Source organism: Flavobacterium sp. Arc3, from assembly GCF_041431375.1.
In the GTDB taxonomy this organism is placed as follows: Bacteria; Bacteroidota; Bacteroidia; order Flavobacteriales; family Flavobacteriaceae; genus Flavobacterium.
Map to the genome: position 1 here is coordinate 1 of NZ_JASMRI010000025.1, position 57,671 is coordinate 57,671.

At 34.8% G+C, this 57,671-nt stretch carries 37 protein-coding genes and 1 tRNA gene (1 of these 38 running past the window's edge); 18 read left to right on the top strand and 20 right to left on the bottom strand.

Annotated elements, in window-relative coordinates:
- The first annotated feature begins 319 nt into the window (after nucleotides 1-319).
- Genes QO200_RS15830 through QO200_RS15840 form a run of 3 tightly spaced genes read left to right on the top strand, consistent with a single transcriptional unit; the run spans nucleotide 320 to nucleotide 2,601 of the window.
- Nucleotides 320-736 carry a hypothetical protein gene (locus tag QO200_RS15830; protein ID WP_371541949.1) on the top strand — a complete coding sequence of 139 codons (417 nt, stop codon included), beginning with the start codon at nucleotides 320-322 and terminating at the stop codon, nucleotides 734-736.
- Nucleotides 737-754: 18 nt separating this feature from the next.
- On the top strand, nucleotides 755-1,129 hold the full coding sequence (locus QO200_RS15835; RefSeq protein WP_371541952.1) for a BlaI/MecI/CopY family transcriptional regulator: 375 nt from the start codon (nucleotides 755-757) through the stop codon (nucleotides 1,127-1,129).
- On the top strand, nucleotides 1,126-2,601 hold the full coding sequence (locus QO200_RS15840) for a M56 family metallopeptidase (protein WP_371541955.1): 1,476 nt from the start codon (nucleotides 1,126-1,128) through the stop codon (nucleotides 2,599-2,601). The genes QO200_RS15835 and QO200_RS15840 overlap by 4 nt, the downstream gene beginning before the upstream one ends.
- Nucleotides 2,602-2,679: 78 nt before the next feature.
- On the opposite strand, the gene QO200_RS15845 is transcribed toward QO200_RS15840, so the two are convergent.
- Nucleotides 2,680-4,038 carry a saccharopine dehydrogenase family protein gene (locus tag QO200_RS15845; protein ID WP_371541957.1) on the bottom strand — a complete coding sequence of 453 codons (1,359 nt, stop codon included), beginning with the start codon at nucleotides 4,036-4,038 and terminating at the stop codon, nucleotides 2,680-2,682.
- A 208-nt stretch (nucleotides 4,039-4,246) separates the two neighbouring features.
- Between QO200_RS15845 and QO200_RS15850 the strand changes: the two genes are divergently transcribed.
- The 3 genes from QO200_RS15850 (at nucleotide 4,247) to QO200_RS15860 (ending at nucleotide 7,569) form a co-directional block, all read left to right on the top strand.
- Nucleotides 4,247-4,630 (top strand): DUF423 domain-containing protein, encoded by a 384-nt coding sequence (locus tag QO200_RS15850; RefSeq protein WP_371541959.1) that lies wholly within the window; start codon nucleotides 4,247-4,249, stop codon nucleotides 4,628-4,630.
- Between the two features lie 83 nt (nucleotides 4,631-4,713).
- On the top strand, nucleotides 4,714-6,315 hold the full coding sequence (pckA, locus tag QO200_RS15855) for a phosphoenolpyruvate carboxykinase (ATP) (protein ID WP_371541962.1): 1,602 nt from the start codon (nucleotides 4,714-4,716) through the stop codon (nucleotides 6,313-6,315).
- A gap of 153 nt (nucleotides 6,316-6,468) precedes the next feature.
- Nucleotides 6,469-7,569, top strand: coding sequence for a DUF4407 domain-containing protein (locus tag QO200_RS15860; protein WP_371541964.1), 1,101 nt, complete (start codon nucleotides 6,469-6,471; stop codon nucleotides 7,567-7,569).
- A gap of 63 nt (nucleotides 7,570-7,632) precedes the next feature.
- Here QO200_RS15860 and QO200_RS15865 read toward each other — a convergent pair whose 3' ends face one another.
- From QO200_RS15865 to ruvC, 15 genes are all read right to left on the bottom strand, one after another.
- Nucleotides 7,633-8,343 carry a PH domain-containing protein gene (locus QO200_RS15865; RefSeq protein WP_371541967.1) on the bottom strand — a complete coding sequence of 237 codons (711 nt, stop codon included), beginning with the start codon at nucleotides 8,341-8,343 and terminating at the stop codon, nucleotides 7,633-7,635.
- A 414-nt stretch (nucleotides 8,344-8,757) separates the two neighbouring features.
- Complete coding sequence (locus QO200_RS15870; RefSeq protein ID WP_371541969.1) at nucleotides 8,758-9,090, bottom strand: hypothetical protein; 333 nt, start codon at nucleotides 9,088-9,090, stop codon at nucleotides 8,758-8,760.
- Nucleotides 9,091-9,422: 332 nt separating this feature from the next.
- Complete coding sequence (locus tag QO200_RS15875) at nucleotides 9,423-10,130, bottom strand: LytR/AlgR family response regulator transcription factor (protein ID WP_371541972.1); 708 nt, start codon at nucleotides 10,128-10,130, stop codon at nucleotides 9,423-9,425.
- Nucleotides 10,131-10,143: 13 nt separating this feature from the next.
- Nucleotides 10,144-10,461 (bottom strand): Hpt domain-containing protein, encoded by a 318-nt coding sequence (locus tag QO200_RS15880; RefSeq protein WP_371541975.1) that lies wholly within the window; start codon nucleotides 10,459-10,461, stop codon nucleotides 10,144-10,146.
- Nucleotides 10,448-11,485 (bottom strand): ATP-binding protein, encoded by a 1,038-nt coding sequence (locus QO200_RS15885; RefSeq protein WP_371541977.1) that lies wholly within the window; start codon nucleotides 11,483-11,485, stop codon nucleotides 10,448-10,450. The genes QO200_RS15880 and QO200_RS15885 overlap by 14 nt, the downstream gene beginning before the upstream one ends.
- Before the next feature lie 2 nt (nucleotides 11,486-11,487).
- The gene (locus tag QO200_RS15890; protein WP_371541979.1) at nucleotides 11,488-12,618 is read right to left on the bottom strand and encodes an FIST signal transduction protein; all 1,131 of its coding nucleotides are present in this window, start codon (nucleotides 12,616-12,618) and stop codon (nucleotides 11,488-11,490) included.
- Between the two features lie 3 nt (nucleotides 12,619-12,621).
- A complete protein-coding gene (locus tag QO200_RS15895; RefSeq protein WP_371541981.1) occupies nucleotides 12,622-14,919 on the bottom strand; it encodes a PAS domain S-box protein in 2,298 nt (765 codons plus the stop codon).
- A 9-nt stretch (nucleotides 14,920-14,928) separates the two neighbouring features.
- Nucleotides 14,929-15,471, bottom strand: coding sequence for a heme NO-binding domain-containing protein (locus tag QO200_RS15900; protein WP_371541984.1), 543 nt, complete (start codon nucleotides 15,469-15,471; stop codon nucleotides 14,929-14,931).
- 3 nt (nucleotides 15,472-15,474) lie between these two features.
- A complete protein-coding gene (locus tag QO200_RS15905; protein ID WP_371541987.1) occupies nucleotides 15,475-15,888 on the bottom strand; it encodes a response regulator in 414 nt (137 codons plus the stop codon).
- Nucleotides 15,889-16,007: 119 nt separating this feature from the next.
- A complete protein-coding gene (locus QO200_RS15910) occupies nucleotides 16,008-16,373 on the bottom strand; it encodes an MmcQ/YjbR family DNA-binding protein (protein ID WP_371541990.1) in 366 nt (121 codons plus the stop codon).
- Between the two features lie 44 nt (nucleotides 16,374-16,417).
- The gene (locus QO200_RS15915; RefSeq protein ID WP_371541993.1) at nucleotides 16,418-17,194 is read right to left on the bottom strand and encodes a cyclase family protein; all 777 of its coding nucleotides are present in this window, start codon (nucleotides 17,192-17,194) and stop codon (nucleotides 16,418-16,420) included.
- 40 nt (nucleotides 17,195-17,234) lie between these two features.
- A complete protein-coding gene (locus QO200_RS15920) occupies nucleotides 17,235-17,519 on the bottom strand; it encodes a GIY-YIG nuclease family protein (protein WP_371541996.1) in 285 nt (94 codons plus the stop codon).
- 13 nt (nucleotides 17,520-17,532) lie between these two features.
- Complete coding sequence (locus QO200_RS15925) at nucleotides 17,533-17,664, bottom strand: hypothetical protein (protein ID WP_371542057.1); 132 nt, start codon at nucleotides 17,662-17,664, stop codon at nucleotides 17,533-17,535.
- Nucleotides 17,619-18,767, bottom strand: coding sequence for a radical SAM family heme chaperone HemW (hemW, locus tag QO200_RS15930; RefSeq protein ID WP_371541998.1), 1,149 nt, complete (start codon nucleotides 18,765-18,767; stop codon nucleotides 17,619-17,621). The genes QO200_RS15925 and hemW overlap by 46 nt, the downstream gene beginning before the upstream one ends.
- A gap of 99 nt (nucleotides 18,768-18,866) precedes the next feature.
- Nucleotides 18,867-19,421 (bottom strand): crossover junction endodeoxyribonuclease RuvC, encoded by a 555-nt coding sequence (ruvC, locus tag QO200_RS15935; RefSeq protein ID WP_371542000.1) that lies wholly within the window; start codon nucleotides 19,419-19,421, stop codon nucleotides 18,867-18,869.
- 56 nt (nucleotides 19,422-19,477) lie between these two features.
- Between ruvC and QO200_RS15940 the strand changes: the two genes are divergently transcribed.
- Entirely contained in the window at nucleotides 19,478-20,431 is a 954-nt protein-coding gene (locus QO200_RS15940) for a hypothetical protein (protein WP_371542002.1), read from the top strand.
- Nucleotides 20,432-20,446: 15 nt separating this feature from the next.
- A complete protein-coding gene (locus QO200_RS15945; RefSeq protein ID WP_371542005.1) occupies nucleotides 20,447-21,544 on the top strand; it encodes a glycosyltransferase in 1,098 nt (365 codons plus the stop codon).
- A gap of 98 nt (nucleotides 21,545-21,642) precedes the next feature.
- Here QO200_RS15945 and QO200_RS15950 read toward each other — a convergent pair whose 3' ends face one another.
- Nucleotides 21,643-22,119 (bottom strand): hypothetical protein, encoded by a 477-nt coding sequence (locus QO200_RS15950; RefSeq protein WP_371542008.1) that lies wholly within the window; start codon nucleotides 22,117-22,119, stop codon nucleotides 21,643-21,645.
- A 459-nt stretch (nucleotides 22,120-22,578) separates the two neighbouring features.
- On the opposite strand from QO200_RS15950, the gene QO200_RS15955 reads away from it, so the two are divergent.
- From QO200_RS15955 to QO200_RS16000, 10 genes are all read left to right on the top strand, one after another.
- Nucleotides 22,579-23,079 (top strand): DUF456 domain-containing protein, encoded by a 501-nt coding sequence (locus tag QO200_RS15955; RefSeq protein WP_371542011.1) that lies wholly within the window; start codon nucleotides 22,579-22,581, stop codon nucleotides 23,077-23,079.
- A gap of 166 nt (nucleotides 23,080-23,245) precedes the next feature.
- A complete protein-coding gene (locus QO200_RS15960; protein WP_371542014.1) occupies nucleotides 23,246-23,824 on the top strand; it encodes an RNA polymerase sigma-70 factor in 579 nt (192 codons plus the stop codon).
- A 68-nt stretch (nucleotides 23,825-23,892) separates the two neighbouring features.
- A complete protein-coding gene (locus tag QO200_RS15965; RefSeq protein WP_371542017.1) occupies nucleotides 23,893-24,870 on the top strand; it encodes a FecR family protein in 978 nt (325 codons plus the stop codon).
- Between the two features lie 97 nt (nucleotides 24,871-24,967).
- Nucleotides 24,968-28,342: a TonB-dependent receptor gene (locus tag QO200_RS15970; RefSeq protein ID WP_371542019.1), complete on the top strand. Its 3,375-nt coding sequence runs from the start codon at nucleotides 24,968-24,970 to the stop codon at nucleotides 28,340-28,342.
- 13 nt (nucleotides 28,343-28,355) lie between these two features.
- Nucleotides 28,356-29,768, top strand: a complete 1,413-nt coding sequence (locus tag QO200_RS15975; RefSeq protein ID WP_371542022.1) for a RagB/SusD family nutrient uptake outer membrane protein — start codon at nucleotides 28,356-28,358, stop codon at nucleotides 29,766-29,768.
- Nucleotides 29,769-30,809, top strand: coding sequence for a dipeptide epimerase (locus QO200_RS15980; RefSeq protein WP_371542024.1), 1,041 nt, complete (start codon nucleotides 29,769-29,771; stop codon nucleotides 30,807-30,809).
- Nucleotides 30,802-32,163, top strand: coding sequence for a serine hydrolase domain-containing protein (locus QO200_RS15985; RefSeq protein ID WP_371542026.1), 1,362 nt, complete (start codon nucleotides 30,802-30,804; stop codon nucleotides 32,161-32,163). The genes QO200_RS15980 and QO200_RS15985 overlap by 8 nt, the downstream gene beginning before the upstream one ends.
- A gap of 216 nt (nucleotides 32,164-32,379) precedes the next feature.
- Nucleotides 32,380-33,936 carry an amidohydrolase family protein gene (locus QO200_RS15990; RefSeq protein ID WP_371542028.1) on the top strand — a complete coding sequence of 519 codons (1,557 nt, stop codon included), beginning with the start codon at nucleotides 32,380-32,382 and terminating at the stop codon, nucleotides 33,934-33,936.
- A 6-nt stretch (nucleotides 33,937-33,942) separates the two neighbouring features.
- Nucleotides 33,943-35,478 carry a glutamate racemase gene (locus QO200_RS15995; RefSeq protein ID WP_371542031.1) on the top strand — a complete coding sequence of 512 codons (1,536 nt, stop codon included), beginning with the start codon at nucleotides 33,943-33,945 and terminating at the stop codon, nucleotides 35,476-35,478.
- A 91-nt stretch (nucleotides 35,479-35,569) separates the two neighbouring features.
- A complete protein-coding gene (locus QO200_RS16000) occupies nucleotides 35,570-36,829 on the top strand; it encodes a DUF819 domain-containing protein (protein WP_371542033.1) in 1,260 nt (419 codons plus the stop codon).
- Nucleotides 36,830-37,140: 311 nt separating this feature from the next.
- Here the strand turns inward: QO200_RS16000 and QO200_RS16005 are convergent.
- The 3 genes from QO200_RS16005 to QO200_RS16015 all read right to left on the bottom strand — a co-directional run.
- Nucleotides 37,141-37,226, bottom strand: a tRNA-Leu gene (locus QO200_RS16005).
- 184 nt (nucleotides 37,227-37,410) lie between these two features.
- Nucleotides 37,411-57,180, bottom strand: a complete 19,770-nt coding sequence (locus QO200_RS16010; RefSeq protein ID WP_371542036.1) for a hypothetical protein — start codon at nucleotides 57,178-57,180, stop codon at nucleotides 37,411-37,413.
- Between the two features lie 67 nt (nucleotides 57,181-57,247).
- Nucleotides 57,248-57,671: the 3' portion of an SPOR domain-containing protein gene (locus QO200_RS16015; protein WP_371542038.1), read on the bottom strand. 1,184 nt of this gene lie beyond the right edge of the window; the window shows 424 of its 1,608 coding nt (coding positions 1,185-1,608); its start codon lies beyond the right edge, outside the window; the stop codon is at nucleotides 57,248-57,250.

Consider the following 57,671-nt stretch of genomic DNA (forward strand, 5'->3'; position numbering starts at 1 on the left):
TAAATGTATAATCATATTTGACTTTTCTTTCCATAAAAATACCCCCAAATAGTGTCTAACTTTTTGGGGGCAGTCTACTCATCGAGCGGATTTTTTTTGGCGTTCCCTCGTTGCACAAACTTTTTTCAAACTCATACGCCCGTTCTGCAATGAGGTCAGGCTATCCGCTGCAATCTTATTTGTAAAAACAAATAAGGATTTCCACTACTATCCTTAACGCAACTTCCTAATAACTAAATATTTCTACACAAAAACTTGTTTTATTAATTAATTGTTCTACATTTGTAGAGCAACATCTTTTTCTGTAGAGCAAAAACACATGAAAAAACTAATTATCATTCTAAGTTGTCTAATTTTGAGTTTGTTTTCCTGTAAAACCAACCAAAAAATAAATAAAAAAAGAGAAGGTCTTTGGATAGAACAATATTCACTAGACAGTCTGCATTATAAATCAGTCGGAAAATATAAAAACGACGATCCCATAAAAAAATGGCGTTATTATCTAGACGGTAAAATAATCAAAAAAGAAAAGTACAAAGGAAATGCCTGTTACACCAAATTTTATCACGAAAATGGAAAAACACAGTCCCGAGGAAAAACAGTTTTAGACACTAGCACTAAATACGCCCATTGGTTTTACAGTGGCAACTGGGAATTCTACAACGATAAAGGAAAACTAATAATCAAACGAAATTATAACAATGGCAAGCTTACCTCTGAAACAATCTTGCAATAAAACTTAAAAAAAATAAAAATGCAACAGCTTACAAACGCCGAAGAACAACTAATGGAGCACCTCTGGAAATTAGAGAGAGCTTTTATGAAAGACCTACTCGAAGCATATCCACAACCAAAACCAAAGACAACTACCGTGGCTACTTTGCTAAAAAGAATGATTGACAAAGAGTTTGTGGCTTACAAAGAGTTTGGCAACTCTAGAGAATACTATCCATTAGTAAAAAAAACAGCCTATTTCTCTAAACATGTAAACGGACTGATAAAAGATTTCTTCAACGATTCTGCTTCACAGTTTGCTTCTTTCTTTACCAATGAGACGAATCTTACCGAAAAGGAATTAGAAGAGCTCAAAAAAATAGTAGATAATGCCATTCAAAAAAAGAAAAAATGAACGACTTTTTAATCAAATCAACAGTTTCATTGTTCGTGCTTTTAGTTGCGTACCATTTAGTATTGGAGAAAGAAAAAATACATCAATTCAACAGGTTTTACCTATTGTTCTGCTTATTGTTTTCATTCACGATTCCGTTTATAACTTTTGAAGTAATTCAGGAAATCACAAATCCATTAATTGCGCAAAACACTGTAAAACTCGAGGGAGAAACTATAGCTGCTGTGCAAGACTCAACAAATTATTGGTTAATTTCAATCTGGTCGATTTATACTGCAGTGACCTCAATATTACTATATCGGTTTATCAGAAACATTATAAAATTGAACGTGAAAGCAAAATCCAGCGAAGCAATTACTTATAAAAATTCTCAATTAATTTTGCTAAAAGAAGCAACATTGCCGTACACATTCTTGAATAAAATCTTCATCAATCAAGATGATTATCACAATCGAAAAATTGAAGCTGAACTGTACACACACGAGTTAATACACGTAACCCAAAGACATACACTAGACATATTACTCATTGAAACTCTGAAAGTATTCTTTTGGTTTAACCCTATATTTATTTTCTATAAAAAAGCGATCCAACTCAATCACGAATTTCTTGCTGATGAGAAAGTCGTAAAATCACATAACGATGTTCCGTTTTACCAGAACCTATTAATTTCTAAGGCAAACGCGAACCCAACCTATTACTTGGCCAGTAATTTAAACTATTCAGTAACTAAAAAACGATTAATTATGATGACAAAAACCACATCGACAACAACAGCATTATTTAAAAAGGGACTTATTATTCCTTTAATGACTGGACTTCTATTTTCATTATGCACAAAAGTAGTAGCACAAGAAAGTAACAAAAAAGAGGAAAGTACCGCTACAAACAAATCTACTTTATTTAAAAACTACTACGACAAAACTACATTTAAGGTTAAAGATGAAAACGGAAAAGTTGTTGCCGATAAAAAATACGCAGATTTAACAACTAAAGAAAAAAACCTAGTTCCTCCATTTATTTACAACAAAAACAAACCTTTGACTAACAGCGAAGTTGATCGAGTAATGAAAGAAGGGGGGCCAGAAACATTTGTTATAGATCCGTACGACCCAAAGAATATTAAAGTAAAAGACGAAGATGAAAATGCAGTCTACAGTACAACTGGGTTAACGGAAAAACCAGCATATCCTGGAGGAATGGAGAGTTTCTATAAATTTGTTGGCGAAAATTTTACAATTTCAAACGAAGCTTATGAAAACAAATTAAAAGGAAAAGTATACGTAACTTTTACTGTTGAAAAAGACGGCTCTTTAACCGATTTTAGAATCCTAAGAGACATAGGGCATGGAACTGGCGAAGAGGCAGTTCGAGTTTTAAAACTATCCCCTAAATGGATCCCCGGTAAAATAAATGAAGAACCCGTTAGAACTATGTACAGCTTACCTATTACTGTTCAAACTGCAAAATAGTTTTTAAAACAATAAATCCGCTTCTACTAGAGGCGGATTTATCTTACTACAAAATCTAAAAAAGGGCTAACTAAATTCTCAATCAGGTTTATACCCTAAATACGGCATCATTTGTTCTTTAAAAACAACTCCATATTCCTCTAATTCTTTCAAAATAGGTAAATACACTTCTTTTCGTATAGGTAATTGTACTCCGGGAGTGGTTATCTTTCCGTTCAGTATTAGTAAAGTCGCCATGGCAACTGGCAATCCAACGGTCTTAGCCATCGCTGTATAAGTTTGGTCTTCGCCAATGCAAACCATTTTAGAATCGATTTGTTTCTTTACACCATCTAACTCGTATCCGAATTTATGATACATCACGATCATATCCTTATCGTCTGATTCTAATGTCCACTTATCACTTAAAATTTTTTCCAGTATTTGTGCCGGCGTGCCTTTTTTAAGACCCACTATTTTTTTGCTATTGAATAAATCCAATTCCAAAAGCTTATCCCACATAATATCATCCTGATCAATTTTTAGAATCAATCGTGTCTTAATTTCTACTGAATCTGTAGGATGGTAAGGCAAGAATGAGTTTACAAATTGTCGGTAACTCATGTTTTCACAATCTTCCATCACATAGCTTTCATCCGTCATTCCCAGTTGAACAAACATATTCCAAGCTTTTGAAAATCCAACACGACGAATAGTACCTCGATATAAGGTTAGTACATCATCTAAACCATAAACACTTCTATATTTTAAAGAATCTCTGTTAGAATAGGCTTCAAATCGACCATATCCCTCCACTTGTAAGAATTCTGTTCTTCTAAATAAATTACAATAGGGGATATATTTATAAGTTCCCTCTTGAATAAATTTAGCTGCGCCACCCTGTCCGGCAAGTACAACATTGCGGGGCGCCCATGTGAACTTATAATTCCACAAATTTGTATCAGACTCAGGAGCGACTAGTCCACCGCAAAAAGATTCAAACAAAAGCATCTTCCCTTCTTTATCCCTGATTTCATCAATAATCTTCATGGCACTCATATGATCAACCCCTGGATCAAGCCCAATTTCATTCATGAAGATCAAATTATTTTCCTTTACAGCTTCGTCCAGTTCCTGCATAGCATCACTAACATAAGAAGCGGTAACCAAGTTTTTTTTATAAACAACACAATCTCTTGCTACCTCAATATGCAAATGAGCTGGTAACATCGAGATAACGATATCTGCCTTTTCTATAGCTTCTTTTCTCTGACTAGTATCAAAAATATCTAAGGCTATTGCAGTAGCATTGGGATGATTGTTTGTTTTCTTTTGGGCTAAGGCCAATGACAGATCACCAATAACAAGATGTAGGTTCTCCTTTTCTGATTTATTTAAAAGATATTGTATCAACGAGGATGCTGATCTACCTGCACCTATAATTAAAATGGTTCTCATATGTTATATAAATATAACACAAATATATATAATTGTTGTATTTATAACAAATAGTCCTTGTTAAAAACGACGAGCTGTTCACAACTTAATAAACAAATTGATCTGTTTTTAATTTTTAGACCTTGATAAAGTCTAAACATAATCAACAAAAACTCTTTTATATTCACTCGATAAGGAATACTTTTACAGAGAATAAAACCACAGAAAAATGAATAAGAAATTAATTGCAACAGGAGCTCTTTTTGGTATGATAGCAATAATATTAGGTGCGTTTGGAGCACATGCCCTAAAAAATGTGTTACTACCTGAACAGCTTATAACTTTTGAAACAGGAGTCCGATATCAAATGTACCATGCGTTGTTTTTAATCTTTATTGGAATATTAACTGACCTAAGCGAAAAAGCGAAGAAAACTATCTATTATTTAGTCATTTTTGGTATCGTTTTGTTTTCTGGATCTATCTATTTATTAGCCACAAACACCCTAACTTCTTTTGATTTTAAAGTTATTGGTTTTGTAACTCCTATCGGTGGACTCCTATTAATAGTGGCTTGGGGCGTGTTATTTACAAAATTTCTGAAGAAAAACTAACAAAAATTAGATAATTAAATCGTATCTAAAATATTAGCTCTACTTTTGTATTCAAATAATTTAACTACCCAATACATAATTTTATGAATAATAACACACCGTTTACGAAATCGATTGCGCTAAATGACTTAGGAATCGAAAACGCAAAGATTCATTATCAATTATCAGCCAACGAATTACATGACATGACCATCGCGTCAGGCCAAGGAATCGAAACTTCGACTGGTGCTTTAGCCGTGAATACAGGAGAATACACAGGACGCTCGCCTTTGGATCGATTTATCGTTAAAGACAGCATTACAGAGAACCAAGTTTGGTGGGGAAAAGTGAACATTCCCTTTGACCCTACAGCTTTTGAAAAACTGTACAAAAAAGTAACTTCTTACTTATCAAACAAAGAAGTATTCGTTAGGGATTCTTATGTATGTGCCGACCCTAATTACAGATTAAATGTTCGCGTAGTTACTGAAACTCCTTGGGCAAATTTATTTTGTTACAATATGTTTTTGAGACCAAACGAAGATGAACTTGAAAACTTCACACCAGAATGGACTTTAGTATGTGTTCCAAGTTTCATGGCAGACCCTGCAATTGACGGTACACGTCAAAGCAATTTTGCCATCTTGGATTTCACAAGAAAAGTAGTTCTTATTGGAGGAACCGGTTATACTGGTGAAATGAAAAAAGGAATTTTTTCTGCCTTAAATTTCATCTTGCCTGTAAACAAGAATTCATTGCCTATGCATTGTAGCGCTAATGTAGGTGACAAAGAAGACACAGCCATTTTCTTTGGTTTATCAGGAACTGGTAAAACTACCTTATCAGCAGATCCAAAAAGAAAACTGATTGGAGACGATGAACATGGATGGACTAGTGAAAATACTGTATTCAACTTTGAAGGCGGATGCTATGCTAAAGTGGTGAATCTTTCTGAAGAAAATGAACCAGATATTTTTAGAGCCATTAAAAAAGGAGCGATTTTAGAAAATGTAGGGTTCAAAAAAGGAACAAATGAAGTTGACTTCGAAGATGTTTCTATCACACCAAATACAAGAGTAAGCTACCCGATATTTCATATTGATAACATCCAACCAGGTTCTATTGGAAAAAATCCTAAAAACATATTTTTCTTAACCGCAGATTCTTTTGGAATTCTACCTCCTATTTCCAGATTAACGCCGGGACAAGCAGCTTACCACTTTATCTCTGGTTATACTGCAAAAGTTGCTGGAACAGAAGCTGGAGTAACAGAACCTCAACCTAATTTCTCTGCTTGTTTTGGAGCGCCATTTATGCCTCTTCACCCAACAACATATGCTGAAATGTTGAGTAAAAAAATCCAAGAAGTGGATGTAAAAGTATGGTTAATCAACACCGGATGGACTGGTGGAGCTTATGGAACAGGTACCCGAATGAAATTAAAATACACTCGTGCTATGATTACCGCTGCTTTAAACGGGGAACTAGATACAGTAGAATATAAAAATCATATTGTCTTTGGAATTGCTATTCCGCAAAGCTGCCCTGAAGTACCTAGCGAAATATTAAATCCTAGAAACACTTGGGAAGACAAAGATTTATACGATCATAAAGCAATAGAATTAGGAAAGAAATTCAATGCTAATTTTGCCAAATTTGAAGAGTTTGCCAATGCCGAAATTATGGCAGGAGCACCAAATGCATAAGTTAATTATAATTCAAAAAAGAAAAGAGCTGTTCCCTTCGAACAGCTCTTTTTGATTTCAAGAAACCCCTAACCAAAACAAATGAGGGTTTTACAACATTATTGATTTTTTGGTCTTAAATTTGCAATCATCAATCAATCAAAAAAATCAATCATGTTAAAACAATTCTTCATCCTCTGTTCAGGTGCTGACAACGAGATTCTGGAAGGCTGTTCCCAAGGAGAACAAACCAAATACGCAGGTATTGGCGCCACCGTTTTCTTTACCGCAGTTATGGCTTTTATTGCCAGTTCTTATGCTTTATTTACTGTTTTCGACAGCGTTTACCCCGCCCTACTTTTTGGATTAGTCTGGAGTTTACTCATCTTTAATCTGGACCGATTCATTGTTTCTACCATTCGAAAAAGAGATAAATTCGGAAGTGAATTTCTACAAGCAACTCCCAGAATTATTCTTGCCATTATCATTGCAATCGTAATATCGAAACCCTTAGAAATTAAAATTTTTGAGAAAGAAATCAATACCGTTTTATTGAAAGAGAAAAACGCAATGGCACTTGAGAATAAAAAAGAAGTGGCTGACTACTTCAAATCCGATTTAGACAAAAACAAGGCCGAAATTGCAGATTTAAAAGCGGATATTTCAAAAAAAGAAAAAGAAGTCAACACCTTGTACGAAACCTATATAGCAGAAGCAGAAGGAACAAAAGGCACATTGAAGCTTGGTAAAGGCCCTGTTTTTGAAGAGAAAATAGCCAAGCATAATCTTGCGTCCGCACAGCTGGATACTATTCGAAAAAACAACTTGGCAAAAATTGCTGAAAAAGAACAGCAATCAAGTTTACTCCAAGCCGACCTTGATAAAAAAGTAACAGAAACACGACCTATAATCGATGGATTTGATGGTTTAATGGCTCGTGTAAACGCTTTAAACAAATTACCTTCACTTCCCTCATTATTTATCATGCTCTTATTTTTAGCTATTGAAACGTCTCCTATTATTGCAAAATTACTTTCTCCAAAAGGGGAATACGATTTTAAACTGGAAGATTTAGAAACGGCCTTAAAAGCAACATTAGAGCAAGACAAATACCAGCGCAATTTATTAGTCAAAACAAGCGCCATGATGCATGATAAAGTATATGAAGACATTGCAAAAGACAAAAATCTATATGACTTGCAAAGAAAAAAAGCAACGGAGTTACTGGAATTACAAGCTACTAATTTTGTAGAAAAACAGAAGAGAACTTTATAATACTAAAAAAGGTCAAATGATAATACCTATCATTCGACCTTTTTACTTTGTTTATAAGCTGTATTACATAAAGCTTAAAATCTCTTTTTTATAGGCGTCATATTCTCCTTGAAGAATTAAACCATTGTCTAGTAATTTTTTATAATTCTGTAATTTCTCAAACAACTCATCTTGAGACAAAGCTGCTAATCCATTTTCTTTGGCGTTTTCAGAAGGACTCTCAAAAACGTCGTTTTGATAAGGTAAAGGTGGTGGAGTAACAGGCATTAATTCGCTGAAACTAGTCACTTCCTCCGTTTCCATCTCTTCAATTTCTTCAGCTGATTCTACGTTTTCAAATTGGATTTCCTCAGCCACTACATTATTAAAAACGGTTCCTATTTTCAATATATCCATCTGCTCTTTTGCAAAAGTATACATTTTTCTAGCCTGCGTTTTCGGAATATAATCAATCGAAACGGTCATATCTGTCTTGGTCGAAAACGAAAATTCAGACCCTAATATATTTTCCTTTACAAAAGTCCCTTCGATTTGATCCCAAGTATAGTCTGTAAAATCCATGGAAAGACCTAGATTTTTCGGCTGACAAATGACTATTCTTTTATTGGTCATGACAATGCTATCCGGAAAAACGGTAAGGGCCGGTTTTTTCTGCACTCCGATATAACCTATTTCTTCATTTTTCATCAATAAATCATTCAGCTTTGAAGTGATTTTTTCGATGGCTTTAGGGTCTTGTTCCTCGTTTAAGAATTTCTTTATTTGGTCTTTCATTGTAAGCTGAATTTATTTCAGATTTTTCTAATATGCTAAGTCATTTCAGCACATTAAATAATCCTTAGCAAAAGTAATACCTAATTTTATTATTCTGCAATTTCATTTTGTGTTTTCTTAGTTAAACTTTTGTGAACCAACAATATTAACCAAAAAAAAAGAGGCCACACTTATAAAGCACGACCTCATTAAAATATTTGCTATTTATTTTTTATACCTCGAAGTAATATAGTTTCTACTACAGCGGCTGCGTTTACTTTCAACGAAATTAGATTTCCCCTGAAATAAAATTTGCTTGGTACATATATTGAACTTACAACAGAAGACTGTAATGTATACTATATAACAGAAGACTGGAACGCACGAATCAGCACTCCTAATAAAATAAAGAAATAAGAAACAACATTGTTTTATCTAAATAACGATTTGTAAAACAGCATCTTCAAAACCAATAATTTTCCTTACCTCGTTACTATTAGGCAACATAAAACGTTGTTTATTATCTGTGTATACTTTTACTAAAAAGGATTTTATTTTTGATCGTGGGACAATTGCAGTTTTATCATTTAGGACTTTCTTTTCTAAATCAAATTTAGTCATAGGTCCAGCCCAATCCAAATCATAACAATAAGCTAAAGCTTCTTTTCGGACAAAAGTAATGTACTGTTCATTTATTAAAGACCACTTCAAAGAAACCAGATAGTATTCATCGTGATCATCTAAAGCGTCTGATACTTCAAATGACATTGTGTTTTGTAATTTCCTTTCCACTTTTTGACAATTTAGTTTCAGATCCAAAAATATCAAAACATAGCTTAAAAGCCTATTATGACCGACGAACTACACTATTTACCTGCAAAAATAGTTTTTTTACTACTAAAAAGACCGTCGTGCTTCTTTATTAACCTTGATTACTCCTATAATAAAAAATTGATTAAAAGTCATTACCTATTATTACTGTCCTGTAGATAATTCAATATTTTAGCAACAATACTAACAGCATTTAAATCCCTTTTATTTTTTAATTTTCTTGCAGAAACTCAAAAGGTAGAAATGCAGTTTATGCACTGTCAAACAGATTATAGAAGATTTAATCTTTTCATTAACTCAGGCCTATTGGCTCGACTTACTGGTATAACGTCTTTGCCAATTAAGACACTATTATCTTCAATGTCAATAATTTTCTTGGTGTTGATTATAAAAGAACGATGCACTCTTAAGAATAAATCTTTGGGTAATTTATCTTCTATTTTTTTAAGCGTAGAATGAACAATATAATTATTACCCTCCGTTTTTATATGAATATAATCTCCTTTGGCTTCAACAATATTTACGGAAGCAATATCAATTTTGATCAACCTGCGGTCAATATTAACATAAAACTCCTTTACATTGTCCTCGGCAACAGCAGCGTTTTCTTTCAAACTGTCAGTTCTTTGATATGCATTTGCTTTTTGAACTGCTTTTTGAAAACGATCTGCAGTAATCGGTTTTACAAGATAATCTACAATACATTCATATTCGAATGCCTCAATAGCAAAGTTTCTATCGGAAGTAACCAAAATTGTCTTGGGAGGGTTTTTAATCGTTTGAATAAAATCAAAACCTGTGAAATCAGGCATATGGATATCCAAAAATATTAAATCAACATCATTTTGATTTAAATATTTAATGGCCTGTAGTGCATTTGAAAATTGACTTGCAATATTTATATCAGAGTAATTTGTAATGAATTGAGCAATAATTGCTCTTGCCATTTCTTCATCATCAATTATAATGCAATTCATAAGCCAAAAAGTATCATAAATGACTCACGAAATCCTGCATGCTCTTTAAAATATTTTCAAAATCAGCATTCAAATCTGTTGAGTTATCTTTTAAGTTATTTTCATATTCTTCAGCAATATAATAACTTTTTTCTAAACCAAGTACAGATATTTTATGTTTTAATTTATGAACAGATTGGGCCGCTAATAAATAATTGGCATTTGCATATTCTTGAGTATATAATGCAATTTCATCTGGAAGTTCTTTTTTAAGAATAGCTATTATTTTATTCTTAAAATCGAGGTTATCCCCTGAGAGCTCCTTGATATAATTTAAATTAGGCTGTTCCATTCTCTTTGGCTATTGTGAAATAAAAAATTGTTCCTTTATTCTCTTGGCTTTCTAGCCAAATTTTCCCTTTATAAAACTTAATGATTTTTTTAACTATCGCAAGTCCAATACCAGAGGAAGAATCATTGTTTTCTAGTTTTGAAAACATATCAAATATTTTATTTTGATACACTCCTGGAATACCAATCCCGTTGTCTTTTATATAAAAACTAAACTCACTATCATTCTCAGTGCTCCCTATTTCTATCTCTATATTTTCTTTATCATTGTATTTTATAGCATTTTGAATTAGATTTTGAAATAATTGTTTGAATCTAAAATCATTACCGAAAATTTTAGGTAGTTCATTTTTAATTTGGATATCAACATGACTTTGAATCGAATTCGTCCTTAAAATTTCATCTACTAAAATATTCAAATCAATAATTCTATCATCATCCTTTTGTTTTTCGATTGCTGAATAATCCAAAATGCCTTTAATTAACAAATCCATTTTTTCAACATTAGAAAGAATTAAGTTTAATGACTTAGTATTATCTTCATTCATCATTACTTGATTATCTTCAATAAACCAGTTAATCAAGGTGTCAATGCTTCTCAACGGCGCTTTCAAATCATGAGAAACCATGTGCGCATACTCATTTAACTCTTTATTTTGTTTTTCAAGACTCAATAGTAATTCTTCCCTTTGTTTATTAATTTTCACAATCTCGAATGATTGATCTTTAATATAATCTGACGAATTAAATGAATCTGATTTTGGTGCAATTGATTCATCAACACTCATAGAATTAAGAATGAATTCAAGGTTTCTATTTACTTCTTTTAAACTTTCAGCTTCATCTCTTAATTTTTGATTGGCTTCAAAAAGCTCATCAGAACTAATTTTCATTGCTCTTTGCAATAATGCTATCTGATCTTCAAAATTAACATAGGAATCATTAATCGCTTCAAGAAACAGATCTAAATCATTCAGTCCCCCTTTAAGTTTTTTATCTATTTGCCTTTTTAGTAATGGGTTCATTATTAACTTATTAAGGTTAATGTCATGGTTTGATTGTGTAATTCACAAGAAGTACTTCCGTTAAAAGGAGCCATTTCTCCATAGGAGTAAAATCCCGTCATAGGTACCTTTTCTCCAATACGTTCTCTAACTTCCTCAACTTCTTCTTCTACCCTTTGATTCATCACTAATTTCCGACCAATACAACTTACTATAATTGCGATTTCTGGCGCGTTTTTTCTGTTTTTCATGGCATATTCTGCCGCCATGTGAGCTCCTTCAGCAATACCATCAACGGATGCCATCATTAACTGAACTTTTGAATTCACTGGAACATCACCCGCTAAAGTCATCGAATGATCCTCATTATTAATTTTTAATATAGTACGTACAACTGGCTCTTTTTTGCCCTCTGGCGTCACATTCAAAGGATATAATAAAGAGGCTTGTGGTAATTCTTCCGCTTTATCACCCAGGTATTTTTTATACAAGTCAAGTGCAGGTTGCCCATCAACTTCATACAGAATATTAGCTTCCGATTTTGTTATTATTCGTTCTGGTCCAAAAGGAATCCAACCGCCAAAGCTAGCAAAAGAAACTTCCAGAGTTTCACCATAAAATCCAATTAAAATAACTTCTCCTTCTTTTGGATTCGCTTTATAAGAAGCTACTGTTTTTTCAAATCGAGCGTCATCTCCACACATCCCACCAGTAATTGAAACTGCCGAATCTATTTCATCCTCTAATCCGTTTATTAAGGAACTTCCGTTTACAAAACTCCCCTCAGATAAAACAAATAAATGTTTCAAATTTTCTTTTGGGATTTTATTATAAAGAGCTGCTCCTAATTTTTCGGCATTTTTATCGTAGTCTAGAATATTTTCTCTTTCTACAATAAAAGAACTTCTTTCTAATTCGATTGCAGTAACAGAAATAGAATTGTCGTTTACATTACAACATATTATTTCCCCGGCAGTTGACCCAAAAACAATATGCTCATAAGGGAATTCTTGACGAATGTTTTTTATGACTTCTTCATTCTCTAGTAACAATCGATTCCCAAAAACCAATACCAAAGGATTTTTCAATTCTATTTTTTCTTGAAAATACTTCCAGTTTTGATTTCCAATTTTGGAGGCCTGAATAATTTTCATAATTTATTTATTAAGTTTTATAAAAAAGGTAGTCCCCACTCCTTCTTCACTTTCAATCCATATTTTACCTTTATAGGTTTCAATAACTTTCTTCACTATTGATAAACCCAAACCTGTTGAATGCTCGCTTGTGGTATAGGATTGAAAAGTATTAAATATTTTATCGTGGTTTTTCTCTGCAATTCCAACTCCATTATCTTTTACAGCAAAAACATAATAAGTATCAAACTCTTCTGAAGAAATTTCAACTAAACCAACTTCTCTTTCTATATAATTTACAGCATTCCCAATTATGTTTTGAAACAGCTGTTGAATTCTATAGCGATCTGCATTAATTATTGGCAACGTATTTTTTATAGTAACTGTAATGTGTTTTGGAATATGAATAATCTCAATTATACTCTGAATGATTAACTGAGTATTAACTTTTTCTACAGCTATATTCTCTTTATCAATTTTAGAATACGTTAAGATCCCTTCTATTAAACGATCCATTTTCTCTACTTTATTTTCCATCATTGAAAAATATTTCAAAGTTTGCGCGCTAAAGGCTTTGTCATTGTCCTCTTTAATCCAAGAAATTAAAGAATGTATACTACGTAGTGGTGATTTTAAATCATGAGAAACTATTTGGGCATAATCTTCAAGTTCTTTATTTGTTTTCGCTAAGCTCGCTACTAATTCTTCTCGTTGATTTTCTAATGTTTTCTTGCTGGAAATATTTTCTTGAATCGCAAAAAACCGAACAATTTCTCCTTTTTTACTATACAAAGCTTGTCCTTGAATCTTTACCCAATATTTGTCTCCTGCTTTCGAGTAATTTATAATTTCACAAGCAAAAGGTAGGCCTTTACTAATTTGAGTTTTTAAATATTCAACAGTTTCAGGATTTGTTTCTTGGCCTTGCAATAAATGCCCCGGTTTTTTTCCAACTAATTCCTCTTTAGAATAGCCAGACATTTTTTCAAAACTAGAGTTAACCCATTCTATCCTGCCCTCGACATCACTAATCACAACTGAATTAATATTCTTTTCAGCAATTAAGGATAGTAAATATAAACTTTCTTCTTGTGCTTTCTGTTCTGTTATATCTAAATGAATACCTATAGAACCAGTCACTATACCATTTATATCATAATTTGGTGCGCCACTAACTAACCAATGACGTAGTTCTCCTTTTTTATTCTTTATTTGAATTTCATACGAATCTGTAATTCCTTTAACTCTGAGTTCGTTTTTTTCTTTTATGACTTTCTTACCGTCTTCTGTGAGAAGTAAACTAGATGCATTTTTACCAATTAACTCCTCTAAGCTATATCCGCTTAAATTACAAAAACTATTATTTGCTAAAACAATCCTCTCGTCTTCATCAACTTCAATCAACCCTAAATTCATATTGGCAATAATATTGCTATATTTTTCTTTCTCGATTCGTAATATTTCCTCGTGCTTCTTGTCTTCAGTTACATCTTCAATCATGGCAAAGTATTGTATTACCTCTCCATCTGAGTCTAAAATAGGCTGCCCTTTTGTTCTAACCCAAAAGTTTTTATTGTCTTTTCGACGATGAAGATGCTCTACATTAAATGGTTCTCCATTTACGAATGGCACTGTCATTTTTAGCAACTCCTCCTCAGTAGTTTCATCACATTTCCCTAAGTTAATAGGCGTATTTCCAATCACTTCTTCTTTTGAAAAACCAGTCAATTTTAAATAAGCATCATTACACCAAATGATTTCACCGTTTGGCTTAGTGAAAAGAACTCCATTTCCATTAGCACTTGCAACTAATGAAAGCCTATTCAATTCCTCTTGATCCCTATCTAATGCTTTCTTTTGATTGTTAATTTTAACTAATAGCTCTTTTAATTCTTGCGTGGTGATTTCTTGTGTCTTTAGCACATGGAGTAAATCTAATAAAGGGTCGTGGAAAGCAAAATCGTGTAGTGTTAATTTTTTTTCTCGCACTTGGTCCATCGAGACAAACCAGGGGGAACCTACAAATAAAATAGATCCATTATATTCCTGAAATTGGCCTCTTAAATCAATATCTTCAGAGGTTGTTCCTATAAGAACCAATTGATTAAAAACAGAAACTATATTTTCAAAAGTGTCACTTTCAATATGGGGTCTTTTAACCCTAAAAGATGCCGCAAAATCATCATTGAGCTTAATTAGCGGTAAAGCCTTAGCTAAACTTTTACCAAACCCCTTTATTTTTAAATCAGAATCTATTAGAATATAAAAAGGGAATAGCTTGTTAAAGCTATCTTCATCAAAATTAAACTCTAAATTTTTCATCCTATTTATTTACCAGATTATATTAAAAACTTCATGCGAGCTACCCTCATCTCGAGTTTGGATTAAATTAATAGCCACAGGGGTATTATACATTATTCCTAATCCTTGAATCAAACCTCTAACAAAATCCTGAAGTCCTTCCCTTTTTGACAAATAATGTAAATTGATACTGTTTTCAGTGATATCACTGACTTTAAATTCGGGAGGAGTTAATTTAGGGTAAATTAGCATTACACGATTATGAAACAGTGGTAAGTTTATTAAAAATTCTCTCAAATCGTTTCCGCCAGCTTCCATTAAACCACCATATTTTTCTTTGGTTGTTTTCAAGACCCACCATTCACCAAATGCTATCAATACGGCACTTAATGTCATTCCCATTTCTTCAGAAACAGCTATTGCCAACTTAAAAGTGATATCGTCATCATACGCTTCACTGCTTATAAAAAAATCAATATCTATTCCGCTTCTAAGTCTAATAGCCTCCCATTTTTCCTCACCAAAATTAGCCGTAACTAACTCTTCTATTGCTTTATTTACAATTCCGTACATTTCTTATTGGGATATTAATTCGTTACAGCTCCAATATTCTATTAATTTTTTTATACGATCTACATAGTCATCGTACTTAAGAGGTTTCAACAAATAACCCGCAATACCTATTCTGTAGCATTCCATAACATCAACACGATTATTAGATGTTGTTAAAATTACTGATGGAATATATTTTAAATAATCATCTTCTTTTAATATCCCTAAAAACTCAATTCCATTGATTTTCGGCATATTTAAATCCAATATTATGATATCAGGTATGATTTCTTTAACCTTTAATATAGTTAATGCTTCTTCACCATTATTTGCTTCAATAATTTTGTGTTTTAAATCCATCGAACTTAAAACCCTATTGAATTTCATAACTTCAATTGCATCATCTTCAATTAATAATATATTCAGTGATCTAGCCATTTGTTTTTATATAAAATTTTTCCATTTTAAAAATAATATGATTCTAACGTTAAAAATTTAAATTTCGGTAATCATAATAATACTATCCACGAATAGCATTAAAGTGTCGACGAATGGTATTAATTTTTCAGGATTTCTTCTTGTATTTTCTTAGTTAAACTTTTGTAGACCAATTCATAAGAATGGTCAATCAATTCTTTCACTAAAGTATCCGGAACCTCTTTATTTATGGCTACCGTATTCCAATGCGTTTTACTCATATGCCAACCTGGCTTTATGTCATCATATTGCGCACGCAATTCCTGTGCGCGTTCTGGATCGCATTTCAAATTAACTGCAGGACCACCCTTCTCCCATTGACTTAACGAAGATAAGGCAAACATTTTCCCCCCCACTTTAAATACCAAAGTATCTTCATCAAATGGAAAATGCTCCGTCACCCCTTTTTTGGAAAGGCAATATTCATAAAAGCTTTCTAAATTCATCTTTAAAAATAATTATAAATTATAAATGTTGAATTATAAATTAATTATTTAACCTCTAAAACAGAGTACAAAACTGGCTTACTTGGACTGGCATCATTCTCAAAAGACGCTATTTGTAAATTCAACAGATAGCTTCCGTCTTTTACATTATCAGCAACAAAAATCATTTCGGTAATCGTACAATCTAATCTGGCATCTTCATTCAAGTTTTTAACGTCCGTCACATTCCAAAAGGCTTTGTGAGCCAACAGCTTTCCTTCATCTTTTTCCTTATCTACACTTGGTAAGTCAATCAGCAAATGCTTTATTCCGCTTTCGCGAAGAAATAGCGCAGCTTCTTCCGCTAGGAACGGTGGATCAGTATGAGAATATTTCCTAGAAACTTTGTCGGCATCATTGGGCAAGGTTCTAATGACAATTGCTTCCGGTTTTTTGCCATTTAAAGCATTCTCTATCGCCGCCTTCGTAATTACAAAGTCATGTTCTTGGTCTTCTAATTCCACCGAAACTAATTCGGCAATAAAGAAAAACTGTTTTAGGGCTTGGTTCACACTATAAAAATCATGGGTAATATGACCCAAGCATTCCGTATGCGTTCCGTGACCGTGCGGGTTGAATTGAATGTTATTGAAATTAGTAGAAGACATTCCTGATGAAACTTTCCCTACCCATTCATCAAACTTAACGGGTTCAATTACTGGTTTATCAATATACCAAGCTATTGGGTTTGCATTTGTATTAGATAATGGAATCGAAATATCAATAGGTTTTGATAAATCGACTTGAAATGTAATATTATTATGTTGAATTGTAGTTTTCATTTATGCTGAATTTATTTCAGTATCTCATCTCGAGATACCTTTATAACATCAAATATAAATCTTTTAATTCAGGATTTGACAATTTTGCTAAGTTCCATTTCCAATCTTTGTGCCAATTCTTCAATTGTTTTTCTCTTTCAAAGGCATTTGAGAACTCTAAAAATTCTTCAAAATAAATCAGAATAGTTGCATTGTACTTTTTCGTAAACAACGCGCCCGTGCCGTTTACTAGATGATCAATTCTCTTTTTTAAATTTTTAGTTGCGCCAACATATAAAACAGTATGGTTCTTATTAGTCAAGATATATGTAAACCCTTTTTCCATCTATATATATAATTTAAAAAAAACTCTTTCCTGAAACTAGTTCATTAGATCCTGAAACTAGTTCACTAGATCCTGAAACTAGTTCATTAGATCCTGAAACTAGTTCAGGATAAATAAATCCGACGCTATACCATCTGTCAAAAATTTTCCTTTTTTAGTAGGTTTTAAAATAGCATTTTCTATCGAAAGTAAATCGTCATTCAAGTATTTCTGTGCTTGTTTCATTAAATAATCCAAATAGGTTTTACCAAATTCCGATTCAATTCTCTCCAAAGAAACTCCCCAAATCGTGCGCAATCCTGTCATAATATATTCATTATAGCGATCAGAAACCGAAAGAATTTCAATCTCATTAGGCAGTTTATCTGCATCGATGGATTTTATATATAACGGATTGTTAGCAATATTCCAAGAACGAGAAACCCCATCGTAACTGTGTGCCGAAGGTCCTATTCCGATGTATTTTTTTCCTAGCCAGTACCCCGAATTGTTCTTGGAAAAATAGTTGTCCTTACCAAAATTGGATAGCTCGTAATGGATAAAACCATTCGCTTCAAGCGTATCTACCAAGATAATAAAATGTTCTTGTGCTACTTCGTCATTTGGCTCTGCTATTTTTCCGGTATCAATTAATTTCTTCAAAGCTGTTTTAGGCTCCACCGTCAAAGCATAACTGGAAATATGCGGAATCCCGAAAGACAATGCCTTTTCGATATTCTGTTTCCATTTTTCATTACTCATTCCAGGAACTCCATAAATCAAATCAATCGAAATATTATCAAAATAACGAGTCGCTTCTTGCAAACATTTTTGCGCTTCCTCTGAATTGTGCGCCCTATTCATCATTCGTAAATCATCTTCAAAAAAAGACTGTATCCCTATGCTTAATCTGTTGATTTTACTTTTCGACAATTCCAAAATCCGTTCACTCGATAAATCATCCGGATTTGCTTCGAGTGTGATTTCTGGGTTTTCTGCAACGCTATAATTCTCATAAACTGCCGCAATCAAAAAATCAATCTCTTCAGAAGTCAATACACTGGGCGTTCCTCCTCCAAAATAAATCGTCTCAATTTCTATGTCACTTCGAGCGGAGTCGAGAAGTCCAGATTCACTTTTGCGCATTTTAATTTCTTTGGCCAAAGCCAAAACCATCTCCTCTTTCTTTTTCATTGAAGTTGAAAAATGAAAGTCGCAATAATGACAAGCTTGCTTGCAGAATGGTATGTGTATGTAGATGCCGCTCATTTAGTAGTATTCGGTGGTCAGTAATTTTATTAATCAGTTTGGAGTAAGCAATTAGTAGTCAGTTTTCTTAATTGTTCGAAATTTATTGAACACTGAACACTATTTCTTCACACGCGATTCATTTTGTTTTACAAAAGCATCCCAGCCGGTATAGCTTTTCGCCCCAACTACTTTTCCAGAATTGAAAAAGTGACAAACCGCAGCTGCTAGTCCATCTGTGCTATCCAGATTTTTAGGTAGTTCTTTTAGTCCCAATAATTGCTGTAGCATTTTAGCAACCTGTTCTTTGCTGGCATTTCCGTTTCCAGTAATCGCCATTTTTATTTTCTTGGGTTCATATTCAGTAATGGGAATATCTCTCGAAAGTCCTGCAGCCATAGCAACTCCTTGAGCACGACCCAATTTCAACATTGATTGTACGTTTTTTCCAAAGAAAGGTGCTTCGATCGCAATTTCGTCTGGGTGATGGGTATCAATCAATTCAATGGTACGTTCATAAATTCGTTTCAGTTTCATATAATGGTCATCCATTTTATTCAACTGCAATTCGTTCAATTGAATAAATTCCATTTTTTTATTGATAACACGTATCAAACCAAAACCCATTATCGTGGTTCCTGGGTCAATTCCTAATATGATGCGTTCGTTTGCCAAAAGTTTTGTTTCAAGTTTAAGGTTTCAAGTTTAAAGTTTTCCTTTTCTTTGCACTCATGATTTCAATTCCTCACAAAACTAAACAATTCCTTGTTCTTATAATCAAAGTTTTGATTGTGGCTGGCGCATTTTATTTTATCTACAATCAGCTGGCAAATAATGACAAACTCGATTGGGTTCAGTTTACGGCAAAATTCAAAAAGAACCAGTCGGTCGTGGGAATAAGTTTCATCTTATTATTGAGTGTTTTGAATCGCTATTTTGAAATTTTAAAATGGCAAAACCTAGCTTCCTACATCAAACCTATTTCTGTCTCTGAGGCCACAAAACAAGTTTTGGCCGCACTAACCGCAGGAATTTTTACTCCAAACGGAGTAGGCGAATATGCCGGAAAAGCATTGTATTATGAAAAGAGCGAAACCAAACAGGTCATTTTCTTAAACCTGATTTGCAACGGAATCCAAATGGTGCTAACCGTAATCATTGGGATATTTGGTTTATTGTATTTTAATGCTAAATACAATGTCATCACTACCAAAATGGTCATTATCCTTTTTGCTATATTAGTCTTCACTGCTATCCTATTATTTTCGTTAAAGAAAATCGCAATCAAAGGATATACAATCGAAAAATTGATTCACAAAATCAATGAAGTCCCTAAACGTATTCATCAAAAAAACATCCTTTTAGGAATTTGTCGTTATATCGTTTTTTCGCATCAATACTATTTTTTGTTTCTCGCTTTTGATGTCGATTTGCCATACTTAATACTGATGTCAGCCGTGACTAGTGTTTACTTTCTAGCATCCTCCTTGCCCACTTTTCAGTTTTTGGACTTTGCCGTAAAAGGAAGTGTCGCTATATTTTTATTCAGTATTTTAGGCGTAAACGAATGGATCGTTATTTTTGTATCAACACTAATGTGGTTTTTAAATGTTGTGCTACCAGTAGTTATAGGAAGTTATTATGTACTGATTTTTAAATCCTCTCCAAAGGAGAAGGAGGTATAAACTAATAAAATAATTATGATTACAATTATTTTATTTTTAGCACTATTAATTTACGTCATCGCTATTGCGGGTTTAATCTATGGGTTTACAAAAATCAAAACTTTTGACGCGATAGATTTGGAACCCAAAACCAAATTTACAATTATCGTCCCTTTTCGAAATGAAGCTGAGAATCTACCAATTCTTTTAGCAAGTTTGTCCCAATTGAATTACCCAACAGACTTATTTGAAGTGATTCTGGTTGATGACGATTCGACAGATTGTTTTGAAGTTTCAGGTTTAAAGTTTAAAGTTACTGTACTACCAAATCTTCGTGTTTCAAATTCGCCAAAGAAAGATGCGATTGTATCTGCGATGAATGTTGTAAATACGGATTGGGTTATTACTACAGATGCTGATTGTGTAGTCAATCCTAATTGGTTATTAACATTGGATAATTATATTCAGAATCATAAAGTTAGTATGATTGCCGGAGCGGTAACCTACGGCTGCAGTAATTCGTTTATACATCAATTCCAGCAACTGGACTTGGCAAGCTTGCAAGGAGCAACCATCGGTAGTTTTGGAATAGGAAAAGGATTTATGTGTAATGGCGCCAACTTGGCCTATACCAAAACCCTATTTCAGCAGTTAAATGGCTTTGATGGCAACGATAAAATCGCCAGTGGTGATGATGTCTTTTTATTACAGAAAGCAATTGCAAGATTCCCTGAGCAAGTCCGCTATTTAAAATCGAAAAACAACATAGTTACTACAAAACCATTGAATGACTGGAGATCCTTGTTTTATCAAAGGGTGCGTTGGGCTTCCAAAACGACTTCTTATCAAAGTAGTTTCGGGAAATTATTGGGCGTTGTTGTTTTAATGGGAAATTTATGTTGGATTTTGGCTGTCGGGTTCTGCCTATTTGGGCTGATACCAATTGAATTTATTATCATTTTATCCCTATTCAAGTTTGCAGTAGATGCTATTTTGATAATTAAAACCAATACTTTTCTTAGACAAAAAAACCACCACCTCATTTTAAGCAGCCTATTCTATCCTCTTTTTAGTGTTTGCGTGGCATTTTATTCGCTGATTGGCAAATACGAATGGAAAGGACGAAAGTTCTAGTTTACGATTATGCCTAGCCCTGATAGAAATGGAAATCCTATTATGCTGTTGTTCAGCATAAAAGATTGTAATGTATAGCAGGAAATGGCTTCAGAAAATCACTCAACTTTAAGGATTACCGGAAGTATAAATTGTGTTTTTACAGGAATTCCACGTTTTATGGCTGGATTTACTTTAGGGAAATTTACCAATCTGGCATTTAGAATACTATCGATTTTAATGGCGTTATACGCAACAGAATCCTTAGGAAATTGCGGTTCAAATTTCATTTTTGCATTAGGAAAAATAGTCACCTTAACTTCAATAGTGTCTAATTCAGGATACAAAATCGATAGTGTATCGCTGCTCAATTTTTGCTGTATTAGTTCCGTTAAATACTCAAAAAAACATCGTTGACGTTCAGTTTTATTATCTAATTTATCACAATCGACAAACGAAGGATATTCATCTACTTCTTTCCAATTGATTGTTTTCAGTTCTTTTTGCAATAATTCCTTTTCCGAAGGCACTTGCTTTTCGAAGTATTGACAGGAATTAAAAAGTAAGAATACTAAAAAAAAGTAATAGTGCTTCAATGTGTTATATTTGGATTGGAGTAATATTTTATAAAAATACAATTATTATCTTTGAGATTGTTTCGAAAGCAAATAATCTTCATAGCTTTCAGCAAACCATTTCTTCTTACTTGCTTCAGCCATTTCTTTTTGTTCTGGATACAAGACTCCTAATCGATCTGAAAAAACAGCAATTTGAATCGTGTATCTATAAAACTCTTCTTTTGTTAGTATTAAATTTGTCGTTGCTTATTTATTAGAAAACTCAAAAAAAAGGCGATCAAAATCTTTCATCGAAAAATTCAATACTTTTGCTTTGTTCTCGTTATATATTTTTTCTTTCAAATGAGCATCACCCTTGTCTTGGGCGAAAGCCGAATTTAAAAAAACAATAGAAAAAAGAATGAAACTAAATTTCTCACATTCATTTGATGAATCCCTGTTGTATTTATTTTTTCAAAAATACAAAAATAAAATTTTATGGATACTTTCCTCTTAATCCTTGGCTTTTGTTGCATGATTACTGGAATTCTAGGCAGCGTACTTCCTGTTTTGCCTGGTCCTGGAATTAGTTGGCTCGGACTTATTTTACTGTATTTTACCAATGCTGTTCCCGCTAACTATTGGATTCTTGGTATTACTTTATTGATTACAATAGTGATATCATATTTAGACTATATCATTCCTGCTAAGGGAACTAAGCACTTTGGGGGGAGTAAATATGGAATTTGGGGAACAAATATCGGATTAGTTCTGGGCATTATTGCGCCCATCCCATTTGGATTCTTAATAGGCCCATTTTTAGGCGCTTTTATAGGTGAGCTAATTTATGATTCTAAAAATCAAAAACGTGCTTTGAGAGCCGCCACTGGATCAATCATTGGTTTTTTAGCATCTACATTTATGCAGTTTTTAATTTGCCTGTTGTTTTTAGGCCTATACATTAGTCTGGTTTGGCATTATAAAGAAGGCTTATTTTAAGCCATTATCACCCAAAATTTACACATTGGAAAAACAAAAGTGAAAACAAATTTTATTTCTTTAACATTTAATGACTCCGTTTTAAAATTTATAAATAACTTTGGCTTTTAACTTTTCTATAAGATATTATAAAGAAATAGTAATCATTCACTATAAAATATAGCAGTTGAATAAAGATATTATAAATACCTCTTTTTTTATTCACCAATTGAAGCAAGGCCAAAACTCGGCTTTTGAAACGCTGTACCATTTATATTTTCAAAAATTATCTCATTTTGCCAATAGCTATATTGAAAATGAAGAGGAGTCACAGGAAATCGTACAAAATGTTTTTTTTAAGCTTTGGAAAAAGCGCGAAAAATTAGCTGTCGAAGTCAATTTACATTCCTATTTATTTAAAATGGTTAAAAATTCCTGTTTGGATTATTTTAAACATCAAAAAGTAAAAGCAAACTATAGCCAGCATTGTGATATTGAAAGAAAAGAAATCAATCACTTAGCTTTGATGGATACGCCCAGTAATCTCTACATTGAAAATGAACTTTTAGAAAAAATAAATTCGTCTGTAGACAAACTTCCTCCCGCCTGCAAACGCATATTTATTAAAAGCAGGTTTCAAGGTATGAATCACAAGGAAATCGCAGAGGAATTAGACATTTCTACAAAAACAGTTGAAAACCAAATTACAAAAGCCTTAAAGTTTCTACGAGTAGAACTGAAAGAATATACTGCACTTTTTTTTTAATTTAGAAAAAAATCAAATTTGCGTAGGGGTACTTTACGACTTAATCGTCTTAGTATAAAAACACCCCCATGAAAGAGGCCGATTTAATAAAGTTTATTGAGAAAAAAGGAGATACTGAATTTAACAGTGCAGTAATTTCTTGGATAAATGCATCTCAAAACAATCAAGCTTTATTTAGTAAAATAAAGGCTAAGCATGTAATTGACACCTTAGACTCCAATACTGAAAGTACACTTGCAACAAGAAAATATAATGAATTTCTAGAAAAAAAGAAAGCAGCTAAGAAACCTTTACTCTTTTTATTAAAAGTAGCGTCCGTAATTATTCTGCCGCTACTACTCTCCACTTATCTTTATTTCAACAATCAAAATAGCACTACTAATAAGGAAGAAATTGCCTTTACTTCCTCTGTTAAAGAACAAAAAACAGTTACTCTTAAAGATGGAACTGTAGTCTGGTTAAATGCCGATAGTAAAATTATTCTTGATCATGAATACAACTCTGAAGAAAGAAGATTGAAGTTATATGGCGAAGCTTTCTTTGATGTTGTAAAAAACAAAGACAAGCCTTTTATCGTAGAAACAGTTTCTGGAATCAAAATAAAAGTACTGGGAACAACTTTTAATGTTAAGTCGTATTCTTCTGAAAAAAATGTAGAAACAACACTTGTCACTGGAAAAGTAGAATTATACGATCAAAAAGAAGACAAAGCGCTATTCACATTAAGTCCAAAACAGAAAGCTACCTTTTCTAAAAAAGAAAAAGAATTATCCATTACTGAAGTAGCTACTGAAAATATTACATCATGGAAATCAGGAAGATTAATTTTTGACAAAACACCATTAGATGAGTTTGCCTTAAACATCGAGCGCTGGTTTGATGTTAAAGTAATTATTGCCTCAAATAATTTTAAAGGCTACTCCTTTTCAGGAAAAATTGACAAAACTAACTCTATTGAGGACATCATGAAAGTATTAGAAGTTTCCTCTAATTTAAATTGTACCTACTCTAAAAACACTAATACAATTGTGATTAAATCAAAATAAAAAAAAGAGAGTGCGCCAACACTCTCCTCATTTAAAAGGCTTTATAGCTGAATACCGTTTGAAAACAAAATACTAACCAAAAACCAATGTTAAAATTATGAAAAAAAACCGAATTAAAAAGAATTCTACTAGAAGCACTTCGTCTTCTTTAGATAAATTTATTAGAATAATGAAAATATATTCTGTATTAGTCGCCCTTACGATTTTTAAAATCTCAGCTTCAAGCTTGCCTACTTATGGTCAAAAAATTGCTATTGACTATGATAAAACAACTTTGAAAGAGGTAATTTCGAAAATTGAAGACCAGTCGGAATTTACTTTTTTCTACAATAACAAATTAGTAGATGAAAATACACTTATCACCATCAAAGCTTCTTCTAATAAAATTAATAATGTATTAGACACAGCATTGAAAGGCACTGGCATTTCATATAAATTGATGAATAACAAAGTCGTCCTTTTTAAAGACAATACGGAACTACAGAGAAAAAACCTGATTTTAGCAGAAGACAAAACAGTAGAAATCAGCTATTTTGATCAAGAAAAAGTAGATATAAAAGGGACCGTAGTTGATGAAGGAGGTATTCCTCTTGTGGGAATAAATGTAAGTATCAAAAATACTACATCAGGAACACTAACTGATCTTGATGGTAAATTTAACCTAAAAGCAAACTATGATGACATCGTAGAAATAAGCTACATGGGTCTAAAAACCGAAACAAGAAAAGTTACTAAACAAAACACCAATTTCAAGATTACTATGATCGCTGACATTAGCGCCTTAAACGAGGTAATTGTTGTGGCTTATGACAAGCAAACTAAAAGTTCTTTTACAGGAGCAGCAGTAAATGTTGATGTTTCAAAAATTCAAGAAACACCTGTAGCTTCTTTTCAAGAAAGTTTACAAGGAAATGTAGCGGGAGTACAAATGTCTTCTGCCAGTGGGCAACCTGGTTCTGCTCAAAGTATTCGTATTAGAGGAGTTGGTTCTATAAATGCTAACTCAGATCCATTGTATGTTGTGGATGGTATTCCTGTGGTTTCAGGAAATATTTCTACAATAGCAACGAGTTCTAATACAATTGCTGGTATAAATTCTAAAGACATCGAAACGATTACCGTTTTAAAAGATGCTTCGGCTACTTCTATTTACGGTTCAAGAGGAGCAAATGGAGTAGTTCTTATTACAACCAAAAGAGGGAAATCTGGGAAAACTAAATTTAATTTCAATACCCAATATGGTGTAAGTGAAATGATTCTTTCTGACAGAAACAAACTTCTAACGACTCCAGAACATTTAGAGTTAATGATTGAAAGCCGCATCAACATTGGAAATAGCCCTGAAGCAGCTCAAAAATACATTTACGACCAAGTAGATGAAAGTGTAAATACAAACTGGCAAGATGTTATAGGTAGAACAGGAGAATACAGACAATATGGACTAAGCGCCAGTGGTGGTAGTGACAAAACTACTTTTTATTCTTCTTTAGGAATTTATGATCAACAAGCAGTAATTTTAGGTGTTGATTATAAAAAATTTAATGCTAAAGTAAATATCAACCACCAAGCGACTGATAAACTATCGATGAACTTTGGTGTTGCTGCAAGCAATCAGGTACTAAACACTATTGACGAAGCTGGGAATGCAAATAACCCTGTAAGAGCAATGGCAAGAGAAGTGCCTTGGCAGCCAGTTTATAATGCTGATGGCACTTATAACACCAGTATTCTTTTGACGTATAACCCTGTAGGAATAGAAAAAGAAAACATTAGAAAATCTAAATTATACGGGATTTTAGGAAATCTGGGATTAAACTATGAGTTCAATAAAGACTTATCTTTTGAAACAAAAGGAAATGTTGATTTCAATTTAGCCGATGAGTTTCAATATGACAATCCTTATTTTGGAGAAGGTAGAAATGACGGCGGACGTGGAAGAGCATCTGATAACATTGTGCTAAACTGGAACGTAACTAATTTGTTAAAATACAATCTAGACCTAAACGAATCGAATAACCTTAAATTTTTATTTGGTCAAGAAGCTCAAAAAATCACTAGTAGTTCTGTATATGCTTATGCTAGTAACTATGGTGCTCCCGGACTAACTTCCTTAGACAATGCCTCTGTTTATAAAGATGCGTCAAGCGCAAAAACAGCGTCATCACTTTCTTCGTTATTCTTTAATATCAATTACGGATTACTGAATAAATACTTTTTAAATGTAACTGGACGAAGAGATGGTTCCTCCCGTTTTGGTTCTGATGTGAGGTATGCTAATTTTGGTTCGATAGGAGCAGGTTGGAATATTGACAAAGAAAATTTTATGGAAGACATAACTTTTATAAACAAATTGAAACTTAGATCAAGTTATGGTATCAATGGAAACCAGGAAATTGGTGATTTTGCTTCCAGAGGTTTATATAGTACTGGAGACGATTACAATGGTAGCCCAGGATATTCGTATAGTCAACAATCCAATCCATCATTAACTTGGGAAAAAAATAAGCCTTTCAATGTTGGGGTGGATTTTGGATTATTTGATAGATTAACAGGAACTTTTGAGTACTACACTAGAACAACCACTGATCTATTATTTAAAGTCCCTATCTCAGCAACTAACGGAATTACAAGCTATTTAGACAATGTAGGAGAAATGAAAAACAGCGGAATCGAATTTGCTTTATCTGCTGCTATATTTGACAATCCTGATGGTTTTTCATGGAAATCTGATTTTAATATCACTACCAATACTAACAAAATAGTAAAATTACAAAACAACGAACCTATAATTGAAGACAACTACATACGTGAAGTAGGTAGTGATTTCTACATGTTCTACATGCCTGGTTATGCAGGTGCAGATCCACAAAACGGAAATGCTCTTTGGTATACCAATGAATCTCAAACAGAAACAACTAGTGATTATAGCAAAGCTGATCCTTACCAACAAGGTAGTGCTTTGCCTAAATTCTATTCTGGTTTTACCAATACTTTTAGCTACAAAAACGTAAGTCTATCCTTTATGCTTTTCTTAAACGAAGGAAACAAAGTATATGATACTTGGGGTAGATATGTAAGTAGTGATGGTAGTGCCAAATTAAATGACCGTGGAAATCTAACACGTCATATATATGAAAACAGATGGCAACAACCTGGAGATGTTACTGACGTTCCAAAAATGGTTTGGGGAAATACACAATCTGGATTAGCAAATCAACATTCTACTCGTTTCCTTTATGACGGAACCTATGTAAGACTTAGAGACATTACTCTTGCTTACCAACTTCCAACTACTTTGACGGATAAATTAAATGTTAGTAACGTTCGTTTTTACATAAAAGGAACTAATGTACTGACTTGGGTAAAAGACAAAGACTTAGAAATCGACCCTGAAGTTGGAATTAACGGAACCGCGAACCTAAGAATACCTATTTCAAAACAATTTTTAATGGGAGTTGATTTTTCATTCTAAAACCAAAAAACAAATGATCTTAAAATTTAAACATATAGTAATTCTCGCAATCGTGACGCTTACCGCATCATGTAGCGAATCTTTTTTAGACATCAATCCAGAACAAAGTGTTGCAGCCGAAAGTGCAATCGTGGATCTTGTTACTTTACAAACTGCGTTAAATGGTACGTATAGCAAATTGCAAAACAATGATTATTATGGCCGTACCATGTATATCATTCCGGAATTAATGGCTGACAATCTTTATTTGAGCTCCAGAAATACTGGCCGCTATTTAGAATATGAAAACTTTGTAGTTTCTGAGAGAAATGGAGAAGCCGAAGGTTTGTGGGAAAAAGGGTATGAAGTTGTTGTTAATGCGACCCGCGCTATTGAAGGTGGAAAAACATTGGAAAGCACCTCTACTGCGCAACAAAAATCAATTAATCAATTAATTGGAGAAGCTTATGCACTTAGAGCATTAGCACATTTTGATCTTGTTAGAATGTTTGCTCAACCTTACAATTTTACTGCAGATGCCAGCCATATAGGTATACCAGTAATCACTGAGGTTAACACCGTTCAAACTTCACCAAGTAGGAATACAGTAAAAGAAGTGTATACACAAATTAATACTGACCTAACAACTGCTTTGGGATTAATGCAATCGCAAAAAGGAAAAGGGACATTTTCTATTGGTGCAGTAAAAGGATTATTAGCAAGAGTAGCTTTGTATCAAAATGACAATATAAATGCTATTAAATACAGTTCTGAAGTTATTGCCACGGGAGGTTACAGCTTAATAGCTAATAAAGATTATGCTACGCTATGGAGTAGTGAACTGAATAACGAAACACTATTTGAAATTGTTTTTACAATTGCAGATAATGAAGGAAGTAATAGTTTAGGACACTTCTTTAATGTTACTGGATACGCAGATGCTTTAGTGAGCCCAGAACTTTATGCACTTTATAGCACTCAAGATGCTCGAAGAACTGCGATTACAGCTGGAGCAAAACCCGGTGCTGAGGCAGCCGCACTATTTGTAAACAAATTTCCGAAAGGAACATTGAGCGATGACAACATTAAAATCTTACGTTTAGCAGAGCAGTATTTAATTAGAGCTGAGGCTTACGCCAAAGAAGGAGAAAACACGTTAGCCCAAAATGACTTAAATGTTATTACAAAAAGAGCAAATCCAGCAGCTCTAAATGCAACAGAAACAGGTGCAGCATTATTGACTAGAATTCTTGAGGAAAGAAGAAAAGAATTGGCTTTTGAAGGACATCGTTTGTTTGATTTAAACAGAAATAAAAAAGATGTGAAAATTATTCAATCAGAAAAAAGCATTACGGTAAGCTATCCTAACGATAAATTTATTTTGCCAATACCATTGAAAGAATTAAATTCAAATCCAAATATCAAACCTCAAAACACTGGATATTAAATGATTTCTATAGAAATTAAACCTTATTTATTAAATAAAAACCACGTTTTTAGAATTGCTGGTGGAGCTAGAACAAATACTCCTGTTCTATTAGTAAAACTAAAATACGATCGTTTTGTAGGATATGGGGAGGCTTCAATGCCTCCCTTATATGGAGAAAGTATAGCCAGTGCGCAAAGTTTTATAAAGACATTTGATTTTAGTCCCTTCTCTTCTCCTATAGAAATTGAAGCAATCTTAAAATCATTAGATCAACATGCCACAGGAAATCCAGCCATTAAAGCAGCGATTGATATTGCACTCCATGATCTCATAGGAAAAATGATGAATATGCCTTTGTATGAATATTTTAATTTACCAAAAAAGGAACTTAAAACAAGTAAAACTATTGGGATTGACAGTGCCGAAATCATCGAAAAAAGAGTTGAAGAAGCGGCTAATTTTCATTACCTAAAAATTAAGCTTGGTGGCGACAACGATGCTGAAATCATAAAAGCAGTTCGAAATGTCTCTGACAAACCCTTGTTTATCGATGCTAATCAAGGTTGGACTAATAAAGAAGAAGCACTAGATAAAATTGCCTGGTTAAAAGAAGAAAATGTTATTTTTATCGAACAACCCATGCCTAAAAAAGCCTTTTCCGACATGGAATGGCTCGTATCCCGCAGTACTTTACCGTTGATTGGTGACGAAGGAATACAACGTTTAGAAGAAGTAAAAACAGCTAGTAATTTCTATCATGGTATCAATATCAAACTGATGAAATCTACAGGATTACACGAAGCTTTTGCGATGGCAAATTTAGCCAAATCATTGAATCTAAAAATAATGCTAGGTTGCATGTCTGAAACTTCCTGTGCTATTGCAGCTGCAGCGCATTTAGGTGCTATGGCAGACTGGATAGACTTAGATGGGAATTTAGGGGTAACTAACGATCCATTTCAAGGACACCAAGTAATAAATGGATCCATCCATCTTAATGATACTAACGGAATTGGTCTTATAAATCCAGATTGGAACAAAATTGAAACTTATGTATAAAATATATCAAACCGCAGTCGTTTTATTTTTATCGCTATCGATTACCAGCTGTGATGCGCAAAAGAAAGCAAGCTTAAAAACAGCTATTGAAGTACAAAATGATACTTTAGATTCCTATTTCTCAAAGTTATATGAGGCAAAAATGTTCAACGGAGCAGTAGCCGTAAAAAGAAAAGGCAAGTTAATTTTCAAGAAAGGGTATGGAATTGCTAATTTAGAAAAGCAAAACCCGTTTTTGACTACTACTTCTTTAGAGATTGCTTCGGTATCTAAACAGTTTACTTCAGCAGCTATACTTTTGCTACAGCAGGAAAACAAATTAAAAGTAACTGACTTTGCTTATAAATATCTTGGCGAAGATTTTCCGTATAAAGACGTTACCATTTCTCAATTACTTTCTCACACTGCAGGATTACCAGATTACGAACCTTATTTTAGAAAAAACTGGGATCCGTCTATAATTGCATACAACAAAGATATTTTAAATTATTTCAAGACTAAGAAACCTGCAATTTCGAGTGTCGCAGGTGAAAAATACCATTATTCTAATATTGGATATATTCTTCTTGCTGAAATTGTAAGTGGCGCAAGTGGCGGAGTAACTTTAGAAAAGTATTTAACTAAAAAAATATTTGAGCCGATGCAAATGGAAAACACATTTTTTATGGGCCGAGACAGTATTTGGGATAAAGAAAATTATGCCCCAGGTTATATGTTTAGTTTAGCTGAATGCAAAAATGTTATTCCAGAATCTTTACCAAACAATGCCTATTATCGCTTCTTAAGTGGCCGTCTAGGATCAGGGCGACTATCGTCAAGTATAGACGACTTGATAAAATGGGATCAGTTTTTATATGATGATTCTATTTTTAACGCCGCTTCAAAGGAATTAGCATTTAGCAAACACCCACCTACGAAAGACACATCTGATTATGGTTATGGATGGCATATTGTAGACGATAGTATAAAAGGAAAAACAGTATATCATACTGGAAGCTGGGCTGGTAACCTAACCTATATTAGTCGTTCATTAGTAACAAAAGATTTGGTTATCATTTTAAATAACACCCACAATTCAGCTTACAATAAAGAAATAAGAGCTGCTGTTAATGGGTTTATAAATGGGCAACCACTAACGCTACCTAAAGTAAAAGCAAGTGAATTATTCAAAAATTCAGCTTGTAACTTAACTTTAAAAATGATTCCGCAGTGGTACTTAGCCAACGTGAATATCGATTGGGATATTGCCGACTTAAAACAACTTCAAGAAGACTATGAGAAGATTGGAGCATCTGATAAAAGCGAAATGACAAACGCTATCATGACAATCATTCAAAAAGCTAACAAATCGTAAACCATTTTTTTTTAATGATCTAGTTCTTGAAAAATAGAACTAATTGGTTTTCCTACCAAAATTTATCGTTTATAAAATCCAACATAAAGAAAGGACATAATGTACCATGCCCCTATCTTCTTGTTGCTCAGGATAACTATGTTTAAATCAAAAAAATTAGTGACAATTACCGCCTACTTTTAAAAAAAGCCTTAGCTCAACTAAAACCCAAATTCCATGAAAAAAACAAATCTGATATTTATTGCTACGACCTTGCTTCTTTTGGGTTGCAAACCGTTAAAAAGTGAAATGAATGTAGATATTCTTATACAAAACGGAACCGTTTACAACGGAATTGATACTATGCCTAGTCATGAATCAATTGGAATAAAAGGGGACCAGATTGTTTTTGTAGGTGATGAAAAAAATGTATCTATAAACGCTTCAAAAATTATTGATGCCACTGGATTAATCGTTTCCCCTGGCTTTATAGATCCACATACCCATGCTGATAGAGATTTAAATGATCCCGAAACATCACACAACAAACCTTTTTTAATGCAAGGAGTTACCACAGTAGTTGTTGGTAATGATGGGTCAAGCTTTTTTCCTGTTTCAAAATACAAAAAATTATATGAGCAAAATGGTATTGGGACTAACGCTGTTCAATTAGTGGGTCATGGTACGATTCGAGGACAGGTTATCGGTAATAGTGATAGAATCGCTACTCCTGACGAAATTTTAAAAATGCAATCACTTGTTCAACAAGAAATGGACTCCGGTGCATTTGGATTATCAACAGGACTTTTCTACTCCCCTGGGAGTTATGCAAGTACAGAGGAAGTTATTTCTTTAGCCAAAACTGCTGCCGCAAATAATGGAATATACGACACGCATTTAAGAGATGAAAGTTCGTATTCCGTTGGCTTGATCCCTTCAATTGAAGAGGCTATAGAAGTGGGGCGACAAGCAAAATTACCCATTCACATATCGCACATTAAATGCTTAGGGCTAGACGCCTGGCATGAAAGTGATTCGATTGTAAGTATTATTAATGCCGCACGAAAGGAAGGAATTGACGTTACAGCAAATCAATATCCTTATGATGCATCGGCCACTAGTTTGAAAGCGGCGGTGGTGCCTCGCTGGGTAGAAAGCGGCGGAATAGACTCTGTATTCATTCGCTATGACAATCCATTATTAAGACAACGCATTCTTGAGGAAACAAAAATCAATATTACACGTAGAGGCGGACCAGATAAATTATTAGTTGTAAGTTCTACAGACACTACAGTTGTTGGAAAAAATTTGTTAGAGATCTCAAAAATACTAGATATATCTCCAGAAGAGACTGTTTATAATATAATTAAAATATATCCTCCTAAAGTGGCTTCTTTTAATATGATTCCTGAGGACATTGCTACTTTCATGAAGCAAGACTGGGTCGTTACTGGTTCAGATGGAGGCTCAGGACATCCTAGAAAGTATGGAACCTTTCCTAGAAAATACCATAAATATGTAAAAGAAGAAAAGCAAATTGAAATAAATCAATTTATAAAAGGAAGTACTTCCAGAACGGCTGAGCTTCTAAAAATCTCAAATAGAGGATCCTTAAAGCTGGGGTACTTTGCAGATATTATTATTTTCAATCCAGAGACATTTAAAGACATAGCTGATTATGACGATGCTTTTCAATTTGCAGAAGGATTAGAATATAGTATTATCAATGGAATTATTGCAGTAGAAAAAGGAAAATCAACCAATGTTTTAGCCGGAAAGGTTTTAAAAAAATAAATTATTATGAAAAATCTAATTCTTTCCTCCCTTGTACTTTTGGTAGTTGCAAGCTATGGACAAAATTCTCAATTAAAAGATACTTATAAAAATGAAGTCGTTAAAGGTGATATTATCAACACCATTATTAATGACAAAGAGAACTTTTACCACATCGATTTCCCTAACTATCCTTACAATGACACCAGTCTTCCCATAGGTGTTTTCGATTCAGGTATTGGAGGCTTAACGGTTCTAAAAGCGATTGTAGATTATGACCAAAATCAAAACAGCTCTCATCAATCAGGTGGTGATGGCGTCTTGGATTTTAATAACGAGAGCTTTATCTATTTAGGAGATCAGGCAAATATGCCTTACGGAAATTACGCTGAAGAAAACAAAAACGATTTACTAAAAGAACACATTATTAAAGACACTCAGTTTTTATTGGGAAATAAGTACTACTGTGATTTTGATGACACAGCCTTTAATACTAATAAAAAACCTGTAAAAGTGATTGTGATTGCTTGTAATACAGCAACGGCTTATGGAAAGGAGCACATCGAAGAATTTATTAAAAAAGCGAATTCTGGGATTAAAGTGATAGGTGTTATTGATGCTGGTGTCCGTGGTGTTTTAGAAACTATGAAAAAGGATGAGGATGGTATTATTGGCGTTTTAGCAACTGCCGGCACGGTATCTTCAAAGGGGTATCAAAATACCATTTTAAATTTCAAAGATCAATTAGGATATAAAGGGAATATTGAAGTTTTTTCACAAGGAGGACTTGGTATTGCAGAGGCCGTTGATGAGGACACAAACTATTATATTAAAAACCTTAAAAAACCCAGACAAGATTATAAAGGACCAAGTTTAAATGGTGATGTTAAAATAGACAAAACCTTGTTTGATATTTACAATTTTAATTATGACAATAGTAAAATGCTTTGTGATACAAAGAAAGCAGATGATTGTTCCATTTTACAAATTAATGATCCTGAAAATTATGTGCGCTACCATGTTGTAACACTTTTAGAAAACATTAGAAAATCGAATACTACTAACCAATTAAAATCAATTATTCTAGGGTGTACACATTATCCCTATTTAACTAATGAAATAAGTACAGTGTTGAATGAATTATATGACTATAAAGCTAAAGACGGTAGCTATTTATACCGAAAATTTATGGTTAAAAACATTCAACTAGTGGATCCCGCAGTAAACACAGCCAAAGAACTGTATGACTACTTAAATCAAAAATCATTATTTAATCCAAACGGAAATATTAACGAAAGTGAGTTTTACATAAGTGTGCCTAATAAAGATAATAAGAGCACTAAAATAGATGCTGAAGGACGATTTCCATACGACTATAAATACGGAAGAAATGCCGGAGAAATTCAAGAGTATGTAAAAATAGTGCCTTTTAGCAGAGCAAATATTTCAGATGATATATTAACACGTTTCGAGAATCAAATTCCGGCTGTTTATCAGTTAATGCATATTTTTAATGAAACGAATGAGAAAGTCAACTTTTTAGAGAAGAAAAACAAAATATAATCAGATAGCTATTTCAATAATAGTACTTGATTGCTTTAATAATGATAAGTATTTTTTATCTTCCCCCTAATTTCAAATTTTAAAACTAAATATGAACGAAAATCCAACTGCCCTAATAACTAACGATGCTGTTGTTCTAGGTATTCTTATGACAATACTAGGTTTAATTTTCATCACTTCCTCTAGTGAAAAACCTTTTTTCAAGAAATTCTACAGCATAGTCCCTTCGGTTTTGTTGTGCTATTTTATTCCCGCACTCTTCAACACCTTCAATATTATATCAGGAGAGACTTCCAGTTTATACACTATTGCCTCCCGTTATTTATTACCTGCCAGTTTGGTTTTACTTACCCTAAGCATCAATTTTGTTGCCTTAAAAAGATTAGGGAGCAAAGCCGTAATCATGTTTTTAGCAGGAACGGTAGGGATTATAATCGGTGGACCTTTGGCCTTATATATTGTGGGTAGCTTCTTTCCCGAAGTAGCTTTATCAAACGGAGAAGAAGTTTGGAAAGGATTATCAACAATAGCAGGAAGTTGGATTGGTGGTGGCGCAAATCAAACCGCCATGCTAGAAGTGTTTGGCGCAAGTAAAAGTATGTTTGCTCAAATGATCGCAGTAGATGTTTTGGTAGCCAATTTATGGATGGGATTTTTGTTATATGGTGCTCAAAAATCAGATAAAATTGACAAATGGTTAAAAGCAGATAATGCTCCCATTGCCGAATTAGAGAAAAATCTGGAAGAAGAACAAGCAGGAAAAAGACAACCACTTACTGCCAATAATTTAATGATAGTCCTTATGGTTGCTTTTGGTCTAACGGGTTTAGGACACTTCTTAGCCGATATATTGGCTCCATTTTTTAAAGAGAACTATCCAGAATTAGAGAAATATTCTTTTACTAATGAATTCTTCTGGTTGGTAATTATCACAACTACAGCAGGAGTATTATTATCGTTTACCAAAGTTCGAAAAATAGAAAGTTATGGTGCGTCAAAAGTGGGTACCGTATTTCTTTACATACTCGTAGCAACCATAGGAACACATATGAATCTAGGAGCAATTTTTGATAATCCTTTACTCTTCTTGGTTGGTATCATTTGGATCACTACCCATATCATTGTAATGATCATTGTAGCCAAAATCATTAAAGCTCCTTTCTTTTATGTGGCAGTAGGTAGCCAGGCAAATATTGGAGGAGCGGCTTCTGCACCCATTGTTGCCGCGGCATTTAGTCCGTTTTTAGCTCCCGTTGGAGTATTACTAGCTGTTTTGGGCTATGCCGTGGGAACCTACGGAGCCTATGTGTGTGGTTTGTTACTACACCAAATTTTTCTAATCATTACATAGCTAAGATTACTTGTACCAAACAATGATAATTTAAAGAACTTTAAGCCTTAATTCTGATTAACCAACCAACAAGGTCCTTTCATATTAACAACTCTTTAAAACAGTCTTGTAATTTGGGCGTGACCCTAAGGGGTCGGGTTATACGCTATATCTTTTACTCCGCTATCGCTTTGTAAAAGGATGCCGCTACTACCCCTCACGCAAAACGCAATCAATAATAAAAAAACCCTATTCAACTAGATGAATAGGGTTTTAACAAATCTATTTTATACAAAAACTCGATTAAGCATACGCTTAATGGAGTTTTTTTGTACTCAGAGCGGGACTTGAACCCGCACGAACATTGCTGTTCACTGGATTTTAAGTCCAGCGTGTCTACCAATTTCACCATCCGAGCATGATGTGGTATCTTCCCATTCCAAAACTTCTAAAAAGAGCTACAGATAAATGAACTTTCGATCCATCGGGCTATCACCTCGGCGAAGGTACTATAATAATTCACTTTTGCAAAGTACTATTTAAAAAAATCAAATAATTTACTAAGCTTCTTACTTCTCCCCTTCAATTTCCTATTAATAATTTTAATAAACCAAAACTTTACGACTTATAGATTTCCCACTGCTACTAGCTAAAACAATATAGACCTCGTTTTTTGGACTGATTGTAAAACGGTGAATCATTTTACCCGATACTTTTTTATCAACAAGCAACCTCCCCAGCATATCATATATTTTAATATTTGTTTGATCTGCTATAGCAGTTAAGTCAACATTTATTTCACTTCCATCATAAAAAATAACAGCAGCTAAATTTACTTCTTCCTTAGTTATAGGCGTAAAGTGAAGCACAAAACGATCTGTAGCATCTTTAATTGCTCCTTTGAATTGGTATGTTGCATTTACATTTAAATCAGTAATCGTCTTTGTCTTTTTATCTTCCAGAAATAGAACATCATAAGACGCACTTTCGCTACCAATACTCAAAGTATAATCCCCATCCTTTCCTGCTTTAAAGCGCAATGGAACTTGAGAATTTTCGTCTGTATCCGTTAAGTATCGAACGGTTAAATCAGTATTAGCATCATTTAAGTAAGCTGAAGGTGCAGATTCATTTCGACTAAAAAGTTTTAAAGCTCCTACCTCATTTGTTGGGTAACCAAACTGCATAAAAACCTCATCATATCCCAGACCTTCATTTGAAGCAATTCTAACTTTTAAGTTATTGTTAATACTCTTACCATTTTTTATTTTTAACCAGTTACTTGCACCGTTATTAACTCGTACCGCATTTGATGTACCAATATTTCCGCTAGTTGCGGCTCTTACAAAATAACCTTGAGTTGGAGGAATATATTGTGTTACCCCATTAGTTGCTATAGAACTAGAAGAATTACAAACCCCGTAATTATTTGACGCCGGATTCCATATCCACATATCATAACCTCCACCACTTACAACTAAATCAGTACGCAACCATCCTGTTCCTGATTTCCAATCAATTGAAGAAGGATATGGATTACCAATTAAATTAAAGCCTCTAACAACTGCATCAGCGCTAGAACTGGTATTTGTAATTGGAAAACTAACATTTCCATTATTCAACAATCCAACAAATTCTTTAGTTGGATTAAGTGCTTGTGTAGAATACAAATAACCTCTTCCTGCAACAAAGTTCGAAGAAGAGTGAATAGATGGCCACGTGGGCGCAACGGTAGTGTTTAATTGATAAGTCCAACAAGGAGTTGGTTCATTCCATATATACAAATCATATCCTGTACCATTTCCATAAGTACCAGAAGGAACCCAAGGTGAACCTGCTATCACTTGATTAGAAACTGGCGCGGATAGAAAATGCCAATCTTCTTTTGCACCACTAACATAGCGTTGTACTGTTGCCGCAACGTTATTTGTATTGTGAATTACTGAGGCTGTTCCAGAAGCATTTGATTTTAAAACAAGCCCACTAGTTCCACCATTATTAGTAATAGATCCCGTAACAGTTAATATATTATCAGCATCAATAATCATTTTTTTACCACTATTAATCAATAAAGTTCCAGATACATTTACTTGTGCTGCGCTTGTTACTGTTACTCCTACTCCATTGTTTATGGTAAAATTTGTATAATTACCGGCTACAGCACTTTGTGCAGCATCGACATTATAAACAACAGTTCCTCCCCAGTTTTTACCCGAAGGAAAAGGTGTTGCACTTTGTGCAGCAGGAACAGCCGTGAGTAAAGTTCCTGTGTTTGTAATCGAATTGCTAACAGAAAGTATATTACTGTTCATATTGAGCATTCCTGAATTGGCAAAATTACCATTAAGATTCAAGTCTCTTGTTGTAGAAACTGTTCCTCCCATATTAGAAATTGTAAGATTCTCTAATGATAATGGATTTGAAGTACCTTCAATACTTTGTGCCGTTATTCCATTTAGCTCTAATGTACCACCCGCTGAAGCTACGAAAGTACCGTTACTACTAAAATTACCACCTACTTTAAGAATATTTGTTCCAGCATTCAGAACTGAGCCCGTGGCAATAGACAAATTCCCCCCCACATTGAGCAGGTTTTTTGTTGTCGCACTTGCCGTTCCAGAAATAGAAAAATTCCCCAAAACACTCATGCTTGTACTAGGCATTGTCTTTATATTTGACCCACTAATACTCAAATTATAATACCCTGAAATTGTCCCATTCGGATTTATCACATTTTGAGCTGTACCGTTATAATTAAAAGTATTAGAAAATGTCATTGCGTCTAGAATACCATTATTTGTAAATGCTCCAGCAATACCTATACTGCTACTAACTTGTGGCGTCAAACTAGCTCCACTAGCTACAGTTATATTATAGAAATTAGTACTACCGCTTATCTTTTGACTCAAATCACTAAAAATAATTGTACTCGTACTTGCATTAAATGTACCACCGCTATTTTGCCATACTACATCGCCATTATTGTTTTTAAAGGAAAGTTGAGATCCAGCAATAGCATTTAAAACTCCCCCATTTTGAATAATCAATTGACGTGCTTCTGCTACAGCTGGCAAAAGAGGGCTTTGTGGTGTACTACTAACATTTGGAATTGTCAATTTTGAAAACTTAGAAGGATAACTAATTGGTGTCCAGTTGGAATTTGTATTCCAATCAGTAGATTGAGAACCATTCCATGTAAGATTTGGATAACTACTATTAGACAACGAAAATTGGTTTTGACCAAATGCTGTTGCAAACAAACCAACACCAAGTGTTTTTATTGTTGCTACATTACTATTAGTATTACTAACTGAAATTCCCCGTTCGTATACCGTTGCAGATGGAAGACCTGTAGCGTTAAAGAATACGATTTCATCTTCATTAATTCCGTTTAATTCTGATTCAAGATAACTAACCTGTACATCAATAAAATTGCCAGTTCCGCCAGTTCGAATAATATCATAGACTCTATTAATAGCCGTTGATTTCCATGAAGGTGCAGAACCAATGGTTGTTTTAATACTAACATCGGTTGGCTTCGTACCATCAGCGCTAAAAGATAGTTTTGCGTTAGCATTCCCAAAAGTATACGCTTGGTTGGTTACAAAAACATGTGCTCTTTTAACAATACCTGTCACATCGCCAACACCAGATGTAACCGCCGAGGCAGTTAAGGAAAGTGTATTAGATCCCATATCTAAACTTCCTAATAAATCTGTTGGATTATTACTTTGTAAATCTAGAATACCATTAACAATTAAATTTTTGGCGCTAGTAACACCATTATTATTTAATAAAACTAGATTATTAAAATCTGTTGAACCTGCTGTACCACTAATAGTTTGAACGGAAGACGAACCGTTCATCACAATAGTACTTCCTGTGGTAGTAAATGTTCCTTTATGAACTAAATTACCCCCCAAAGTATGCGTATTAGCACCTGAATTAAAAATTGCAGTGACACCAATAGTCAAATTACCTGCGATATCAATATTATTTGACGTGGTAACGCTTGCAGTTCCATCTACAATCAAATCCCCTAAAATAGACATATCTACTGCAGGCATCGTTTTTACACCACTTCCGCTTAGAATCAATGTAGAATATCGATTGGTTGATGCATAAGGAATTACAACATTTTGCGCCGAGCCGTTGTACATTACTGTGGTTAGATTTCCATCCCAAGCTGTACGCCAAACACCCACATTATTCATAACACCTCCTATTTTCATAGTACTACCAGTCTGCATTAATAAATTTGCGGCAGCATCAATAGTGACATTATAAAAACTAGTGGTTCCTGAAATATCTGCAGTTTCGCTCATAAAAGAAACAGTACTTGTACTCGGATTAAAAACACCGCCCTCATTTGCCCATACATTAGACCCCCCGAAAAGTGTCATTTGAGCATTTACAATAGAATTCAAAATACTTCCATTTTTCAAATTCAAAGATTTTATTGCGGTTACAGGAGGTACTATTGGAGCCTTTGGAGTGGACGAAGCATCTGGAATAATAATGTTCACAAAATCGGATGGTGCTCCATTTGGCGTCCAGTTTTTGACTGTATTCCATGATGTACTTACTGTACCATTCCAAGTTAGCGTATCAATTTCATTGTTATTAAACCCAACTTCTAAACTTCCAAAAGCAGAAGGAAATAAAGTCATATCAACACCGGAAAGGCTAATCCAGTTATCCGTAGTATTTGCACTACTACGACCTTGCTCGGATAATGTACTTGAACTATTTTTATACGTAAAGAGCACTAATTTACTCTCGTCATTTCCATTAATTTCAGAATCCAAATAAGCGAATTTTACCGCTGCTGAAGTCGGACTTGTTGTGTTGGCTCCACTTTGAATGATTTCATAAATTCGTTTAACACCACTTGCTTTCCAATTAGGTGAAGTTCCAATCGACAATTTGACACTAATTGAGGAAGGTAAAGTTCCTGTGTTTTCAAAGATAATTGTTGAATTACTATTATTAAAAGTATACGTTTTATTTGCTACTATGCTTGAGCGACTAACGATTCCAGTGACATCACCTTGACCACTTACTGTAGCATCTGAACCTAATGTAATAATTTTTACACCGGTATCCATCCCTCCAGTGCTATCAGAAGGGTTGGGGCTTGCCACGTTTAAGGAACTGCTAATATTTAAATCACTTTGTGTAATTACACCAAATAAATTATTAACAATTATACTAGGAATACTATTGCTTACAAAAGCATTCTCTGGAATCGTTTGAGAGTCATCACCCTCAAATACAACAGTTGATCCAGCAGTTGTTGCATCTATTTGACCTCCATTTGATAGATAAAGACCTCCCTGTAAGTTTAATTGTTTTCCGTTAATTATAAATTTATAGGAGGACTGTGTATTTACAATATTGCCAACAACTCTATTTTGGTCAAGCACACAATCTCGCACCGGTACTGCGGCAAAAACGATTGAAGCTTCATCTAGAGGCACTGAACCAGCAGACCAGTTTCCTGAAGTAGCAAAGTCAGTACTAATTGTACCAAACCAACGATTAGAATTAAACTCCCAAGCTCCAATATTTGGAGGTACTGCACGAGCAGTTTGGGCGTAATCTAGTATTATTCCAGTCCCAGTAGCGCCTTCAGTTGATTCTCGTACTTTGTAGTCGGTTGCTAGCGTACCTCCTGCATTGGAAAAATTTGGATTTACTTTTGTTCCATTTGCTCCTAGTCCAGAAACAATGGGTGTTGCATTAGAATTTGTACCATTATAAGAACCCAACATTCCTCCAGCACCTGACGCCCAATAAATATTATAATCAAGTGCCAGTCCCGTCGAAACACCGTAATTCAAGAACATTGCATAATGTAAATTTACACCGCTGCTAGTGGATCTGAAATTCGAAAAAATATTATTTTTCAAATCACGAGTACCTGCTCCAGCTGCTTCATAAAAAGCATATGATTTGTTCGTAATTCCACTACTTAATGTGCCACTAAGATAAATGGAATTAAAATAGATTTTAGTATTATTTCCACTGCCACCATTGCTGTAAAACCCATACAAAGTAGTAGCCGTATTTCCGCCTAAACTAATAATATTATTAGCGTAAGTGGTTACACCGTTTATAATTTGAATACCATAAATAGTAGCATTTACAGAGCTACCATGCACCGATAAACTACGGATGAAATTTCTGTTTACCAAATTATCAACAGTACTACCTGAAAATCTAATTCCTGATATGAATCCCGTGAAACTGCTATTTGTATTGGACAGATTGTATATCACTGTTTCAGTAACCGTATTTGTCGCAGCAGTTCCGCTCATTTCAACTCCACTTACAGAAGCTACTGAAGTACCTAAGGAAGCGCTAGATAAATTATAAATATTGTTTTTCACAAGTGTAGAGGAACCTGCCGCTGCATAAATTCCTGATGTTCTTGAATCCTGACTCCCTGTATACCCATTTTGGAGATTGGCTATTGTATTATATGTAGTAGCATTTGAACCTGAGGATTCATTAAATATCCCAATCAAATTTTGCCCTGCAGTAGAAGTCGAAGCAGCAGAAGTCGCAGAAATACTATTAGTTGTTGTTGTACTTCCAATGACATTGTAACTTACTGTCATCGCACCTGCTATTCCCGATTTTTTATAAATCCCCGTGAAACTATGAGAGACATTAGTACTATTACCAATAACTAAAATTGATCCTATCGTGTTTTTAGACACAGCTATATCTCCTTCACTACCTATATAAATCCCATAGGATTGAGCGTTAGCAGCGCTCGTTACAGAAATAGAACCAACCCCTGTTGTTGCCCCTATACCATTTGCCGTTGTGGTCCCTATATTTACAGCCCCAGAATTAACCTCAATGGCTCTCCAAGGGGCACTGCTTGTAGTATTATAACTAAAATTTCGAATGGTATTATTTTGAATACTACTAACTGTTGTAGTGCCTACATTTAAATAAATCCCTTTAAAACTATGATTAGTACTCGCATTAACTGTCCAGGCATCCCCCGCACTTAAAGCTGCTTTACCACCAATATAATTATTTGAAACAGTGAAATTATTTCCAGCTGCATTGTTTATCGAGATGGCCGTATAAACTAAAGGCCCAGCTAAAGGCACAAAACTGGTTGTCTCGTAAAGACTATTGGTTGAGATTGTCCAAACAGTTGAATTAGCCCCTAAATAAATACCGTTTGAAGATGTACTACTATTGATAAAATCATAAATAGCATTGTTACTTATTGTATTCGAACTATTATCACTTGCTGCCGACCCAAGGGAGTAAACAGCATTTACCGGTCGATTTCCATTCACACTGCTAACTGCGCAATTATCAATCAAGTTATTGTCGTTACCATTACCTGCAGTAGATGTAGAAAATTTAATTACTCCATCGGTTGCACTGCCAGATGACCCATTAACATTTATATATTTCAGCGTGTTAAATTCTGCTGAGTTCCTAAAATTTATGGTCGATGTTCCGGCATTGGTTGATGGACTATTATTTATGATACTCATGCTTCGGGTGGAGCCAGTTTGATTTACCCTTCCATCTATTGTAACGTTGTCTGCACCATTCAAATCGATAAGGGGAGATCCCTCAATACTTCCCGAAACAGATAATCCGGTTTTTGTCGGATACATTTTCAAACTAGTCCATGCTCCCTGATTTAATGTTGCGGTTGAACTTTCATTGGTATTACCAATCAAGGTTACTACAATGTTTTTTCCTATTTGGTCGTTCGCATTAATAGCCGCAAATGCTAGTGATAGCTTTGCATAGCTACCATCACTTAGAGCATTAGAATTTGAAACAATTACATAGGGTAATTTTCCATCAAACTCATCAGATCCTATATCGGGTGCATTTCCTGCACCATTGGTTTGAACGGCAAAACCTGTGTTCCCTGCTCTTACATCATTATCAAAATCGGTTGTTATTCCTGCAATAGCAACTGCACCACTTTCGATAAAAGTAATATTTGTATTGTCAATTTTAAGAAAATCAGCAGTAGAGCCAACTGTGCTTATAAAATTTGGAACTTCATAAATTGTAGCCGCATCACGTGGAGTACTAATAGTTTTATAGGCCGATAGTGAAGTATAGGAATTCGTCCCATCAAACATTAAGTTGGCGCCATACAATAAATTATTATTGGATGTAGACGCATAATTCTGAAGTGTATTTGCCGCTGAACGTCGATAAGCCGCGGTTTTACCAGTCCCGTTTGAAGTCGAAACGTTGACAATAATATTGTTTCGCAAGTTTATAGAACCAGTACTAGAAGTAGCACTTGCTGCATGATAAACTCCCGAGGAACCGAAAAGTGCACCACTAGAAGTTGCATTTAAATAAATAGTATTGAAATACACATTAGAAACAGAACGAAGTCCTGCATTTACAATACTAATACCGTTTACTGGATTGGCTACATTAGCAGCTGTCGCTTTAACATCTCCAATTCTATTATTATAAATAACATTGGTTAAATCGTTAATACTACCCGAAACTAAAATCCCATTAACTGACCCAGTAGTAATTCCAGAACTTGAAGATGAAATAGCATAAATTTTATTCCTATATATGTTGTTTATAGCCCCACCAGTCACTGCTATACCACTAACACTTCCTGTAGCGATATTATTTGCTTGTAAATTGTAAATGGTGTTTCCATACACATTTTTAGTCGTACTCGAAGTAATTGCAATTCCGTTGACAATAGTGGCACCAGTCCCGGATGAAATCAATCCGTTAATTGTATTCGAATAAATATTGTCATTCCCGGCAGCAGTAGTAATTCCATAAATAATCCCTGCGCTAGAAATTGTATTAATAGCATTATTTGCAATAGTATTATTGGTTCCTACTGTATTAATATTCATTGCGGTTATTATTCCAGTTTCTGCATTCCAATTGCTAAATGTATTTCCCTGAATTGTTTTAGAACCATTACCAGCATCAGTATTTACCCAACCCGCTATGGTAGCAGTCCCACTTACCGTAATATTCGAAAAGTTATTGTTATTGTTGTTGATTACACTTCCTATTGCCGAAGTTGCAGTTGAACTGCTAAACAAAGTCAATGCACCACTCGCCGAAGCACTGTTACGTACAAAAGTTCCAACGATCCTATTACTGTTAACATCCTGAGTTCCTGTAGCGGGAACTGTCACGTTATTACTAATAAAAATAATAGTACCAGTAGTATTCACATTCAAATTGGTGAACGTATTACTACTAATATTCTGTGATAGGGTAACCGCTGCGTTACTGATATAGGTCTGAGCCTGAGCACTTGTTAATGCTGATGTTATACCTCTAAAATCATTGGTTTGAATACTCAATGCACAACTGGCAGCAGCATTGGCAACATTTATCCCTACCAAGGTACTTGTATTTGCAACAGTATAAGTTATTAATCCACCACTAGCATTTCCTAATTGATTACTATTAATGTTTAATGCAGTAGTAACTGCTCCTGTACTTGAAATTCCTATAAAAGTTCCTGTAGTAGTTGTTCGGCTATGACTTCTAATAACATTACTGTTAATGTTTGCCGTACCAACAGCTGCAGAATTGACGATTCCTGTAAATGCACCCGTACTGTTATTAGCGCCACTTAGTATAGTATTACCCGTAATATTTATTGTTCCACTAAGTCCAACATTCGAAATCCCTGCATAACCTGAAGCTCCAGTACCAAATAAGGCTGCGTTTTGCACCGTATTATTGGTTATTGATATGCTTCCCGTAGCCGCATTGTAAATTCCATTAAAGGAACATACAACCGTTGTAACACCATCTACACCTATTAGTATAGAATTGACATAACTACTACCTATTGTATTATCTGCAATAGTAAAATTCCCTACCCCAGAAGTATTAATACCATTAAAATTATGTTTTGCAGTTGCAATTCCAGAAGTGCTTACTCCATAAACAGTATTTCCCTGTATGTTTATTGTTCCTGTAGATGCACTTGAAATACCATTAAAAGTAACACCTCCAGTACCTGTTGTACCACCTGAAACTGAAAGTGAATACACATTATTTGCCGTAATATTTGCCGCAGTTGCTGCTGTAACATTTATCCCGACTAATGGTGTAATAGTTGTAGTAGCAGCATTCGACAAACTTGTAGAAAGTGAGAATACAGTATTTCCATTGATGTTGATTACTGGTGAAATATTAGCACTTGCTATCCCCAAAACAGTTCCTCCTGTCCCATTAGAGACCAATGTATTGATAGCATTCCCTCCTATAGTAAGTGTACTAGCAGTTCCAGCTACTGCTATGTTTAGACCTGTAATGGCTGCTTGTCCCGAAATGTTAGAAATGGTATTATTGGACACAGAGGAGGCACCTCCAAATCCATTGATCGTCATTCCAATTATTGCAGATGTTCCACCCGTCCAATTGGCAAAAGTATTCCCTGTAATTGTTTGAGTAGCGTTACCGGCACCAGTAATACTCCAACCTGTTAAAACCGTAGCTCCAGTAATTGTAATGTTTGAAAAGTTATTGCCCGTATGATTTATAACAGCACCTGCGATAGAAACTGCAGCGCTAGTAAAAAGAGTAACAGTTCCTCCAGCTCCAGATTTAGTAAAGGCAGTTACAATGCTGTTGTTGTTTACATTTTGAGTACCACTTGAAAGAACAACCACACTGTTACCGATAAATATAACACTCCCTTTTGTACCAGCATTAACGTTAGTAAAAGTATTTCCACTAATGTTTTGTGACAAGGTGGCTGCCGAATTAATTATATAAGTATGTGCATTTGTTCCGACTACAGATTGATTAATACCTCTAATGTCATTATTTTGAATAGAGACTTCACAACTAGCGGTTCCAGCTGAATTACTTATTCCTAAAAAAGCACCTGAATTTGCGGCTGAATAGGTAATTAAGTCTCCTGATGCATTTCCTAACTGGTTTCCGTTAATAGAAATAGACGTAAAAACTGCCCCGGTATTCGAAATACCCGTAAATGTACCAGACACGGCAGTTTTACTAAGGTTTCGGATTATATTGTTATTTAAATTAATTGCCGAAACTACTGCAGAATTGGTAATTCCCACAAAAACACCAGTCCCTGTATTTGAACATGAAATTATTTTATTGGTATTAATCTCAACTGTTCCTGAACCTTTTGTATTAACAATACCATACAGAACAGAGGCTCCTGTTCCATAAACGCTACAATTTTGAATTGTATTTGCTGTTAATGACATGGCACCGGTCGCTGTATTGTATATTCCGCGCATTGTACAAATTGCGGTAGTCGAACCACTACCAACACTAATCGAGTTAGTTGAACTTGTACTTCCTATCGTATTATTTGAAACTGTAAAATTCCCTCCAGCACCAGCAGTATATATTCCATTTAAGACATACCCAATAGTAGCTGTTGCAGCATTTATACTGATGGCTCCAATGCTATTATTACTAATGACCACTGTACCAGTAGACGTCGCATATATACCGTTAATTAATCCCAAACTTGCCGTTGATGAAACTTGCACAGCATCATTCCCTGTGCTCGAACCAATAATGTTCCCAGCTGTTGTTCCTACATTGACACTTCCAGCTAGGACCGAAATACCAGTAAAAATTCCCGTCGTTGTTCCCAAATTATTTGAGGTCGAAAGAGATAATGCGGTAATAGTATTACCTTGTATAGAAGAAACTGGACTTAAAGCTGATGATAATTCAATTCCAATAAATCTGTTGGTAAAATTCCCGTCATAAGTAGTAATTCCGGTAGCATTAGCAGCTGCATAACCAATTGTATTTGTGCTAATAGTATACCCACCACCACTTGCTGTTAAAATATTTATAGCACGATGAATGTTAAATGGAGTAGCAGCAACACTTGCTGTAGCAGTCCTTGTTCCTGTTTGGAAAAATTTATTTCCTGAAATAGTCCAAGCCGAACTGTTCGAAGCCACATTAATCCCATTCGAAGCTCCGATAGGGTTGTAGTAATCTTGTATACTGTTATTGGTAATCGAAACTCCACTATTATCAATAAACAAGGAACTACCTGCAGAGCAAATTACATTAAAAGGCAAGTTCGCACCTGAGGATTTAATGGTACACCCTGTAATTATATTGTCATCGTTTCCTGTAGTTGTTCCCGTTGAAAAGAAAATAGTCGCTGTCGAAATCAAGGTAGAGGAACCTTCAATAGTACAGTTACGAATGATATTATTGGTCGCATCGTTTATAAAACGAATGGTACTGGTACCTGCTGCAGTAGAGGTACTAGTATTTGAAATCGTTAAGGAATTACCGCCAGTATTCAGACCATCTATAATAACATTATCGGCGCCGTTGAAGTTGAGTAAAGGAGCGGCAACACTACCCGATATAGTTCTAGTTGCCCCACCACTTGGCGAAATGGTTAAGGTGTAATTCTCGCTACAACCATAAGTCAATTCATTTAAGCTATTTGTTCCTGGCTCTGTAAGGTCACTGATAATATTGGCTGTAATATTTGTGGATAGTCCTTTTGTATTCAGATCTGCAAATAATCCTAATGGACCTGTCAAGCTCGTATAAGTTCCACCAGTTCCAACTGTAACAGTCGTACTTAATCCTGATTGTATAGCATAGCTATTAATAGTTCCGCCAATAGGGAAAGCAGTTGTTGTTAAAGCAACACTGGCAGGAGTTGCAGCAAAAGTACCCGAGTTAATTCCAACAAGAGGAGTAGCAAGTACATCTTGGGCAACTATAAAATATTGAATCGTAGTTCCGGTACTAGCTCCACCTATCAATGAATAATCCATCGTAAAACTAAATGGGCTAGTTGTATTACTAGCTTCTACAAACTTCCAGCCAGTAAGCGAGGGGGCATCGGTCGATTTCTTATAATAAATACGTGGTTTTGCTGTAGTAGTATTAACTCCAGTTCCATCAATAATAGTTGCGGTAATAGTACGCCCCGTGGTACAACTATTGTTGCTAAGAATAGTATACGAAATAGCAGGTGCGCTTTGATCATCTGACAATCCGCTAAACTCATCGGCTCCCATATCAGGAGCTGTTCCCACGCCGCTATAGCCTGTATTCCCTTGTCGAATATCACCATCAAAGTCATTGGTATAACCAGAAATATTCGTTCCTCCACTTTCTATTTGAGATTTAGTAGCTCCATTAACATGAAGGTAAGTAGCATTTGCTCCTACAGTGCTAAAAAACACAGGGACTTCAGAAATCGAAGCGGCATCACGTGGAGAAACTATTGTTTTAAAAGCCGCTAATGTGGTATAAGCGGTACCATTATTCATGAGATTCGCACCTAGGAATAAATTGTTATTCGAAGTAGAAGCATAATTTTGCAAATTTGCTGACCTACGAAATGCAACTGCCAATCCAGATCCAGTCGAGTTATTATAAATAATGTTATTTCGCAAATCTAGTTTTGCTGTTGTTGATACCGTACTACCTGTATGGTAAACCCCCGATGTACCTGATGTAGTGGATCCATCCAAATATACGGTATTATAATACACATTAATATTAGAAAATGTACCTGTAGAAATCACACCAATTCCCCTCACAATATCAGTTCCAGTAGCTGTAATTGTAAAATTACCTATTAAGTTATTATAAATATTAACGGTTAATGCGGATGTTGCACCTGACACCAAGATACCGTTTACAGTTCCTGTATTAAGCGAGCTGCTTGTTTGTAAATTGTATATTTTATTTCGATAAATATTTTTTGTAGTACCTGCTGTAACAGCAATACCGGTTACTACTGTTGCCGTTGTTCCGGTTGAAATAAGGATATGAATACTATTTGAATATATGTTATCATTACCAGCTCCCGTAGTGATTCCTGTTACCGCCCCCCCAGCACTTAATGTGTTAATTTTATTATCGGAAACAGCATTAGTCGTTCCTGTAATATTCACGTTAAGTGCCGTAAATGCCCCTGTTGGAGAATTTAAGCCTGTCCATTTACTAAAGGTGTTATTTTGAATATTCTTAGTCCCACTTCCAGCATCTGTATTCACCCAACCCAAAATAGAAGCAGAACCGCTTACCGTTATATTCGAAAAATTATTATTGTTATTATTGGTCACACTTCCCGAAACAGAACTAGCTGCACTGGTAAACAAAGTAAGCGTTCCATTGGCAGAATTGCTATTACGGACAAAAGTCCCAACTATTGCATTATTATTAACATCTTGAGTACCTGCACTTGACAACACAACGTTGTTACTGATAAAGATGATGGCACCCGTGGTATTTACATTAAGATTAGTGAAGGTATTGTTACTAATGTTTTGAGACAGGGTTGCTGCTGCGTTAATAATATAAGTTTGGACTTGTACACTAGTGGTGGTTGAACTTATACCTCTAATATCATTGGAAAGAATGCTAAGTACACAATTAGGACCGGCAGAAGCAACATTAATTCCAACCAAGGCACCTGTATTCTCCCCAGTGTAATTAATTAATCCTTCAACAGCGTTTCCTAATTGATTTTCATTAATATTTAATTCCGTAATAACTGCACCTGAACTTGAAATAGCGGTAAAAGTTCCTGCACCTGTAGTTCGAGAATGGTTTCTTATAATATTATTATTGATATTGGCCGTTGCAACAGCTGCAGTATTGGATATTGCCACATACAAACCTGATGTAGTGGTTCCTGTTCCTGCATTAGTACCAGAAAGGATACTGTTACCCGTAATAGTAAGTATTCCCGTACCAGCTGAGTTTAAAATTCCGTAATAAGTTGATAGTCCAATACCATAAACCGTGGCGTTTTGAATGATATTATCAGTGATAGAAATAGATCCTGAACCTGAGTTGCTTACACCTCTAAAATTACAAACACCAGTAGTAGTATCAGCTGAACCTACTGAAATTGGATTATCAATAGAACCAATAGTATTGCTATCAACAGTGATACTACCTCCTGTTCCAGATGTTAAAATACCATTAAAAGTATAACCCGAATTGGTCAAGCCTGCCGTTGAAACGCCATAAATAGTATTACTTTCTATAGTAATCGAATTTACAGTAGCAGCCGAAATACCATTGATAATAGGAATTGTTGTTCCCGAAGCCGACAATGAATAAATAGTATTGTTTGTAATATTTGTAGACGTAGCAGCGGTGACTAAAACCCCATGAACTGAAGCGGTGGCAATACTTAATGACGAGGCAAGTCCATTAATAGTATTAAGGTCAATATTGACAACTGGTGAAATATTAGCACTAGACAATCCTGTAACCAATCCTCCTGTTCCAGAAGAAGTTAATGTATTAATTGTATTTGTAGCAACCGTAAGCTGCGTAGCTGTTCCTGCTACTCCAATAACCAAACCTGTAATTGCCGCTTGTCCAGATATAGTTGAAATAGTATTATTTGAAACGGAAGAGGTTCCTCCAAATCCATTGATACTCATTCCCGTAACGACAGCCGTACCACCAGACCAATTGCTAAAAGTATTTCCGGTGATAGTTTGGGTAGCGTTTCCGGCACCGGTAATACTCCAACCTGAAATTGTTGTATTTAGCGTCACTGTGATGTTAGAGAAATCATTGTTCAGATGATTAACAATTGAACCCGCAGAATGTATTCCTGCGCTGGTAAACAAAGTAACTGTACTTGCAGTTGCTGATCCACCTTTTGCAAAGGTTCCAACTATTTTATTATCACTAACATTTTGTGTACCCGTCGAAGATAGCGCCACACTGTTACTAATAAAGATTACACTCCCCGTAGTATTCACATTCAGGTTAGTAAAAGTATTACCACTGATGTTTTGTGATAAGGTAGCAAATGAGTTAATAATATAGGTCTGCGCATTGGTCCCTCCAACAGTATGTGTTATTCCTCTTATGTCATTATTTTGAATCGAAAGATCACAATTGGTAGTTCCGCTCGTATTGCTTATCCCCAACAAAGCACCGGAATTGGCTGCTGAATAGGTAATTAATCCACCTGAATCATTACCCAACTGGTTTCCATTAATAGAAATAGAAGAAAGTACAGCTCCCGTATTCGACAAGGCTGTAAAAGTACCTGATGCAGCCGATTTAGATAAATTTCGAACTATATTATTATTTAAATTCAATACCGAAACAGCTGCAGAATTTGTCATCCCTACAAAAATACCAGTTCCACTATTAGAACATGAAATCACACTATTGTTTGTGAAATCCAGTGTTCCAGAACCCGCACTATTAAGAATACCATTTAATACTGATGCAGCTGTTCCATACACAGTACAATTTTGAACGGTATTACCAGTTAGCGATATGACTCCCGTTGCCTCATTATATATTCCACGTAATGTACAAACAGCTGTAGTAGGCGAACTGTCACCAATACTGATGGAATTGGTTGTGCTATTGCTACCTACATTATTATTCGAAATGGCAAAATTCCCAAGAGCACCCACTGTATAAATTCCATTAAATGTGTAGCCAATGGTAGCTGCCCCACTTGTACTGAACCCCCCAATGTTATTATTTCTAATAGCCATCGCACCTATTGAAGCAGCATAAATTCCGTTTATTAATCCTAAAGAAGTAGTGCTAGAAACCTGAATAGCATCATTTCCGGTTGTGGAACCAATGGTGTTTCCGGTTGTGGAACCAATGTTTACATTTCCTGCCAGTACTGAGATACCCGAAAAAATACCTGCTGCTGTAGCAGTTCCTACTGTTGTAGAAAAATTGATGTTACTAATTGTATTTCCTTGTACATCAGAAATCCCCGTTGTTCCAACAGTCATTTCAATTCCTCTATACGAAGTAGTCGGACCTGAATATGTTGTTGTTCCTGAACTAGACGAATTAGCATATCCTATCACATTATTATTAATGGCATAATTTATTCCCGAAGCCGTAACAATATTTACAGCTCGATGTATTAATGTTCCAGAAGTTGAAGTTCGTGTTGCAGTCTGATAAAATTTATTATTTGTTATTGCCCAAGCCGATGAGTTGGACCCTAAAAAAATACCGTTTGATGAAGCAGCAGCACTAAAAAAATTGTAAATATTATTATTTGAAATCGTAATATTACTATTATCTGTCCCCACAGAAGTTCCAGCTGAATAGATGGCATTGGTAGGTGTTGTTATTCCATCTCCAATAGAACAATATTCGATGGTATTACTATCATTACCTACCGTATCTCCAGTACTGAAAAGTACTACTCCACTAGTAGCAGAAGTAGCAACTCCCTGAATAGTACAATATCTAACTGTATTTGAAGTTGCGTCATTGATATACTGAATAACTGTACCTCCAGTATTCGTATTAGACAATGCTAAACTCGCAGCCCCAGCTGTTCTATTTACACTACCATCAATAATTACATTGTCTGCCCCATTCAAATTAATAAGTGGACCTGCAATATTTCCTGTTATCGTAATACTTGGTGCTGTCGGATATAACGCTATCGAAGTATAAACGGCTCCACTAGCATTACCTGAATTGTTGAGGGCTGCTGTAACCGTTTCAGTTGTATTTCCTCTTAATTTAATCGTAATGTCTCCTTGATGGGTTCCGTCATTAATTTTATCAAAAGCTTCTTTTACTGTCGAATAACAGCCAAAAACAGTTCCTGAGTTTGCATTCACCTCTACAACACCAGTACTAATTGTTGCAGTAACTTGAGATCTTGCACTTGTAGTACAACCATTACTAGTTCCATCTACCCAATACGAAGTTGTTGTAGATGAAACACGGGTTGTAAAACTTGTTCCAGTTCCTAAAGATACCCCTCCAATTGCAGCAGCATACCAATTGATTGTGCCGACTGAAGCTGTTGCTTTTAAAACCACACTACCTACTCCGCAACTACCAGCATCGAATACTTGCGTTATTGTTGGTATTGCATTAACGGTCAAAGTAACTGTTGAAGTTATCCCGCAAATATTTGCTTCATTACTGAATTTAATGCGGTATCGATATCCTGACATATCAACGGTTACACTGGAAAGCGCAAGAGGCACTGCTGTACCACTAGTTACCGAACCTGATTGTCCTGAAATATCAGAATACGTAAATCCATTATTAGTACTTAATTGCCATTGATAGCTCAGATTAGTAATCGCAGTTGTTACTGGCGTAGTAGCTACAATTGCAGCTGTCGCTGTAGCAAAAAAGGTTACATTTTGACCTTCACAAACAGTTTTACTTACTGGAGCCGTTGTCATCGTTACAGTCACCCCTTGTGTATACGTACTTCTGCCTCCAGAAAGAGCACTAGGTAGTCCGTATCCTGCAGCTAGCACTTTCCCCGAGGTATCTACTTGTGCTGTTCCAGTTATTCCACCGTAAGTTCCGTCTCCATTGGTATCAACCACTGAGCCATACGCTTCATTAGCATCAAAACACCCATCATTATCGCTGTCTAAATCTAAATAATTAGGTATTCCGTCGTTGTCATTATCACAACCTAAAACAATTTTATTAATATCAGAAAGAGATAATACCGATGGATAATGAACAAGATCATCCATCAATCCACCATAATAATTGGTAGAAGAAGAGCCAAAAGCACCTCCATTTGAATATCCAAAATGTTGAACATCAGAATGTGTTGCCAAATCTCCAAATCCAGTAGATAAGGTTGAAGAGGCTACTCCATCCAGATACAAAATGACATTACCGTTATTATAAGTCAATGCTACATGATGCCATAGACCATCACTTGGAAAGGTAAAAGTACCCGTATTTTGCTGGGAACTACCTTCGCGGACTGCCGCTTCTAAAGTATTCCCATTCAACCGAACAGCAACACCATTGACAGTACCTCCCTCCTCAAAAATAGTTTGAATACCTGAAAGCGAGCTAGGTTTTACCCACATTGAGTAGGAAAAAAAACTAATGGCTTGGTTTAAAAAAGAACCATTACTATATTGAAGATAATTTGAAGTTCCATTGAAAGAAGCAGCATGCGTTCCTTTTTTACCATCCGTTGAAAAAGATACCGTTCCAGCTTGTACATTATAACTATTACCAGACAAATCATTTGTCGCATTATCTAGAGACCAGTACCCATCATAACCAGCAATGGGAGTACAACTATTTTCAACCGAATTTAATATTCCGTCATTATCGGCGTCCAAATCAAATATATCGCCAACACCATCACCATCTTTGTCGTTGGGAATCGTTACATAAACGTCAATACTACCCGTTTGGGAACAACTATTTGATAGTTTTTCGGTTAAAGTATAGGTATAACTAGTATTTGTTGTAGGACTTACATCGATGGTAGAACTACTAGCTCCTCCTGGATTCCATATAATCGTAGGGTTCAAAGGAACGTCATCATCATAAGTCGGGCTTCCACTTAATGAACCATCTTCGGCACTTGCTGTATTTGCTATATCGAGAACCGAATTATCAAAATTGATATATACATCTAAATCAGAATCTACAACGGGTGCATTTAGGACGTGATCTTTTTCTAAAGGAATTTCAGCAGCTGTCAATGCGCGATTCCAAAGTTTAAAGCCATCTATTTTACCGCTGAAATAATTATTTGAACTAGTCGAATTGTTTAAAAATCGAATACTTGAATTTGAACCTATCGCCACTGGGCCTGAGTGTGCACTCATTCCGTCACTAGCTTTGCTACCCTCATTAAATTGGCCAATATTCACACCATTTAAATATCCTTTGAAATGATATCCATCGGATGCACTCTGGTCAAAAACAAAAGCTATATGATACCACTGACCTGCAACAATTGACGCATTTGGAGCATTCCAAACTCCTCCACTTCCACCTTCCCATGCCAAACAATAGACTTTTCCACCTTCAACATACATTGAAAATCCATTCGTAGCACCTCCTTCATTGTACAAAACTTGCCGACTAGTAACATCATTGGCTTTGAACCACAACATCACGGTACGATAATCTGATGTACCTAGATTAATTAAATTGGAATTGGATATTCCAACATAATCAGTGGTCCCATTAAATTTAAGAGATTTATTAGCAAAAGTAAACCCTATATTAGTGCTTTGCCCTGCAATAATTGTTGGATTCGGCGAAGGACTAAAAATCGCTTTTTGGTCTATATATATTTTTTTTGTTACAACTCCCTGAGAAACGCCACTATTAAATCCTTCAACGGAAATCGACCCTCTATTACCGTATCCCCAAGTGACATTTATTGTAGATGAAGTACTGGTTGTAGGAGTTCCTCCTACTACCCTCCATTTATAGGTATCGTAGTTTGTAGTAGAACTATAGCTTGTAGTTTCATTTTGACAAACTATGTTTTGTATTGGCGCAATTTGAGCCAAAAAAACATAATGAGTAAAAAACAGTATAAAAAAGTAGTATAATTTTGTTTTCAAAATATCTTAAGATTTGGGCATTAAAAAATAGTCGGATGCAGCTTTATCGATCAATTAAAATTAGCTCTTAATCTTTCTTTGAATCAGATCTAAGTCCATTTTTGTATTTAACGATAAAAGCATCTTTTATTCCTTTTTCATTTATTTTATATTTCATATTTTTAGCCTCGCCAAACGTTTTAAATTGGCCTGAAATATACCGTATTAGACCACCCTCCTTAAATTCGTAATACACTGGATTGAAGTATCGTAGACGCTCCGAAGGTACATAATTTCTAAACACACCAATTTGTACACTAAAAAAATCTTCTTTAATATCTGAAATTTTACCGAATGAAATATTCTTCCTTGTATTGCCTTGATTGACTGCTATAATTGGAATATCATTTTCTTTTAACACTTCTTCTTTCTTTATCACTACGGATGGTGTCGTGATTTTTTTTCCAAATTGATACGTAACTACTGAAGTACCATTAATTCCTCTTAATTCA

Bases quoted from the DNA above. Each gene is read 5' to 3' on its own strand.
- QO200_RS15830 (WP_371541949.1), top strand. From the start codon at position 320: ATGAAAAAACTAATTATCATTCTAAGTTGTCTAATTTTGAGTTTGTTT.
- QO200_RS15835 (WP_371541952.1), top strand. From the start codon at position 755: ATGCAACAGCTTACAAACGCCGAAGAACAACTAATGGAGCACCTCTGG.
- QO200_RS15840 (WP_371541955.1), top strand. From the start codon at position 1,126: ATGAACGACTTTTTAATCAAATCAACAGTTTCATTGTTCGTGCTTTTA.
- QO200_RS15845 (WP_371541957.1), bottom strand. From the start codon at position 4,038: ATGAGAACCATTTTAATTATAGGTGCAGGTAGATCAGCATCCTCGTTG.
- QO200_RS15850 (WP_371541959.1), top strand. From the start codon at position 4,247: ATGAATAAGAAATTAATTGCAACAGGAGCTCTTTTTGGTATGATAGCA.
- pckA (WP_371541962.1), top strand. From the start codon at position 4,714: ATGAATAATAACACACCGTTTACGAAATCGATTGCGCTAAATGACTTA.
- QO200_RS15860 (WP_371541964.1), top strand. From the start codon at position 6,469: ATGTTAAAACAATTCTTCATCCTCTGTTCAGGTGCTGACAACGAGATT.
- QO200_RS15865 (WP_371541967.1), bottom strand. From the start codon at position 8,343: ATGAAAGACCAAATAAAGAAATTCTTAAACGAGGAACAAGACCCTAAA.
- QO200_RS15870 (WP_371541969.1), bottom strand. From the start codon at position 9,090: ATGTCATTTGAAGTATCAGACGCTTTAGATGATCACGATGAATACTAT.
- QO200_RS15875 (WP_371541972.1), bottom strand. From the start codon at position 10,130: ATGAATTGCATTATAATTGATGATGAAGAAATGGCAAGAGCAATTATT.
- QO200_RS15880 (WP_371541975.1), bottom strand. From the start codon at position 10,461: ATGGAACAGCCTAATTTAAATTATATCAAGGAGCTCTCAGGGGATAAC.
- QO200_RS15885 (WP_371541977.1), bottom strand. From the start codon at position 11,485: ATGAACCCATTACTAAAAAGGCAAATAGATAAAAAACTTAAAGGGGGA.
- QO200_RS15890 (WP_371541979.1), bottom strand. From the start codon at position 12,618: ATGAAAATTATTCAGGCCTCCAAAATTGGAAATCAAAACTGGAAGTAT.
- QO200_RS15895 (WP_371541981.1), bottom strand. From the start codon at position 14,919: ATGAAAAATTTAGAGTTTAATTTTGATGAAGATAGCTTTAACAAGCTA.
- QO200_RS15900 (WP_371541984.1), bottom strand. From the start codon at position 15,471: ATGTACGGAATTGTAAATAAAGCAATAGAAGAGTTAGTTACGGCTAAT.
- QO200_RS15905 (WP_371541987.1), bottom strand. From the start codon at position 15,888: ATGGCTAGATCACTGAATATATTATTAATTGAAGATGATGCAATTGAA.
- QO200_RS15910 (WP_371541990.1), bottom strand. From the start codon at position 16,373: ATGAATTTAGAAAGCTTTTATGAATATTGCCTTTCCAAAAAAGGGGTG.
- QO200_RS15915 (WP_371541993.1), bottom strand. From the start codon at position 17,194: ATGAAAACTACAATTCAACATAATAATATTACATTTCAAGTCGATTTA.
- QO200_RS15920 (WP_371541996.1), bottom strand. From the start codon at position 17,519: ATGGAAAAAGGGTTTACATATATCTTGACTAATAAGAACCATACTGTT.
- hemW (WP_371541998.1), bottom strand. From the start codon at position 18,767: ATGAGCGGCATCTACATACACATACCATTCTGCAAGCAAGCTTGTCAT.
- QO200_RS15940 (WP_371542002.1), top strand. From the start codon at position 19,478: ATGATTTCAATTCCTCACAAAACTAAACAATTCCTTGTTCTTATAATC.
- QO200_RS15945 (WP_371542005.1), top strand. From the start codon at position 20,447: ATGATTACAATTATTTTATTTTTAGCACTATTAATTTACGTCATCGCT.
- QO200_RS15955 (WP_371542011.1), top strand. From the start codon at position 22,579: ATGGATACTTTCCTCTTAATCCTTGGCTTTTGTTGCATGATTACTGGA.
- QO200_RS15965 (WP_371542017.1), top strand. From the start codon at position 23,893: ATGAAAGAGGCCGATTTAATAAAGTTTATTGAGAAAAAAGGAGATACT.
- QO200_RS15970 (WP_371542019.1), top strand. From the start codon at position 24,968: ATGAAAAAAAACCGAATTAAAAAGAATTCTACTAGAAGCACTTCGTCT.
- QO200_RS15975 (WP_371542022.1), top strand. From the start codon at position 28,356: ATGATCTTAAAATTTAAACATATAGTAATTCTCGCAATCGTGACGCTT.
- QO200_RS15980 (WP_371542024.1), top strand. From the start codon at position 29,769: ATGATTTCTATAGAAATTAAACCTTATTTATTAAATAAAAACCACGTT.
- QO200_RS15985 (WP_371542026.1), top strand. From the start codon at position 30,802: ATGTATAAAATATATCAAACCGCAGTCGTTTTATTTTTATCGCTATCG.
- QO200_RS15990 (WP_371542028.1), top strand. From the start codon at position 32,380: ATGAAAAAAACAAATCTGATATTTATTGCTACGACCTTGCTTCTTTTG.
- QO200_RS15995 (WP_371542031.1), top strand. From the start codon at position 33,943: ATGAAAAATCTAATTCTTTCCTCCCTTGTACTTTTGGTAGTTGCAAGC.
- QO200_RS16000 (WP_371542033.1), top strand. From the start codon at position 35,570: ATGAACGAAAATCCAACTGCCCTAATAACTAACGATGCTGTTGTTCTA.